51 protein-coding genes and 2 riboswitches (1 of these 53 running past the window's edge) are annotated in these 57671 nt (G+C 65.8%); of the genes, 23 read left to right on the top strand and 28 right to left on the bottom strand.

Annotated features, from left to right (window positions below; genetic code table 11):
• Positions 1-235, bottom strand: partial view of a FadR/GntR family transcriptional regulator gene (locus BJ970_RS13890; protein ID WP_184726652.1) — the 5' end (the start) only. Its footprint begins 341 nt before the window's first position; only the first 235 of its 576 coding nucleotides appear in the window; its start codon is at positions 233-235; its stop codon lies off the left edge, out of view.
• Between the two features lie 505 nt (positions 236-740).
• Between BJ970_RS13890 and BJ970_RS13885 the strand changes: the two genes are divergently transcribed.
• Positions 741-1292: a GNAT family N-acetyltransferase gene (locus BJ970_RS13885; protein WP_184726651.1), complete on the top strand. Its 552-nt coding sequence runs from the start codon at positions 741-743 to the stop codon at positions 1290-1292.
• 529 nt (positions 1293-1821) lie between these two features.
• Here the strand turns inward: BJ970_RS13885 and BJ970_RS13880 are convergent.
• Entirely contained in the window at positions 1822-3390 is a 1569-nt protein-coding gene (locus BJ970_RS13880; protein WP_184726650.1) for a monocarboxylic acid transporter, read from the bottom strand.
• Entirely contained in the window at positions 3387-3806 is a 420-nt protein-coding gene (locus tag BJ970_RS13875) for a DUF485 domain-containing protein (RefSeq protein WP_184726649.1), read from the bottom strand. The genes BJ970_RS13880 and BJ970_RS13875 overlap by 4 nt, the downstream gene beginning before the upstream one ends.
• Positions 3807-4638: 832 nt before the next feature.
• Here BJ970_RS13875 and BJ970_RS13870 point away from each other — a divergent pair.
• From BJ970_RS13870 to BJ970_RS13855, 4 genes are all read left to right on the top strand, one after another.
• Positions 4639-7623: a sensor histidine kinase gene (locus BJ970_RS13870; protein ID WP_312864242.1), complete on the top strand. Its 2985-nt coding sequence runs from the start codon at positions 4639-4641 to the stop codon at positions 7621-7623.
• A 32-nt stretch (positions 7624-7655) separates the two neighbouring features.
• Complete coding sequence (locus BJ970_RS13865) at positions 7656-8096, top strand: roadblock/LC7 domain-containing protein (protein WP_184726647.1); 441 nt, start codon at positions 7656-7658, stop codon at positions 8094-8096.
• Between the two features lie 76 nt (positions 8097-8172).
• The gene (locus BJ970_RS13860) at positions 8173-8703 is read left to right on the top strand and encodes a DUF742 domain-containing protein (protein WP_246470845.1); all 531 of its coding nucleotides are present in this window, start codon (positions 8173-8175) and stop codon (positions 8701-8703) included.
• A gap of 189 nt (positions 8704-8892) precedes the next feature.
• On the top strand, positions 8893-9195 hold the full coding sequence (locus BJ970_RS13855) for a hypothetical protein (protein ID WP_184726645.1): 303 nt from the start codon (positions 8893-8895) through the stop codon (positions 9193-9195).
• A gap of 246 nt (positions 9196-9441) precedes the next feature.
• On the opposite strand, the gene BJ970_RS13850 is transcribed toward BJ970_RS13855, so the two are convergent.
• Positions 9442-10689, bottom strand: coding sequence for a S1C family serine protease (locus tag BJ970_RS13850; RefSeq protein ID WP_184726644.1), 1248 nt, complete (start codon positions 10687-10689; stop codon positions 9442-9444).
• 255 nt (positions 10690-10944) lie between these two features.
• Here BJ970_RS13850 and BJ970_RS13845 point away from each other — a divergent pair, with 255 nt between their 5' ends.
• From BJ970_RS13845 to BJ970_RS13825, 5 genes are all read left to right on the top strand, one after another.
• Entirely contained in the window at positions 10945-11634 is a 690-nt protein-coding gene (locus BJ970_RS13845) for a hypothetical protein (protein WP_184726643.1), read from the top strand.
• Positions 11635-11775: 141 nt separating this feature from the next.
• On the top strand, positions 11776-11955 hold the full coding sequence (locus BJ970_RS13840; protein ID WP_184726642.1) for a hypothetical protein: 180 nt from the start codon (positions 11776-11778) through the stop codon (positions 11953-11955).
• Complete coding sequence (locus BJ970_RS13835; protein WP_184726641.1) at positions 11952-12224, top strand: hypothetical protein; 273 nt, start codon at positions 11952-11954, stop codon at positions 12222-12224. Before BJ970_RS13840 ends, BJ970_RS13835 begins: the two co-directional genes overlap by 4 nt.
• Before the next feature lie 319 nt (positions 12225-12543).
• Positions 12544-12771: a DUF3311 domain-containing protein gene (locus tag BJ970_RS13830; RefSeq protein ID WP_184726640.1), complete on the top strand. Its 228-nt coding sequence runs from the start codon at positions 12544-12546 to the stop codon at positions 12769-12771.
• Positions 12768-14246: a sodium:solute symporter family protein gene (locus BJ970_RS13825; RefSeq protein WP_184726639.1), complete on the top strand. Its 1479-nt coding sequence runs from the start codon at positions 12768-12770 to the stop codon at positions 14244-14246. Before BJ970_RS13830 ends, BJ970_RS13825 begins: the two co-directional genes overlap by 4 nt.
• Before the next feature lie 57 nt (positions 14247-14303).
• Here BJ970_RS13825 and BJ970_RS13820 read toward each other — a convergent pair whose 3' ends face one another.
• The 5 genes from BJ970_RS13820 to BJ970_RS13800 form a co-directional block, all read right to left on the bottom strand.
• The gene (locus BJ970_RS13820) at positions 14304-15260 is read right to left on the bottom strand and encodes a patatin-like phospholipase family protein (RefSeq protein ID WP_246470844.1); all 957 of its coding nucleotides are present in this window, start codon (positions 15258-15260) and stop codon (positions 14304-14306) included.
• A 56-nt stretch (positions 15261-15316) separates the two neighbouring features.
• Positions 15317-15751 carry an alternative ribosome rescue aminoacyl-tRNA hydrolase ArfB gene (gene arfB / locus BJ970_RS13815; RefSeq protein WP_184726638.1) on the bottom strand — a complete coding sequence of 145 codons (435 nt, stop codon included), beginning with the start codon at positions 15749-15751 and terminating at the stop codon, positions 15317-15319.
• Positions 15752-15904: 153 nt separating this feature from the next.
• A complete protein-coding gene (locus BJ970_RS13810; RefSeq protein ID WP_184726637.1) occupies positions 15905-17263 on the bottom strand; it encodes a serine hydrolase domain-containing protein in 1359 nt (452 codons plus the stop codon).
• Between the two features lie 113 nt (positions 17264-17376).
• Positions 17377-18333 carry a CPBP family intramembrane glutamic endopeptidase gene (locus BJ970_RS13805; RefSeq protein WP_184726636.1) on the bottom strand — a complete coding sequence of 319 codons (957 nt, stop codon included), beginning with the start codon at positions 18331-18333 and terminating at the stop codon, positions 17377-17379.
• A gap of 148 nt (positions 18334-18481) precedes the next feature.
• Positions 18482-20572 carry a transglycosylase domain-containing protein gene (locus BJ970_RS13800; RefSeq protein ID WP_184726635.1) on the bottom strand — a complete coding sequence of 697 codons (2091 nt, stop codon included), beginning with the start codon at positions 20570-20572 and terminating at the stop codon, positions 18482-18484.
• Positions 20573-20865: 293 nt separating this feature from the next.
• Here BJ970_RS13800 and BJ970_RS13795 point away from each other — a divergent pair, with 293 nt between their 5' ends.
• Entirely contained in the window at positions 20866-21246 is a 381-nt protein-coding gene (locus BJ970_RS13795) for a hypothetical protein (RefSeq protein WP_184726634.1), read from the top strand.
• Here BJ970_RS13795 and BJ970_RS13790 read toward each other — a convergent pair.
• Positions 21239-21607: a hypothetical protein gene (locus BJ970_RS13790; protein WP_312864241.1), complete on the bottom strand. Its 369-nt coding sequence runs from the start codon at positions 21605-21607 to the stop codon at positions 21239-21241. The two genes, BJ970_RS13795 and BJ970_RS13790, sit on opposite strands and share 8 nt — an antisense overlap.
• A gap of 394 nt (positions 21608-22001) precedes the next feature.
• The gene (locus tag BJ970_RS13785; RefSeq protein WP_246470842.1) at positions 22002-23087 is read right to left on the bottom strand and encodes an MFS transporter; all 1086 of its coding nucleotides are present in this window, start codon (positions 23085-23087) and stop codon (positions 22002-22004) included.
• 287 nt (positions 23088-23374) lie between these two features.
• Here BJ970_RS13785 and BJ970_RS13780 point away from each other — a divergent pair, with 287 nt between their 5' ends.
• Entirely contained in the window at positions 23375-24529 is a 1155-nt protein-coding gene (locus BJ970_RS13780; RefSeq protein ID WP_184726631.1) for a M14 family zinc carboxypeptidase, read from the top strand.
• Between the two features lie 426 nt (positions 24530-24955).
• Here BJ970_RS13780 and BJ970_RS13775 read toward each other — a convergent pair whose 3' ends face one another.
• Together BJ970_RS13775 and BJ970_RS13770 are read right to left on the bottom strand one after the other, a co-directional pair.
• Entirely contained in the window at positions 24956-25666 is a 711-nt protein-coding gene (locus tag BJ970_RS13775) for a DUF6319 family protein (RefSeq protein ID WP_184726630.1), read from the bottom strand.
• 82 nt (positions 25667-25748) lie between these two features.
• Positions 25749-27242 (bottom strand): flavin-containing monooxygenase, encoded by a 1494-nt coding sequence (locus BJ970_RS13770; RefSeq protein WP_184726629.1) that lies wholly within the window; start codon positions 27240-27242, stop codon positions 25749-25751.
• Between the two features lie 87 nt (positions 27243-27329).
• On the opposite strand from BJ970_RS13770, the gene BJ970_RS13765 reads away from it, so the two are divergent.
• Both BJ970_RS13765 and BJ970_RS13760 read left to right on the top strand, forming a co-directional pair.
• Entirely contained in the window at positions 27330-27941 is a 612-nt protein-coding gene (locus BJ970_RS13765) for a TetR/AcrR family transcriptional regulator (RefSeq protein WP_184726628.1), read from the top strand.
• A gap of 394 nt (positions 27942-28335) precedes the next feature.
• Positions 28336-29175: a hypothetical protein gene (locus BJ970_RS13760; protein ID WP_184726627.1), complete on the top strand. Its 840-nt coding sequence runs from the start codon at positions 28336-28338 to the stop codon at positions 29173-29175.
• Between the two features lie 703 nt (positions 29176-29878).
• On the opposite strand, the gene BJ970_RS13755 is transcribed toward BJ970_RS13760, so the two are convergent.
• Positions 29879-32095, bottom strand: coding sequence for a 3-hydroxyacyl-CoA dehydrogenase NAD-binding domain-containing protein (locus tag BJ970_RS13755; protein ID WP_184726626.1), 2217 nt, complete (start codon positions 32093-32095; stop codon positions 29879-29881).
• 14 nt (positions 32096-32109) lie between these two features.
• Positions 32110-33324, bottom strand: coding sequence for an acetyl-CoA C-acetyltransferase (locus BJ970_RS13750; protein WP_184726625.1), 1215 nt, complete (start codon positions 33322-33324; stop codon positions 32110-32112).
• A gap of 938 nt (positions 33325-34262) precedes the next feature.
• On the opposite strand from BJ970_RS13750, the gene trpD reads away from it, so the two are divergent.
• The gene (gene trpD / locus BJ970_RS13745; protein ID WP_312864240.1) at positions 34263-35372 is read left to right on the top strand and encodes an anthranilate phosphoribosyltransferase; all 1110 of its coding nucleotides are present in this window, start codon (positions 34263-34265) and stop codon (positions 35370-35372) included.
• Between the two features lie 97 nt (positions 35373-35469).
• Here trpD and BJ970_RS13740 read toward each other — a convergent pair whose 3' ends face one another.
• The 8 genes from BJ970_RS13740 to BJ970_RS13710 all read right to left on the bottom strand — a co-directional run bounded on the left by BJ970_RS13740 (position 35470) and on the right by BJ970_RS13710 (position 44633).
• Positions 35470-36789 (bottom strand): (Fe-S)-binding protein, encoded by a 1320-nt coding sequence (locus BJ970_RS13740; protein WP_184726623.1) that lies wholly within the window; start codon positions 36787-36789, stop codon positions 35470-35472.
• Positions 36789-38045, bottom strand: coding sequence for an FAD-binding oxidoreductase (locus BJ970_RS13735; protein WP_184726622.1), 1257 nt, complete (start codon positions 38043-38045; stop codon positions 36789-36791). The genes BJ970_RS13740 and BJ970_RS13735 overlap by 1 nt, the downstream gene beginning before the upstream one ends.
• A complete protein-coding gene (locus tag BJ970_RS13730; RefSeq protein WP_184726621.1) occupies positions 38045-39547 on the bottom strand; it encodes an FAD-linked oxidase C-terminal domain-containing protein in 1503 nt (500 codons plus the stop codon). The genes BJ970_RS13735 and BJ970_RS13730 overlap by 1 nt, the downstream gene beginning before the upstream one ends.
• A 401-nt stretch (positions 39548-39948) precedes the next feature.
• Entirely contained in the window at positions 39949-40581 is a 633-nt protein-coding gene (locus BJ970_RS13725) for an oxygenase MpaB family protein (RefSeq protein WP_376775119.1), read from the bottom strand.
• Positions 40521-40910 carry an oxygenase MpaB family protein gene (locus tag BJ970_RS39980; protein WP_376775033.1) on the bottom strand — a complete coding sequence of 130 codons (390 nt, stop codon included), beginning with the start codon at positions 40908-40910 and terminating at the stop codon, positions 40521-40523. Before BJ970_RS39980 ends, BJ970_RS13725 begins: the two co-directional genes overlap by 61 nt.
• 6 nt (positions 40911-40916) lie before the next feature.
• Positions 40917-42080 (bottom strand): alkaline phosphatase family protein, encoded by a 1164-nt coding sequence (locus BJ970_RS13720; protein ID WP_184726620.1) that lies wholly within the window; start codon positions 42078-42080, stop codon positions 40917-40919.
• A gap of 56 nt (positions 42081-42136) precedes the next feature.
• On the bottom strand, positions 42137-43279 hold the full coding sequence (locus BJ970_RS13715) for an acyl-CoA dehydrogenase family protein (protein WP_184726619.1): 1143 nt from the start codon (positions 43277-43279) through the stop codon (positions 42137-42139).
• 220 nt (positions 43280-43499) lie between these two features.
• Entirely contained in the window at positions 43500-44633 is a 1134-nt protein-coding gene (locus tag BJ970_RS13710; protein ID WP_184726618.1) for a CaiB/BaiF CoA transferase family protein, read from the bottom strand.
• Positions 44634-44733: 100 nt separating this feature from the next.
• On the opposite strand from BJ970_RS13710, the gene BJ970_RS13705 reads away from it, so the two are divergent.
• Complete coding sequence (locus tag BJ970_RS13705; RefSeq protein WP_184726617.1) at positions 44734-45450, top strand: MerR family transcriptional regulator; 717 nt, start codon at positions 44734-44736, stop codon at positions 45448-45450.
• A gap of 132 nt (positions 45451-45582) precedes the next feature.
• Positions 45583-47298: an AMP-dependent synthetase/ligase gene (locus BJ970_RS13700; RefSeq protein WP_184726616.1), complete on the top strand. Its 1716-nt coding sequence runs from the start codon at positions 45583-45585 to the stop codon at positions 47296-47298.
• Between the two features lie 28 nt (positions 47299-47326).
• On the opposite strand, the gene BJ970_RS13695 is transcribed toward BJ970_RS13700, so the two are convergent.
• The gene (locus BJ970_RS13695) at positions 47327-48643 is read right to left on the bottom strand and encodes an MFS transporter (RefSeq protein ID WP_184726615.1); all 1317 of its coding nucleotides are present in this window, start codon (positions 48641-48643) and stop codon (positions 47327-47329) included.
• Between the two features lie 209 nt (positions 48644-48852).
• Here BJ970_RS13695 and BJ970_RS39445 point away from each other — a divergent pair, with 209 nt between their 5' ends.
• The 3 genes from BJ970_RS39445 (at position 48853) to BJ970_RS13680 (ending at position 50209) form a co-directional block, all read left to right on the top strand.
• Positions 48853-49389 (top strand): SSI family serine proteinase inhibitor, encoded by a 537-nt coding sequence (locus BJ970_RS39445; protein WP_184726614.1) that lies wholly within the window; start codon positions 48853-48855, stop codon positions 49387-49389.
• Positions 49390-49485: 96 nt separating this feature from the next.
• Complete coding sequence (locus BJ970_RS13685) at positions 49486-49878, top strand: YidH family protein (RefSeq protein WP_184726613.1); 393 nt, start codon at positions 49486-49488, stop codon at positions 49876-49878.
• 1 nt (position 49879) lies between these two features.
• Positions 49880-50209 (top strand): YidH family protein, encoded by a 330-nt coding sequence (locus BJ970_RS13680; RefSeq protein ID WP_184726612.1) that lies wholly within the window; start codon positions 49880-49882, stop codon positions 50207-50209.
• A 1-nt stretch (position 50210) separates the two neighbouring features.
• On the opposite strand, the gene BJ970_RS13675 is transcribed toward BJ970_RS13680, so the two are convergent.
• From BJ970_RS13675 to gcvH, 4 genes are all read right to left on the bottom strand, one after another.
• The gene (locus tag BJ970_RS13675) at positions 50211-50627 is read right to left on the bottom strand and encodes an organic hydroperoxide resistance protein (RefSeq protein ID WP_184726611.1); all 417 of its coding nucleotides are present in this window, start codon (positions 50625-50627) and stop codon (positions 50211-50213) included.
• Positions 50624-51094: a MarR family winged helix-turn-helix transcriptional regulator gene (locus BJ970_RS13670; RefSeq protein ID WP_312864239.1), complete on the bottom strand. Its 471-nt coding sequence runs from the start codon at positions 51092-51094 to the stop codon at positions 50624-50626. Before BJ970_RS13670 ends, BJ970_RS13675 begins: the two co-directional genes overlap by 4 nt.
• Before the next feature lie 398 nt (positions 51095-51492).
• Positions 51493-52848 carry an L-serine ammonia-lyase gene (locus BJ970_RS13665; protein WP_184726610.1) on the bottom strand — a complete coding sequence of 452 codons (1356 nt, stop codon included), beginning with the start codon at positions 52846-52848 and terminating at the stop codon, positions 51493-51495.
• A 28-nt stretch (positions 52849-52876) separates the two neighbouring features.
• Positions 52877-53248 carry a glycine cleavage system protein GcvH gene (gene gcvH / locus BJ970_RS13660; protein WP_184726609.1) on the bottom strand — a complete coding sequence of 124 codons (372 nt, stop codon included), beginning with the start codon at positions 53246-53248 and terminating at the stop codon, positions 52877-52879.
• 47 nt (positions 53249-53295) lie between these two features.
• Positions 53296-53394, bottom strand: a riboswitch (glycine riboswitch).
• Positions 53395-53499: riboswitch (glycine riboswitch) on the bottom strand.
• Positions 53500-53609: 110 nt separating this feature from the next.
• On the opposite strand from gcvH, the gene BJ970_RS13655 reads away from it, so the two are divergent.
• From BJ970_RS13655 to BJ970_RS13645, 3 genes are all read left to right on the top strand, one after another.
• Positions 53610-55163: a PucR family transcriptional regulator gene (locus BJ970_RS13655; protein ID WP_184726608.1), complete on the top strand. Its 1554-nt coding sequence runs from the start codon at positions 53610-53612 to the stop codon at positions 55161-55163.
• A gap of 421 nt (positions 55164-55584) precedes the next feature.
• Positions 55585-56700, top strand: a complete 1116-nt coding sequence (ald, locus tag BJ970_RS13650; protein ID WP_184726607.1) for an alanine dehydrogenase — start codon at positions 55585-55587, stop codon at positions 56698-56700.
• 494 nt (positions 56701-57194) lie between these two features.
• A complete protein-coding gene (locus BJ970_RS13645) occupies positions 57195-57656 on the top strand; it encodes a hypothetical protein (RefSeq protein WP_184726606.1) in 462 nt (153 codons plus the stop codon).
• Positions 57657-57671: the final 15 nt, after the last annotated feature.

Below are 57671 nucleotides of genomic sequence, written 5' to 3'. Positions count from 1 at the left end.
TCGCGAAGCCTCCCCGGGGCGGCCGACGAATACGGTCCCGCTTCCGGGACCGCGACCGAGTGAACTTCGACGATGCCAAGCGCTTCCAGCACGCGCAGTGACGGGCGGCTGACGCCGAGGAGTTGCGAGAGCTCCTGTTCACCGGCAGCCTGTCCGGTGCGAGCAGCCCGTCCAGCATGCGCTGCTCGATCTGCGCCAGGACCTGCTCGTAGGTGCGAACCGCACCGGCTCCCATGAGCTTCGACTTGCGGAACTCACGCTTCTCCTCGGTTCTCCGGTTATGCCTGGGCGTCTCGCCTTACGGGCGTCGTCCGCTGCTGTCCGGTGTCAACCGCGCATCGTCCATTCCAACTCGCGCAGCGAGCGCCGAATCGTGGATTTCGACGTCAGCCCAGCCAAGCAAACCGGCCGCCAGGAGCCTCGTTGAGCAACTTGAAGCCACCGGCCTCCACCGGAGACGCACCCAATTTCAGCGAAACCTAATCAGGGAACGAGCTTGTCGTACACCGTGTACCCGCATCGGCGCTGTCGCCGACACGCGTGCCGCGGCTGAAGCATGGGAACCTTCCTGTCATCGAGCCTTGGTAACCCAGCCCGAAACCAGGGGCACTACCATCCGTTCAATTGAAAATGATTATCATTGCATGGCTCGGGTTTCGGTCGCCTCGGACTCACAGCAAGGGAACCTTCCTGTCACTCCGAAACGATCACGCACCTCCGGATCACCCAGAAGGGATGCAATGCAGCACAACATCGAACACCGCATCGGCGACTATGTCGTTCGAACGGCTCGACCATCCGATGCCGACGGCGCACGAAAGGTCATGCTCGACACCTTCTACAAAGAGTTCGGACACGGCTACGACTCGACATGGCACGCGGACGTGATCGACATCGAGGGAACTTATCTACAAGAGCCTCGGCACGGCTTGTTCATCGCGGTCCGCGAGGGCGAGGTCGTAGCGACCACAGCGGTGCGAGCCAATGGGCCCAGCAGCCCGCCGCATCCACAATGGATAGCCGACCGCTACCCGAGCGGCGAAACCGCCCAGCTGTTCCGGGTGTATGTCGACCGGGCACACCGCCGGCACGGTCTCGCGCGCGCCCTTGTCTCGATGGCCTGCGACTTCGTCGCAGCCACCGAGGGTTATTCCGCGATCTATCTGCACACCAACCCGGCAATCGAAGGTGCCGAGCCGTTCTGGCACGCGGTCGCAAAGCAGATCCACGATGCACGTGGAGACCGGCAGCACAGTCCGTCTGTCCACTTCGAGATCCCGATCCCGCGCTGAACCCACCCCCGACGCCAGCCCAACGGCGACAGGAAGGTTCCCATGCTCCACCCAGCGACACGGCTGCTGCGCCAGGCCCAAGACGCGGTAGCTGGTGACAGCTCACCACCTGGCAAGCCGCCGAGGACGCCGCACTGCGGAAGCATGGGAACCTTTCTGTCACCAACCACCGGACGACCAGCAGGCCCTCTTGCACCGCCACGAAGTTGCGGCGAAAACAAAGGCAGAGAATGAATACTGTCGCGAACATCTACAAGAAGGGCAGGATTTTGCAGTTAAGGCCCATTTGCCGCCTCCGCCAACGATCTTTACGACCGGCAATTTTGAGCAACCAGAAAAGACCCCTCCCACCTGCGAAAACAGCACGAGTTGATCGACCTTCTAATCCAACATAAATATGACTTCCGGCATCGACTGCACGTCCCGCTTCGAGTCGTGTATCTATTCGTCCCCACGAGGTGCGCTTGATCGACGCGATGTCACTTGCGGGACGACAGAAGTGACAGGAAGGTTCCCATGCTTCCAGACTTCACGACGCTCCGATGCCGGTGAGAGATCGGACTTCCATCTCGGCGGACCGTTTCTCGCTCACCTGGCCGCGCCCGAGCAGCGTGCCCACGTAGCCGCCCAGGAACGAGACGGGGATCGACACGATGCCGGGATTGCTCAGCGGGAACCACGCGAAGTCCACGCCGGGCAGGATCGAGTCCGGTGACCCCGACACCACCGGCGAGAAGATGACCAGCACCAGGCAGGAGCCCAGCCCGCCGTAGATACCCCAGAGCGTGCCTAGAGTATTGAACCTCCGCCAGAACAGCGAGAACAGCAGCGTCGACAGGTTCGCCGAAGCAGCGAATGCGAACGCGAGCGAAACCAGGAATGCGACGTTCTGGCCGTTGACGAGGATCCCTCCGAGGATCGATGCCGCACCGATCACGACGGCAGTCAACCGGGCAACCCGAACCTCCGAGTCCGGATCGGCCTTGCCGCGCTTCACGACGCTGGCATACACGTCGTGGGCGAACGACGCGGACGCGGTGAGCGTCAGCCCGGCGACAACGGCAAGGATGGTCGCGAAGGCGACCGCGGCCACGACACCCAGCAGTACCGTGCCCCCGATGCGGAAGGCCAGCAGTGGCGCGGCGGAGTTCTCGCCACCCGGCGCCGCGAGAATCGCTTCAGTGCCATTGACCGCCGCGGCCCCGTACCCGATCACAAGGGTGCACAGGTAGAACACGGCCATCGTGCAGGTCGCCCAGACCACGGAACGCCGAGCCTGGAACGCATTCGGCACGGTGTAGAAACGCATCAGGACATGCGGCAGCCCGGCAACACCCAGCACCAACGCCAGCGACAACGACACGAAGTCCAGTTTGGTCAGTTCGTCCTTCCCGTACTTCGCTCCGGGCGAGAAGATCCGCTCACCCAACGGGTTCTGCTGCGCCGCTTGCTGGAGCAGTGACGTCAGGCTGAAGCCGAACTTGCCCATCAGGAACAAGGCCATCATGACCCCGCACAACATGAGCATGCCCGCCTTGACGATCTGCACCCAGGTCGTTCCCTTCATGCCCCCGACCAGCACATAGGCGACCATCACCACGCCAACACCGCCGATCACCAACGCCTGACCGTTGGCGTCGTGCACGTTGAGCAGCAACGCCACCAAACTTCCAGCACCGGCCATCTGGGCGATCATGTATACGAAGGAGATCACCAACGTGGACACCGCGGCCGCAGCGCGAACCGGACGTTGCCGCATCCGGAAGCTCAGCACATCGCCCATGGTGAAACGGCCGGTATTGCGCAACTGTTCGGCGATCAGCAGGAGGTTGACCAGCCAGCCGACGAGGAAACCGATCGAGTACAGGAAGCCGTCGTAGCCGTGCACCGCGATCGCCCCGGCGATTCCTAGGAACGACGCCGCCGACAAGAAATCCCCCGACAGAGCGATGCCGTTCTGCGCGCCGGTGAACCGGCCGCCGGCGGCGAAATAGTCGGTCGCGGTGCCGACGCTGCTCGCGCGGTTGACCATGTACAGCGTGATCAGCACGAATACGCCGAAGATGCTCACGTTGAGCACTGGGTGGGCGTCGATCATCGAGGCTCCTCCCCGGTCGCGTTCCGGTACAGCCTGAGCACTCGCGGGTCGATCTGGCGAGCCGCGTACCGGAGATAGAGGACGGTGATCAGGATCGTGGTCACGAACTGTCCGATGCCCATGATCAAGCCGATGTTGACCGCGCCGACGAGCCGAATGCTCATGAACTCGGGCAGGTAGGCCGCGATGACGACATAGCCGAGGTACCAGATGAGGAACAACGCGCTCATCGGGAAGACGAAGCGGCGCAGCCTGGCACGCAGGTCGCGGAACTCGGGGCTGCGCGCTATACCGGGGTAGTCGGGCGCCGGGCGGGCATATCGGGCCGCGGACTTGTCGATCTCACCGAACGTGGGTGTCGACGTGGTCCGGCCATCGGACAGTCGCCGGGGTGGCGGCTGGGTTGCGTTGAGCATGCGTCCTTCCAAACAGTCGAGCAATCGCATCGACGTGGGTGGTCGATACTTCGGGTCCCCTGCTCCCATGGCCGATCACCTTGGTTCGCATCGATCCGGCGAAATCGATGGGTCGCAATCCAGGCATCGGCAGACCGCACTGCCTGCGCTGCCAAGCGGATCGGAAGTCTAATCGGTGAAACGGTGCCCACACGCCCTCGCAACAACGCAGCACACACATTGATGAACTCATGATCACGGAATGTGGCCAAGGCGATGGTTTGGGAGCCCGATGGACCACTGCCAGACCCGCCGCTCATGAGCCGGAACACCTTGTCACACGGACAGTTTCAGCTGGTCAGCAATACCACCGATGATTTCGCAGGAAGACCAGGGAAAACGACGCGGAGGTGCCGCAGCAGAGTAGTCATTCGTAACATCAACATCTACCCATCGGGCGACAAAAGCACGTCTCCGCATCGCCTCAATGAACACGATCAGTGTTCACGGCTTCCCTGAGCTGACAACACGACCGCGAAATCAGCTCAATCTGAGTCGATTTCGCTGGTCAGCAACCTGAACATCAGAAGAAAAGGAGATCATTTCGCTGCGGTAAGGTTCTGCAACCGACACCCGGCGACAACAAATCCGGCCCGCCGCGACCACCTCCGCCCGCGCAGGCACCTGACGCCGGTGTCGACGACCGCACCGGCCATCGGCGAAACCCTGGCCGCAAGCAGCGATGCCAGCCAAGCAACAGCTGCCGCGCAAACCACAGACGGGCCCATGCTGCCCACCATACGAACGCGCCGTCGGCAACCAAGGCTTCGACCGCGTGGGAAAGGACTGCGTCGTGAGCAGCGGACTCGGCGACACGCCCGCGACCGTGACCGTGACCCGGGAGTCCGCGTGGTCGCACACCACACCGAAGACCACCAAGCGAATCACCAAATGGCGAAACTGGAAACTACCAGTCAAGATCACCGCCGTCGTACTCGTTCCGGTGATCTTCGCCCTGGCGCTCGGCGTGCTGCAGATCCGCGGCCAGACCCACCAGGCCAACGAATACGCCAAGCTGGATCGAGTGGTCGCGGTCGGCAGCGCGGTGCGCAATGCGGTTGACAGCCTGCAGGAAGAACGCAGCCAGGCGGCCGAATTCCTGGTGCACGGGCCGGTTTCCGCACCCGAAATGCAGAACCGGTTCACCGCCTCCGACCGGCTCCTCGACGACATCCATCGCCTGCTGCATACCGTCCCGGACAGCGAGGCGGTCCGGTTCGCCCGACAGGAAACCGATCGGCAGCTCACCGGGCTCGCGCCGGTCCGCCAGCAGGTGCTGGGTACCCACGCGGATCCGGGGGTGGCGATCAATTCCTACACAGAGCTCATCGGGGTCCTGCTGGCACTCGACCGCACGCTGATCAGCCAGATCTCGTCATCACAACTTGTGTCGACCGCGACCACCGCCCACGAGCTGGCCCAGATCAGCGAAGAGGTGCAACTCCAGCAGGCACTAGTGCTCACCGGCCTGACTCGCGGCAACTTCACCAACGACAACCTCGCCCGGCTCGCGGCCAGCGAATCCCGCCGCACCGCCGCAGTCAAGGAGTTCCGGGCGGCCGCCACACCACAACAGCGGATGCGCTACGACCAGCTCTACACCAATCCCGAGGTCCCGGCACGGGAAACCTCGGTGCAGCTAGCGATGGCCGAGCGCGGCAACACCCCGACTCAGATCTCGCCGCTGCCGGTGTCGACCTCAACTTGGAAAACCCAGTCGCGCACGTCGCTCGAAGCCCTCCACGCGCTCCAAGCGCACCTGGACCGGCAACTGCACGACACCGCATTCACCCTGCAGGACACCGCGAGCAACATGGCAGGGCTGGAGTCGGTGATCCTGCTGTCGGCGCTGCTGATTGCGGGCGCGATTGTCGTCGTTGTCGCCAGGCACCTGCTCAGGTCCCTCGACCTGCTGCGGCGCAGCGCGCTGGACACGGCGAACTACCAGCTGCCGCAGGCGGTCGCCGATATCCGTGCCGGAAACCCCACCCGAGCCCGCGTCCAGCAGGTGCCGGTGGACAGCGCCGACGAGATCGGCGATGTGGCGCGGGCGTTCGATGACGTGCACACCCAGGCCGTCAACCTCGCCACCGAGCAGGCCGAAGTCCGCCGCAGCTACAGCGACTCGTTCATCAACGTGTCGCGGCGCAGCCAGAGCCTGCTGGAGCGACAGCTCCGGCTGTTCGAGCAGCTCGAACGCGACGAGGAAGATCCCGACCAGCTGGCGACCCTGTTCCAGCTGGACCACCTGGCCACCCGGATGCGCCGCAACAATGAGAACCTCATGGTGCTCTCTGGGGCGGACCTTGCCCGCCGGTTCACCCAACCGACATCGCCGGCGGATCTGCTCCGCGCCGCGGTGTCGGAGATCGAGCACTACCCGCGGGTGATGGTGCAGCCGCTGCCGGACGTCAAGATCGTCGGCTACGCGGCCAGCGACCTGGTGCGGCTGCTGGCCGAACTGCTCGACAACGCCGCTAACTTCTCCGCGCCGGAAACCCAGGTCACTGTTTCCGGGCATCGACATGGCGACGGATCGCTGGACATCGAGATCGTGGATCACGGCATCGGTATGAGCCACGATGACCTCGCTGCGGTCAACCAGCGGCTGACCAGTGACGACGAAATCAAGTTGTCGACGTCCCGGCGCATGGGTCTGTTCGTCGTCGGTAGGCTCGCCACCCGCCACGGCATCCGGGTCGAGCTACATCCCGGTACCGAAGAGGTCGGGGTGCGCGTTGCGGTCAGCATGGGCCCCGAGCTGTTGGTCGATGCTGCCTGTGTGGCCCCGGTCGTGCCCCGGGCCGACGACATCATGCCCAACGGTCGCGACGCCGAGTCAATGGTCGAGGAGTTCGATTGGGAGGCGGCCGAACAGGACGCGGCTACCCAACGCCATCCCATGCGCAACGGTTTCCACCTGCTTCGGTCCTCCACCAATGGTGACCCGCAGACCCCACGAAGCGACCTGCTCAACACCGAAGAGATCACCCTAGAACCGCAGCGCGCGCCTGAGCATCCCAACGGCGCTACCGCTCCAACACCGATCTTCGACGACCTCGCGTCCGCGTGGTTCCAGGTGTCAACGTCCACCCCGCACTCTGCCACCCGCCCCGCCATCCGCTGGCCCACCCCTCCGGCAAGTGCTGCGAGGAAGGGAACCTTTCTGTCACCACCGACAGGAAAGTTCCCTTCCTCGCAGTCGGCACGCAATGGGCACGGCGGCCAGAACAGGTGGAGCTTCAACAGCGATCAGGCCCGGCGAAGGGCCGAGGAAGTTGCGGCGGCAGAGCCCTCCGACTACACCTCGGCGGGTCTTCCGCTGCGAGTTCCACAGGCGAACCTGGTAGCGGGCAGTGCCGATCTCGCCCCAGAGGAGCGAGCACGCCCACCCCGCGATCCGAATGTTGCACGCGGACGGTTGGCGAGCTTCCAAGCAGGGGTCAAGCGTGGGCGCCACCGCCAGCAGTTGGTCTCCCACAACGCCACCCCACCGACGGGAGCAGGGCCGCCGCCAAGGGACCAAAATCCGCGCGCCAAAAGCGGCATCGAGACGCCAGAACCGCCGGTCGACCAGGAGACCATCGACTACACCCCAGCCGGGCTGCCCCGGCGAACCCCAAAAGCGGCACTGTTACCGGCAATGGCCACTGAGCAGGCTGTCAAGCCGCGACGCGACGCAGATCTCATGCGCGGTCGGCTGGCCAGCTTCCAACGCGGCATCCACGAAGGCAAACACAGCCTCCGCGACCCGCATTCGGCGGACGAGCGCCGGTGACGGCCCGAATCAGTGAGAAGACAGGAGGGCCAATGAACCCCCAAAATTCCCGACCCAGCCAGTTCGGCTGGCTGGTCACCGACTTCACCGAACGAGTTCCTGGCGTGGCGCACGCCGTGGTCGTCTCAGCCGATGGGCTCTTGCTGACCGCATCGGCAAAACTGCCTACCGACCGGGCCGACCAACTCGCAGCGGTCGCGTCGGGGCTGCTCAGCCTCACCCAAGGCGCGGCTCGCTGCTTCGAGGCAGGAGCCGTGACCGAAACCGTGGTTGAAATGGAACGCGGCCTCATGCTGCAGATGGCGATCAGCGATGGCTCGTGCCTGACGGTGCTGGCCGCACCGCACTGCGACATGGGGCTGATCGCCTACGAGATGGCCTTGCTCGTGGAACGAGTCGGTCAGATCCTGACCCCGGAACTACGCTCCAGATTGCAGGGCAAGAACCGCGTAATGACCGGTCAGTCGGTGTGAGGACGGCATGAGCACAGGTCCGGAATCATCCGGGCGGCACCGCTGGGGCGACCGCGAGTCACCCGAAGGTGACGCCATGGCCGAGGTTTTCAATCGGTTCACCCTCGACAGCGGCCGCCGTGGGCGGCGCCGCAAGGGGATGCCTGACGAACCCGAACCGCAGGTCTCGGCACTGCCGACGTCAAGTCCGTCCTGGCCGTCGTCCGAATCGGCTCAAACCGCGGCCCTGGAACCGATGTCTGAAGAGCCTCATTCGCAGGAGGTCGAATCGGCAGCCACGTATATCCGGCCGTACGCCTGGACGGGTGGTCGCACACGATCGAATCACCGGCTGGAACTGGAGACCCTGGTGTCCACCAGCGAGCTTTGCCAACCAGGTCTATTGCAGCGGCTCGAACACCACTCGATCGCGGGCCTGTGCCAGAATCCACGTTCGGTTGCCGAGATCGGTGCGCTGCTCAGCGTGCCGCTTGGAGTGGCGAAGGTCCTGCTCGGCGACATGGCCGACCTAGGCCTGATCACAGTGCACCGAACTGTGAGCGAGAACGGCAGCACGTCGCATTTGTCGTTGATGGAGAGGGTTCTGAGTGGGCTTCGCGAGCTTTGACCTGCTCGGCTCCGAGCGGGTCTTTGCGAAGCGGACGGGAGCCGCAGACACCAGCTTGACTCGATAACTGAAGTGGGCAGACATGACACCTGGAACCGACCCCGGCCTACGTACGCCAGTCAGTCACCGACCTCGGCTTCGACGAAGATCGGTGACTGGCTTCGGGCCGGAGAGTGACACTAGTTGTTGGTGTCGGAGATCGTGCCGCTGACCACTGCAGCCGTCATGACCGAGGCCAGCAACGGCATCGACGGCGTGCGGGCCACGCCGAACAGAAGCACTATGACGATCGCCATGTATTTCGGCCGGTTGTTGCTGGCTTCCGATCTGGTCCTCTACCTTGTTCGGCGCCCCGGGGCCAGCAGCGCTCCTGGTTCATGTGGGACGACGTGGTCCGCGGCGCGATCGGCCACCATGTTGCTTGTCGACACGCTGCGCCTCGCGGACTGCGTCTCGGCCATCGACCTCGTCAGGGAATGCCGGCTGCCCTAATTGTGGACCTCAACTGCTTCTACAGGGCTCTTCGCCATCGCGCATCCGGCAGGTCCGCGAGGCCATCGCGACCCCAACTGATGTCCCGATCGTCACCTGCGATGCGCGAAACCTCGAATCTACCAACCAAGTTTTGATCAAGATTGCCGAATATACGCGATGCAATGGTGGATGCAACCAACGCACCGGCTAAGGACAGCAAGGGAACCTTTCTGTCATCTCCGGCAGGAAAGCCCGCCGACGTTCTCACCTGTCACTCGGCAGCCGACCGTTCGGCCACGTGAAAGGACTCTGCTGCTGGACGCTTGCGTCGTCGGCGGTTTCGGCCGTCTTGTCCTGTTCGCTGCCCAAGGTGACCTCGACCTCCCGCTGGTTGCCTCCCGCCGAGTCCGCCACGGTCAGGGTGATCTTCGATCTGGGTGCGTTCGCACTGATCTGGGCAACCAGGTCCGCGAAGCTGCTAACGGACCGGTTTCCGACCTTCACAATGGTCTCCCCGGTCTTGAGCCCGGCTTGGTCCGCGGCGGAACCGCCCACGACCGAACTGATTGTCGCCGCACCCGACTGGCTGTCGGTGCCGGTAACGCCGAGTTGGGGCTTTGTTGCCACTCCGCTGCTGATGAGCTCGTTTGCGACGCGGCTCGCCGTATCGATCGGGATCGCGAATCCTAACCCGATGTTGCCCGAAGCGCCGCTGTTGGACACGATGCTGCTGTTGATTCCGATCACCTGGCCGTCCAGGTTGACCAGCGGTCCGCCCGAGTTGCCAGAGTTGATCGACGCATCGGTCTGAATGCCGTTGTAGATGACAGTTTGGCCGTTGTCTCCCGACACTTGGACGGTTCGGTTCAGAGCGCTGATGATGCCTGAGGTGACGGTGCCTTCCAGCCCAAGTGGTGAGCCGATGGCGACTACGGACTGGCCGACCGTCAGCGCCGAGGACTTTCCGAGCTCAGCCGGGTTAAGCCCGGTAGCCCCGTCGATTTTGATTGCTGCAAGGTCATATGAGGGCGAGGTGCCCACAACGTGCGCGGTCTTCTTCGTCCCACCGGGCAAGGTAACGGTGATCTCACCACCTGAACTGACCACATGGTTGTTGGTCAACACATTTCCGTCTGAGGTCAACACCACGCCAGTTCCTTCCGAACTGCTTCGACTACCCCGAACCGCGATGTCCACTGTGCTCGATGATGCCTTGCCTGCCGCGTACTGCACGGTGCCGGTCTCCGCATTGATCTGCGTGCCTGTGACAGGGTCATGCTGTGAGATCACCGGATCGGCGCTACTTCCGTCGGCGAACAGCATTCCACCGCCGATCCCGACACCGCCCCCGATCACACCGGCGATCAGTGCGGCGGCGATCACACCTTTCCAAGGCCGATGTTTTACGGTTTGGGGCCAACCGGGGTAAGTGGTTGAGGGCCCCGACAACGGTCTGTGCTCGTGGCCAAAAGATCCTGCAGGCACGGTTTCCTGCCGCCGGGCTTGCTGCATGCCATCTCTGTACTCCGGCGCGTCGCCGGGACCAGCTGCTGTCATGACGTCGACAGTGCCCCGCGAAGCTGAGAACTACCTTGGCGCCAGCTGTTGACTTCCTCGGAAACCATCCCGGCGACCGACTCACGACGATTGCAACCATGGGAACCTTCGTTCGCCGGTTGACAGAAAGGTTCCCATGCTCACGCGCTAGCGGTCGTCGACGAAAAAGGGGTGCCCGACACAGTCCCAAAGCTGGACATATCAACGGCTATGAGCTTCGCATGCCGGATAGTGCTTGATATGCATACAACGATCGCTGCTTCCGCCGTGCCTTACAACGGTCGGCGTGTCTTTCGCGTCGTCGAACTGGAGAAGCTCGGAATCTCGCAGTCGAAGTCGTACCGGCGGGCCCGCCCGGGTGGGCCTTGGACGCGACTCGCTCCTGGCGTCCTGCTCATAGTACCTGGGCCACCGACAATCGAAGATCGAATCAACGCTGCGCTGCTGCGTGCCGGGCCGGGCGCAATGATCACGGGATTGCAAGCCGCACGCCTGCTCGGGCTGGAAACTCCCCCGGTAGATGCGGATGTTCACGTCCTGATACCGCACGGCCGCAAGATCCAGAGCTATCCCGGGACTAACTTCGAACGCACCACCCGGCTGCCAAAACCCATTTACATCAACGGCATTCCCGTCGCACCGCCGGTGCGGGCCGTCATGGACGGTGCCCGTACCTGGCAGCCCTGGGCCGTCACGAAGAGTCTGTTGTTCGAGGCGGTTCAATGTGAAAACTTCTGCCGAATCAAGGAGTTGATCATCGAGATGGAGCTCGGCAGCCGGAGAGGGACAGCGGTGCCACGTGCGATTCTGCGCTCGTTCAAGGGTGCTCCCACCCCGCTCCGAGAACTTCCGCCGCGAGATGCCCCATCGAAGACTCCACCTCAACGCAACGCGGCCTGAACGATTCACAGCATTGCGTAGCGGGCTGGTGTTCGACAGGTTTACCAGGCAGCATCCCAGGCATCGACCGCTGTCGCGGGAGGTGCTGTGGCAAGCGTTGGACAACCACCAACTCTGGTTACTGCTAGCAAGATCATCACAATGGCCGACCATCCGCAGTTAAGCGCGGCCCGGCCAGCGCTGGCAATCCAGGGCAAGTGGATTGTCGACGTCGGTGACCTCGGTGACCTGCGCCGCCGCATGCCCAAAGCCGACCTTATCGACGTCCGCGATGCCACAATCGCGCCCAGCGTCATGATGCTCACCAGCAGCAAACGATGATGGCCGCGAACCAGCTGGGCTCACCCGAGATGCTGCGGTTTGCCTCACCCGGATGGCGCATGCACAAGCACTGTCCGGCCTGGCATATCCATCAGTCTTACGTGGTCGTCCTGCTCAGGAACACCGAAACCGCCTTGCCGCAGCTGACGAGCGCCCTTCGGGAACTGAATGCCGCAGGAATCACGAGTGTCGGCAACGCTATGGTCGGTCCCAACGAGTTGGCGTTGCTGCAGGAGGCACAGCAGCGGCAGCTGGCGACGCTGCGGTGAAGGGGACTTGTGTGACCGGCAAGCTGTTGGACTTCGCCCTGCTGTCCGACGATCGGCTCGCAATCGACCCGAAACGCCTTCCGCAAATCGAGGTTCGCCAAATTTTGGGTCGGTGGAGAGCCGGTGTGGCACGCCGAGGAGGATCCGCCACGACTCTCGACAAGACGACCAGAGCTGCGAACCTGCCACCAACACTGAACGCAGCACCGGAGTAGGCGAACATCACCCTGGCCTGATCGGGGAGAGCATGGGAACCTTCCGGTCATCTGCGCAACGAAGGTTCCCTTGCAGACTCAGATGCAACGGCGCGGAGGGACATGTGCTGAAGAAACGAAAATCGCTGTGGTGGTTGTTCGGGCCAGTCGTGCTTTACGTGCTGGCGCTCCCCCTTTACAACAGGATCGACCCAGTTGTTCTTGGCCTGCCGTTCTTCATGTTCTGGACACTGTTGGCAACGTTACTGACCCCGGCGTGCATCTGGCTCGCTGCCCGTAAGGATCCGTTGTGGCGAGCCGACCGTGAGCGTGGACGGCGTGATGTCGAATGAGCGCCAACGCGGAAGTCTCGGTCGGCATCTTCGCTGCGTTCATGCTCGCCGCAGTCGTCTTGGGTCTGCTTTCGCTGCGCGGACGGGACCGGGCGAATCTCGCCGAATGGTCGATTGGTGACCGCGGTCTCGACGTTGTGTTGATCTTCGTTCTCATGGCGGGAGAGACCTACACGAGCTTCAGTTACCTCGGCGCCGCTGGCTGGTCCTACAACTACGGGATGCCGGTGTTCTACCTCCTGGCGTATCTGGCAATCGGCTTCGCTGTAGGCTACGTCGTCGGGCCGATCCTGTGGCATTATGCCCATCGCAACAATCTGCACAACATTACCGACATCACCGCGTACCGCTTCAACGCTCCTTGGTTCGGCGCAGCGGTCGCAATCCTCACGACGGTGTTCCTGCTGCCCTACATTCAGCTCCAGATAACCGGCATGGGCGTGGTAGTGTCCACGATCAGCTATGGCACGATCGGCTTGGGAGCGGGTTATCTCATCGCCTTCGTGGTGACCGAGGCGTTCATCATCTTTTCAGGTCTTCGCGGGAGTGCCTGGGTGTCCATCCTCAAGGACAGTCTGGTCATCATCACGTTGCTGATCGTCTTCATCTACGTGCCAGTGCACTACTTCGGCGGGCTCGGCCCGATGCTGGATCGACTTGTAGCGCAACGGCCGGAGTGGCTAGTGCTGCCGGGCCACGGTAAGGAGTCGCTCGGCATGCTGTGGTTTGCCACGACCGGGCTGCTCAACGGCGTCGTCTACACGATCTTCCCGACCACTGTCGCCGGCTACCTGGGGGCCAAGAGCCCGGGCGTGCTGCGCCGCAATGCGATCCTCATGCCCTTCTACCAGGTCTTGTTGTTCGTCCCGATTCTCCTGGGCTTGGCCGCGGTTTTCGTGGTTCCGGGGCTTGACGATTCGAACCTAGCGATGTTCGAACTCGTCGTCGATTCCATGCCGGCTTGGCTCGTCGGCCTCGTTGGCGTCGCTGGCGCATTGTCATCGATCGTTCCAATGGCGGTCTTCATGCTCGTGATCGGCACGATGTGGGGGCGTTCGGTCCTGGGCGTGCATACCCGAACTGCGCCACATCAGAAGCAGCTGTCCCAACTGGTCACTTTCCTCGTTGGGCTTGTGGCGTTGTTGTTCACATTCATTTCGCCGAGCACGCTGGTGCAGTTGTCGGTGTTGTCGTACCAGGGGTTGGCGCAACTTCTACCGGTGGTGTTGATCAGCTTGCTTTGGAAGCGGATGTCCACAGCTGGGGCTGCTGCGGGGCTAGGCGCGGGCGTGATTGTCGTCGGCGTGCTCGTCAGTACTGGCAACGACCCGTGGCTCGGGATCAACACCGGTTTGCTCGGGCTTGCGGTCAACGTCCTAGTCAACGTCGCAGTGACCCTCGCGCATCCCGCCGCCGTGCCGCCGGAGCGGCTCGCAGTGGATGAACTGTCGGAGGCATCCTCAGCCCGGATCTAACTGTCGAAAGGTGGGGAACCTTCCTGTCAGCGTGGCAGGAAGATTCCCCGGCTCTCCTCACCGGTCATTGTGCGCCGGAGCCGATTCGGAGACCCCGAACCGACCGCTGGTAATCGGGTGGCCACCGATGTCAACTGGTCCGGGCGGGACCGGCTTAGCGGTGGGGTGCCATCGCTTGGCGATTTCCCAAGAGGCGTTGATCAGAGCCTCGGCATGGGCGAAGGAATACGGTGACAGCCCCACCACCGATGGAGCGGGAACGACGTAGAGTTCGCAGCGCGTCGCATTCAACTGCAGGTCTAGTCGTGCAGCAGACACCATCGCCGCACCGAGTGCTGCCCCGTTGACTCCGCCGACCGACCTGGGTGGCGTCCTCGGCGGTGGCCAGGTCGCGATCGAACCGATTCCGCGTCTCGGGTGGTTGAATTCAAAAGGCTCGGTGCCCCCGCACGGGAGCACGAAAACACGTTCTGCGCCTTGCTCGACAGCGCGGCTTATCGGCATGAACGCAGCTGGGCCCCCATCGACCAGCCAGCGATCCCCGACCTTCACTGGCGGGAACATTCCGGGGATCGAGCACGAAGCCACTAGCGGCGGAAGCGCGGGGCCGCGCTCGAAGTACACGGGTTCGCCGGTGTCCAAGTCTGTTGCCGTCACGGTCAAGGGGATCTGCGCATGCTCCAACCGGCGAAACGGCAGGTTGTTGTGGAGCCAGCGCGCTAGACCGTGGTTGCTCATGACGTGGTTCGACAAACCGAGCTTCCCGGCAAGTATCCGCGTTGGCTGGATTGGGAATACGTCTGTGCGACGCATCGACACCCACAGCTCGCGGAGCTTTGCCGCACCGCGGGGCGTGGGGTCACCAGCGAGCCACGCAGCATTCAGCGAGCCCGCGGACGTCCCGACAAGCAAATCGGGTTCAACGCCGGCTTCGAACAATGCCGTAACCAGGCCAGCCTGGATTGCACCAAAAGTGGAGCCACCCGGCAAGACCCACGCCGTGCGCATCAGCATGTCCCTTCTGCTTTCGTCTTGACTCCGAGGCTAGCCGGGAAAATCGCCGCCACTAGTCAAGCGTCGCCGGGATCACCTCGACGGCGTTGTCGTTTCACCTCGGCGCGCCGCTTCTTACCCGCGAGGCGGCGCTGCTGCGAGCCCTTGGTCGGTTTGGTGCGCCGCCGCTTGGGAGCGGGCGGGGCAACGGATTCGGCCAGCAGGTTGGTCAACCGTTCCCGCGCAGCTTGTCGGTTGGCCAGCTGCGTTCGATGCTCCGAAGCCGAAACCGTGATCACGCCGTCGACAAGGCGACGGCCAAGTCGCTCCATCGCCCGCTGCCGCAGGAACTCGGGAAGTGACTGTGAGCGTGCGAGGTCGAAGGAAAGTTCGACTCGTGAGTCCGTCGTGTTAACACCTTGCCCACCAGGACCAGGAGATCGTGAAAAACGCTCGGAAAGTTCGGCAGCGGGGACGGTCCAGCGGCTGGTGACGGGCAAGTCTGCGGCCATACCAATCAGGGTGCCTCACGCCGCTTCGACACGACCCGCAGCGACACCCACTGGACAAATCGGGCCAGGAACCGCCCGAGCAGTTGAAGCATGGGAACCTTCCCGCCACGTCGGTGACAGGAAAGTTCCCATGCTTTCACTCCGCGCTGGCGATTACCGGGCTGGGCGCCAGTTGACCACGCCGCCGGGGACCGGTGCGTCGGAGTCGTACGGCGTGCGCGTGAAGATGAAGGTGTTGAGGTCGAGATGGGCCGGAACACCGTTCGCGTTCCGACCGACCCGTAGGATTTCTCCCGCGTAGTAGCCGTCCAGGCCAGTCCAGGTGCCGTCCGCGTTACCCCGGAATCGGGATGCTCGCCCGCGCCCCTGCCAGGGCGAAAGATCGAGCATGCCATCGGGGCGGACCCGCAACACATATGGCGTCGGACCCCAGTACCACTGGCCAGTGAGCTCCAGGAGTCGCAGGTTCACGTCACCCCGGGGCTCCCAAGGGGCCGGAATTCGTGGTTCATGCTCCGCAAGCAGGTCCAGCAGGTCAGTCGCGAACACACCTGTGACACCTGCTGTGGTGTTGGCCATGAAGATCACGCCAGTGGCCTCGGCGGGGTCTGCCCAGACGGACGCCAGGAAACCGGGCATCGAACCACTGTGTCCAGCCAACCGCCGTCCTCGGTGCCGGAGCAACTGGATCCCGAGCCCATATCCGCCTCGCCATTCGGGACCATCGTCGACCGCCCCGGGGAAGCGCATCTCGGAAACCGTGTCCGGGTGCAGCACCTCCCCGGTGTCTCCGGCCACGAAGCGCATCCACCTGGCCATGTCGTCGAATGTCGACCACAACTGGCCAGCAGGGGCCATCGCTCCGGCGTCGTCGGCCGGCTCCGGCAGCACCACGTCCGCCCACGGATGCACGGCGAACCCATCTGCGTGCGGCGCGACAGGGCGCAGAGTGGTGCGCTTCATTCCGAGCGGCTCGAGGATCTCGCGTCGCAACATCTCGTCCCAAGGTGCTCCACGCAGCCGGGACACCAGCTCCCCCAGCACACCGAAACCCACGTTGGAGTAGTGGAAGACGTGACGGGGTGGTGGACGAAGTGCGTGTTCGTCGATGTTGGACAGGAGTTCGTCGGCGCTGCCGCCTGGGGTTCGCTCCCACCACTGCCCGGCGGGTTCCGCAGACAAGCCACTTGAATGCGAAAGGATCTCGCCGATGTTCCTTTTTCCGATCGAAGTTCCCGGCACGTACTCGTCGAGCTTGTCGACGAGGTCGAGCCGACCTTCATCGCGAAGCCGCATCACCAGCACCGCGATGAAGGTTTTCGTGATCGAACCGATCCTGTATTGCGTGTCCGTTGTGGGGGGCTGTCCGGCGACCTGTCCACGGGCGTCCACCCAGATCGTCTCGCCGTCACGGATCAACCCAGCAATCAACGAGGGAACGCGGTTCTCACTCTGCTCCATCGCCAGACGTCGCAACAAAGCGCGCTGGGTGGAGGGCAGCAGACTCGTCATGCCCCCATGTTTCCACCCGGATAGAACGCGGGTGGGATCATTCGGGTGCCGCTGGTGGTAGTCAGCGCGTCCATGATGAGTGACAGGAAGGTTCCCATGCTCTCGCCGGGCCCTCAGCGTCGGCTGCGGCGGTTGACTCCGCGGGAGATCCCGACTTTCTCCGCCGGAAGCCGCACCGGAAGTTTCCCGATCATGACGAGTATCAAGATGAGCAGGGCCAGCACGATCCATCCGGTCCAGCCGAGAAGACCCACCGATGCATTGTCGACCGGATGCCCAGCCATGCTGAAGATGGTGGCCAAACCACCTGCTGTATTGAGGAATCCATGCGCGATCGCCGGCGGCCAGACACTTCCCGAAACGAGCCTGAGCCAGCCGAGCAACGTCCCCACCAGGGTGCAGAAACACACCATCATGATCAAAGCGACCACTATCGGGACCGTCGGGTAGTTGTAGCCGAGGATCAGCACGGGTGCATGCCAAAGCCCCCAGAGCACGCCAGTCGTGAGAAACGCACCAGGCTGACCGAGGGGCAGGAGCGCTTGAGTCAGGTAGCCGCGCCACCCCAGCTCTTCACCGAACGCCGGGATGGTCTGCAGCCAGCCCAACGCGAAGACTTGAGCGATTTGGGTGAGCGCAAGCGTCCCGGGTGATGTCTGAGGAGGCGAACCCTCCACTGCGGTACGGGACTGCTCGGCCAATCCGGAAAATCCCGTCCAGTCGGCTTGATACACCCCCAGCAGATAAGCCGACAGTAATGCGATGGTTACCGCCAGTGGTGGCCCTAACCAGGCAATCAGGACATATGACCACCACTTCTTGATGCCGCCCGGGTTGGTGATTCCGATGCTGCGCAGTAACTTCGGTTGCGGACTGATCCACTTGTTGACCACGAACGCCGCCGTTGCAGGCATGAACATCATGAGGACGAGAACGAGTGGCGACCAGGCCCACGACAGCCCTTCGCCGGTTAACCAGAGCGGCAAGGTCAGCAGCCACGCCGGGGCATAGGCAATCGCGACGAAACTGACAACGCCCCGGACATCGACACGTTCACTGTCGGTACTCACGTCGGCATTTTGCCAACTCTTGCTGAATGTCTGCTGAGTACCGGACAACGGCGAGCAATGGCGCTCGATACCTCAGCCGGAGACGATGAAGGGAACCTTCCGGTCTGCGGCCGACCGGAAGGTTCCCTTGCTGCGGTTTTGGCTAAAGTCAGGGGGTGCCCGGCAGCGGGGCTACCGGTAGACCCTCGTGGATTTTGGTCATCGCCGCGAACCAGGTTCGAGCCGGCACCTTGCCACCGTAGATGTTGCCGCCGCTCTTGCCGCAGAGGAACGGGGGGGCGTCACCACCGCTGTCACAGATGCCCTCAGGGCTGCTGCCGTCAGCGTAGGTGAGGACCGCGCCAGCCATCTGGGGCGTGGCGGCGAGGAACGCGGCGGACTTGTGCTCCTGGGTGGTTCCGGTCTTGCCGATCATGGGGCGGGTCCAGCCAGCGGCCTGCGCTGCCGTCCGGGACGTGCCGTCCGTGTCGTCCTTGCTCATCCCTTGGGCCAGCGCCGCCGCGACCTGCGGTGAAATGGCCTGCTCGCATGGGGCGTCGTTGAGCGGCAGCGGATTGCCGTGCCGGTCCTTGACCTCTTCGATCGGCGTCGGCGGGCAATAAACACCGCCACTCATGATCGTCGCGGCGACGTTGGACAACTCCAGCACGCTGGTTGGGGAGTACCCAAGGGTGAATGCGCCCCGGTTGCCTTTCTTGATCGCGTCCGCCTGGGATAGGCCGTTCGAACCGTCCGACTTCAGGGTCTGACCGCTGGTGTTGACCCTGTTCATGCCGATCCGCAGCCCCAGGCGCGAGGCCATGTCGACGACGTTGTTGAGACCGACCCTTTCCTGCAACGCCACGAAGGCCGTGTTCGGGGACGTGGCCAACGCCATCTGCAACGTCCGCGGCCCGGGTTGCACGCCCTCGGCGTTGTTGACGGTGTACGGGGCGGAACCGTTCTTGTACACGCGAGATGTGTAGGACGGCGGTACGTCGAGCGTTTCGAAGATGCTCATGCCCTGCTCGATCGCGGCGCCAGCGGTGAACACCTTGTAGATCGAGCCGGCGCCGAAGGGTTGCACCCTGCTGACGATGTCGTAGGCCGTCTGGCCTTTGCTCGAGTCGTTGCCGAAGTCGCGGTTGGCGACCAGTGCCCGCACCTTGTGTTTGTCCTTGCCAGGTTCAACGACCGCCATCGCGTTGGCGATGCCGTCGGTCTGGGTTGGCACCTGAGCTTCGGCGGCGGCCTTGGCCGCGTCCGTGGACTTGCGGTCGAGCGTGGTGCGGATGGTGTAGCCGCCGGTCTTCAGATTGTCGCTATCAATGCCGAGCCGCTCGAGGTAATCCACGACGTAAGTGCAGAAGAAACCGTCGGTGGTGCCGTCGCCGACGCCGATGCAGCCGTTCGGCGGGCGTCCGAGCGGCGACAGGACGCCCAGCGGTTCCCGCTTGGCGATCTCCGCGTCTTCCTTCGTGATGCGGATGTTGTTGTTCGGATCCGCCATCAGGTCGATCACGAGGTTGCGCCGCTGCATCGCGTCTTGCGGGTTGCTGTTGGGGTTCAGCGACCCGGGCTGATTCACGATCGCGGCGAGCAAAGCGGCCTGGGCGATGGTCAGCTTGTCGGGCGTGGTGCCGAAATAGGTCTGGGCGGCCGCACCGACGCCGAAAGTCTGGTTGCCGAAGGGCACCACGTTGAGGTATCCGGTGAGGATCTCCTCCTTCGACATGGTGTGCTCGAGTTCGACGGCGATCTTCGCCTCGCGAAGCTTGCGGGCGATCGTGGACTCCTTGGCCTTCTCGGCCTCCACCGCGTTGCTCGCCGCGACGTGCACGAGGTAGTTCTTCACGTACTGCTGGGTGATCGTGGACGCACCCTGCGCAGCTTCACCACTGCTGACGTTGGTCGCAAGCGCCCGCATGGTGCCGTGCCAGTCGACGCCACCGTGGTCCCAGAAGCGTTTGTCCTCAACCGCAGTGATCGCGGCCTTCATGGTGGCCGCGATTTGATTGGGCGGCGTTTCGATGCGGTAGTCCTTGAAGAAGTACGCAATCGGTTTGCCGTCCTTGTCCGTGACGGTCGACACCTGCGGCATGTCCCGCCTGGCCAAGGAACTCGACATTTTGGACATGGACTCGGTCGTTTGGTTGACCATCGCCCCGGCACCCGTCGCCATCGGCAGCAGCAACGCCGCCACCAGCACGCCGGCCAGGACGCACAGCCCGAACATCTTCAACAGCACGCCGCTGCGCACGCCAGCCCCAATCACCAAGTGTCCACACAACTTGACGACCGACTGCGGGTCGCAGTGCCCACCCAGGACCCGTCTCGCCAGTCCACCGACCGGCTGGAGAGCCTCCCGTCGACACTCGCCCTCGCGGAACCAGTCGGCACTTGCCTCTCTTTGCTGTCAGTCGGTTCGTTGATATCACATCCTCCGGTCGACGTGACGTTGCACCGAATGGCTTAGCCCGGAACAACTCCTCCACGATCCCAGATCAGATCACTACACTTGGTGACCACCGGAGTCGATCACGCGGAGGAAAAATGACCGACCCGTTCCTGGATTCCCTGGCCACCGCCCTTGCCGGCCAGGTCGCCACCGCGCTGGGCGCAGCCGGAACCCAGGCGCTGGCGAAAGTCCGCGAGCTCCTGCGCCGAAGGTCACAGAACGATCCCGAAACGAAGGCCGCGCTCGAAGCCGCAGAGCAGCCCTCAGCGGGACCGCCACAAATCACAGCCCTGGCCGAACGGTTGGATCAGGTATGCACCGAGGACGCCACGTTCGCCGATCAGCTGCACACACAGGGCGCTGAGGTGCACAAAGCAATTTCAGCCGCCGACGACAGCGTGGTGAACGTGAACAACGGCAAGGTCAACAACCTGGTCCAAGCCCGCGAGATCAAGGGCAACATCACGTTCAGCTAGCGCGCCGATCCGTCTCGTTCAATGCTGCCAAGTACTGGTTGTATGCGGCGAGCTCCGGATCCTCCTCAGCATCCACCGGCGCCGCTGGTGGCGGCACCAGCGGCCGCTTCCGGCGCGTCGCGGGCGCGGTCTCCGCATCACCAACCGATCCCTCGTGGGTCGCCGCTGCGGCGGTTTCCGGTTCTCCTTCGCCCAGGTGACGGTTCCCTTCCATGCGCATCAGCCGGATCCACAGGAAGATCGTGAACACACCGAATAGCGGCCACTGCAGGGCGTATCCGAGATTCTGAAAGCTTCCCCCGGCTTCGTGCGCGCGGTCCCATTGCCACACGGCCAGAAAACCGGTGGCGATCGTGGCCACGACGAACAGGACATGCAGAAGCAGCCAACGCGGGGTCAACAGGCTGCGGAACACACGTCGGATTCTAGGTGGTTCTGAGCCGCTGGGGCGGCGGGGCGTCGTCCCAGCTTGTTCACATCCACCTCCCGAAGTGCAATCCGCCCCGGTGGAAAACAAGCCTCACTTGTGTTCAAAAACACACCACTACCGCACCGGGCGGTGCCAGGAAGGTTCCCTTACTGCGCTGCAGGCATGCGCCTCCACCCGACATCGGCGGAGGAAGCTTCCCCTGCCCCGAACCTCCGTGAACGACAGCAAGGCGGACATGAGTGACAGGAAGGTTCCCATGCTGCGGCGCTCAGGTCCGATCGCGGGCGGCTGGACTGACACGGGTGACAGAAAGGTTCCCTTGCTCTCAGCACCTACGGGCCCAGCGGGCTGTGGCCAGGGGGAGGCAGACGGTGACGAGGATCGCCGCGATCGCGAAGGTCAGTGGATATCCCGACAGGGTGACCAGGATGCCGAAGCCGATCGAGCCGAGGCCCTGGCCCGCGTCGTAGGCAATGTTCCAGGCGGTGCTGGCAGGCCCGGACTCGGTTTGTTCGAACATCACGACCAGGGTGATGTTCTGCACCGCGCCGAACCCGGCTCCGAAGACAGCCGCGCCGAGCAAGGCCAACGGATCGGCGCCCCACGCTGCGACCGCCAGTACGCCGGTACCCAAGCCGCTCAGCACCACGGCAGGGACCAGTACCCGATGTTGGCCTAGCCGGTCGCCGAGTCGCCCTGCGACCCAACGGCCCAGCATCGTCGCGGCGCCGAAGGCCATCAGTGCTGCCGGGGCCACCGATCCGGCCACAGCCAGCGGCAGGAAGGCGACGAGGCCACCTGCCGCGACCGCTGCTGCGGTCATAACGGTCCAAGTCGGCAACAACGCGAGGGGGAACGCAGAGGTGCCAGCCGGCTCGGCGGCCCGGGCCCGCACTCGCGACATTCCCAGCACTGCGGCGGCCGCAGCCACAGGCAATGCCCCGGCGATCCAGAACAGCGGACCGAAACCGATCTGCTGGGTCAGCCACACACCAACTGGGAGGAAAAGAACATTCGGCAAGCCGACCGACAATCCGTAGAGGCCGGCTGCTCGGGCGCGTTGAGCAGCGGGTACGAGCTCGGCCACCAGTGCTGCACCAGTCACGGTGAGCAGACCGAAGCCGACTCCTCGCAAACCCGAAACGCCGAGCAACAGCCATAGCTCACGGGACAAAACGTACAGCGGGCTCGGTATGCCGATCAGCATCGTGCCCAACGCGAAAGCAACGCGGTGGTCCAGGCGCTTGAGCAGCCACGGCATGCTCAGTTGGGTAAGCACGGTGACGAGCATGAAGACGGCGTTCGTTGCGCCTGCCGCAACCTCACCCGCGCCTCCCTCGACCGCCCACAACGGGACGACCGGCAGCAGCAGCGCATACCCGGCGAAGCCACCTGCAGTTGCCGCCAGCAACAGTCGAAAAGACCGAAGTTGCAACGGTGTCCTGCCCCTGGTACCGGATTCGACCGAGACTCGCATCTGTTCTTAATAGGCCCGGCACCGGTCATCTGTCCATCCGGAGCCAAAGGCCCGAGATACCCACTTCTTTCCAATTTGCGGCTTTGGTGTAGATCGACTTGGCTGGGGCCGTTGCTGCGATGGCAAGGAGTTCCGCATGCACCGGATGCGAGCGCTGGCACTGACAACCGTGGTAGTGGGATCGGCGTTCGTTCCCACGACCGGCACCGCGCCGCTGCACGATGGCGGCCCCGCCACCGTGCAGCGAGGAACGACGCGAGAACCCCATCACCGAGCTCACCAGCTATGACGAACTCCTGGTCGAGCTCGATCGGATCAAACGGGTCAGCGCGGGGCGTATCGCGGTGGAAACCATCGGTCAATCCAGCCGCGGACGCGACATGTTCGTCGCGACTGTCGGCAGCGGCCCCAAGGTCGTGCTCATCGCTGCCGAAATCCACGGCAACGAGAAAACCGGCCCTGATGCCGTCCTGGAGCTGCTTGACTACCTGGGCACCTCGGATTCCAGTCGAGCCAAGCAGGTCCGCGATCAGCTGACCGTGGTGGCGATGCCGAAGATCAACCCGGACGGGTCGGCGCTAGACCGACGCGGTAACGACATGACCTGGCAGGAAGTGCAGGCACGCCTTCCGCAATTGCTGAATGCGCAGCCAGCGTGGAACTACTACACCGATACTCGGCAGGGCGACGACTACTCGCAACGGCCCGGTTTCGACATCAACCGCGACTACAACCCCAACCTCGATTACCAGCCGCAGGACTTCCCCGGTGCCAGCGATCAGCCAGGATGGTTCGTCAGCCCGGAGACGCAGGCGGTGCGCGACGTCTACCGCTCGTTGCAGGCGGAGTTCGGCGCAGTCGACACCTACATCGACCTGCACCACCAAGGCGCCTGCTACACGGTTGCCGGCACCGACCGGTACGTGACCATGAGCCTGTCCGGCAAGTTCGTCACCGACCCTGCCACTCCAGCTGGCGCCGAGTACGCCGATTTCGCCGACACTTACCGGCCGGAGTACTCCCAGCGACTCAACGTCGCCGCGTACAACGCACTGCAGGTCGCAGCTATCCAGAACCCCGACTTCGGCAACATCACGCTCTACCCGCAAGACATCGACCTGCCGTGCACCGGCCTCGGTTCGTTCCAGCTCAACGGCAGCGGCGCGGTGTTGTTCGAGGTGCGCGGCCAGACCCAGACCCTCGGTCAGCAGCATCGGGAGATGCTGACCCAAGCCGTCTACATCGGACTCGACGGAATCCTGTCGTCGATCGCCAGCGGCCAGGTCAACCAGCTCGATCCCGCCGCCTATGACCGGATTCCGCTGACCGACCGCGGCCAGCGAACCACAACTGACGTCACGGACTTTGAATTCTGACCAGGCGGCTCAGCCCACACCGGAACTCGCCGAGCGTCGTCTACACGGCGGCGAGCCCCACGCGGCGCAGACCCGATTCCTCGAATCGGTAGGGTTCGGCGATCAAGACGCCCCAGGGGCGAGAAACCGAACGCTGCGTGACAGGAAGGTTCCCATGCTGCGGAAACGCAGCCCGGCCACGAGCACGGATGACAGGAAGGTTCCCTTGCTTCGAGCGCACCCGGGTGGGGCGCGGGTAGAGATCAGAATGTGCCGGTCCGGGTTGATCGCTCGTGTGGTGGCGAGGCCCACAGCTCAGAGCAGCGTTCAGCAGCCCAATAACACAGTCATGCGATCCTGTGGGCCCAGTCGCGGTTCTGCAGTCCCTGCCCCGATCGCAAAGGTGCTTCTGACGTCCTCCGGCCTTGCAAGACGTGGCCCAAAAGCTCAGTTCGCGAGCTCGTCGAGCGCCGCCTGCGCTGCGGCGAGCTCCTCGCGCAGCTGTTCGACTCGGGCCCGCTGCTGTTCGCGGGCAGCATCGATCAGTGGCTCCACCGCCGCCGCAACGTCGGCGTGCAGCGCTTTCGCCGCCTGCGCCACAGCGTTCGCCGCGACCGGCGTCGAGCGCACTACGCGCTTCTTTCCGGTGCTGACCTCGACGCTCCACTGCCCTTCCTGGTCCGCTGTCAACGTCACCGTCGCACCACCGATCGGCTTCGCCTGCCGCGGTTTGCGTCGGGCCGCCGCACCTCCGGTCGGCTTCGCGGACGCCGAGGCAGTCGCCGGAGCGGGAGTGGAAGCCGCAGCGGCCCGAGGCTTCGCGGGAGCCGACGGCTTCGCCTGCCCAGCGACGGGCTTGGCCGGAGCAGCCGCCCGAGGCTTGGCTGCGGGTTTCGCCGGTGGCTCGGGTGGCGTTGTTCGCTTGCGGGACGGTTTGACCTTCGTGACCTCCGCGACCGAGAAGGACAGCACGTCTTTCGAACCGGCCGGGCGGACCTGGATGAAGTCGCCCTCGGCCGGTTCGCCGAGCGCGATGACCTTGCCGGAGCGGCCTTCCTGCACGCCCACGGCCGAACCGGTGAACCACACCGTCGGGGTGGTTCCGGCGGTCAGTTCCTCGCGGATTTCGCGCAGCTCGTCAGACGACAGCGGTGACATCGTCACCCCTTGCTCAAGGGCGAGCCCCGTTGGGGCTGTTCGACAGTGACAACACCACTATATCGAACGCTCGTGCGAAACTTCAACGGGATCGGCCGACGGTCGTCTCGTAGTCGGCCATGTCCGCTTTCCTGGTGCGCAGCCAGTACTTCCAGGTGAACCCGGGCCAGATGGCGCGGTTGACGCCGTTCTCGTCCAGGTACCAGCTCCGGCAGCCGCCGACCGACCACACCGCGCCGGCGAGTTTGGACTGGATCTCGGCGTTGAAGGAGTCCTGAACCGACTGTCGCACGTCGATCTGACTCACCTCGTCGCGGCAGATCGACCGCAGGAAGCCGAGTACGTAGTTGATCTGCGACTCGATCATGAACACGACGGAGTTGTGGCCGAGCCCCGTGTTGGGCCCCAGTAAGAAGAACAGGTTCGGGAAACCGGAGACGGCGATGCCGAGGTATGCCTCCATCCCGTTGCGCCAGGCATCTTGCAGCTTTCGCCCGTCGCGGCCGACGATGCTCAGGTGCGCGAATGCGTCGGTCACGTGGAAGCCGGTGGCGTAGATGATCGCGTCCACCGGGTGTTCCTGGCCGTCACCGGTGACCACGGATCGTGGCCGGACCTCCCCCACTCCACTGGTCACTAGGTCCACATTGGATCTGTTCAGCGCCGGGTAGTAATCACTGGAGAGCAGGATCCGCTTGCAACCCATGGCATAGTCCGGCGTCACGGCAGCGCGCACCCCCGGGTCCTTGACGACCTTGCGGATGTAGCGCTTGGACAACTGCTCGAAGAACCCGCCGAGGCGGCGATTGAACACCACGAAGTAGCGAGCCTCCAGCATCCAGTACAGTGCCGCGCGGGCAGCACGTTGGAGCAGTGGAACGCGGCGGAACCAGCGCTGGAAAACGCCCGGGATGGGCAGGTCGGGTTTCGGCTGGATCCACGGCGGAGTGCGCTGGAACAGGTGCAGCCGGGCGACTTTCGTAGCGATGCGCGGCACGAACTGGATCGCACTGGCCCCGGTTCCGATCACCGCAACCCGTTTGCCTGCGAGGTCGAGCTCGTGGTTCCACTCCGCGGAGTGGAAGACCTCTCCCGCGAAGCGTTCCACGCCGGGCAGTTCCGGATAGCTCGGGATGTGGAGGACACCGACGCCGGACACCAGCGCGCGGCCGACGTATTCGGTCCCGTCCGCCGTGGAGACCCGCCAGGCGCTGGCCTTCTCGTCGTACTCGGCGCCGGTGAACACCACGCCGTAGTGGATGTGGTCGCGCACCCAGTACTTATCCGCACAGTGCTGCAGGTAGTCAGAGATCTCGTCGTGCCTGGCGAACATCCGGGACCAGGCCGGGTTCTGCTCGAAGGAGAAGGAGTACATGAGGGACGGCACGTCGCAGGCGCAGCCGGGATAGGTATTGTCCCGCCAGGTACCACCGAGATCGACAGCCTTCTCCAGCACGATGAAGTCGTCGATCCCGGCCTGCTTGAGCTGGATCGCCATCCCGAGCCCGGCGAAACCGCTTCCCACGATGATCACTGAGGTTTGGTGTCTGCGCTGGTCCCGCGTTTGCCGTTGCACCTTCAGGCTCCTCCTCGGACACCGGCACGACTCGACTACCGCGCAGTAGCCTACTACGAGTAGGTTACTTGCGGTAGGGTGTTCCCCGTGGAGACACAGCAGGCAACGGCCGCCGGACGCAAGCGGTTGCCCCGAGCCGAGCGGGAACGGCAGATCCTCGCCGTCGCAGAGCACGTTTTCGCCGCCGACGGCTACCAGGGAGCGTCGATGGACGACATAGCGGCACGGGTCGGCCTGTCCAAGCCGATGCTCTACGAGTACTTCGGCTCAAAGGAGGGACTGCTGCTCGCCTGCCTGCAGCGGTCCAAGCGCGAACTGCTGAAAGCCACGACAGTGGCGGCCGCCGGAGCCAGCACGCCCGCGCAGCTGCTGCACGACTGCCTGCTGGCCTTCTTTAAGTTCGGCGACGAGTATGCCCAAGCCTGGGCGCTGCTGCGAAACGAGTCCGCGGTACCCAACGCTTCGGTGAGCTCCGAGCTGGAAGAGATCCGCACGCAGCAGATCGAGTTCACCGCCGGATTGCTGGGAACCTCGCGCGCCGACCTCGATCCGGTGCAGCTGGAGGCGTTCGCAGAGGCGATCATCGGCGCCTGCGAGCGACTCGCGTTGTGGCGAGACCGCCGCCCGGACATCACCGCGGAACAGGCAACCGAACACCTGCTGGCGCTGTTCGCCCCCAGCCTCGCCCAGAACCTCTAGCGCTACCCACTAAGCGGCGCCAGCCGCGCACGAGCACAGACACCTGGCTCTGCCGCGAATCCCCAAAGAGCCCGGATCGCAGCTGCGAGCATGGGAACTTTCCTGTCACTCACGTCTGGCCGAAGGGGTCCGTCTTTGCAGCATGGGAACCTTCCTGTCACTCACAGCCAGGCTGGGGTGACCTGCTTGGTGCAGTGGAGGCGGAAATGCCGGGTGTGGATGGCTGGGAACGATCGGGCGGTGGTGACAAGATTTCGTCGGCGAGTGCTTCGCATCCGCCCGCGTCGCATTCACTCGTTCAGGCGGTGTGCGGATCTTCGGGGTCAAGATCGTTGGGGGCTTCTCCGATACCGAGGCAGCCGTGCCAACAAATTCGACCCAAGGAGAACAAATCTTGCGTCCCTGGACCACGCGCACAGTACAGGCAGCCGTTGTGGCCGCGGGGTTCGCCGCAGTCGGGACAGGTGCCGCCTCTGCCTCGGAGAACGCCGAGATCCCCAAGCCTGACCTGTCGTCCGTTCCGGACGACGTCGGATTCCTCGCCCCGGTGAACGCCTGCCAGGCGCAGGACGGTCCCGGATACGGACCGACCAAGGCGCCGTGCGCGGACACCCAGCTGCACGCGAACACCCCGAATCTGGTCAAGAAGGTGGGCGCGGACATCACCACCACCGCATACGGGGTGGGTGGTGAACTGCAGGACGGCCGTCCGATGCTCACGCCCGGCAAGCCGAACCGAGTTCTCGGCCATGTCTTCGCCGAGACCACCCGCGCCGCGCAGCTCACCAAGACACGCCCCACCGTCGGCGGCTCGGTGATCCCCGACCACCTCGGCGTGGTCACCGAACGCGTGCCAGACGCTGCGCTCCTGAACACCGAGGTCGGACCGCGTCAGCCCGGTCACCAGGGCACCTCGGCGCTCGACACCGCGATCGACCTGACCGCCGCGCAGGGCTACGACACCGCACCGCTGACGGACCCCGTCGGCATGGTCGCTCCCACCCTGGCGAACAACCCGCTGCAAACCTCGGGTGAGCCGATGACCCTGCCACAACCGGAGAAGATCCTGCCGGCAACCGGCAAGCTGCCGGCTACGCCCAGGCTGGACAACAGCGTTAGCGCAACGGCGAAGGATGTCGCGAGGCAGGTCGCCGGCAGCGTCCCGCAGGCCCCGGTGCACCGAGTCACCGGACAGCTTCCGGCGACCGACAGCGTCACCGGCGTGCTGGGCTGATCGAAGATCGGATCAAGTGGTCCCGGAAGCCTTTCCGGGACCACTTTTGCGGGATGCGCAACAACGAATAATTCCATAATGGACTCTTCGTCTCATTGCTGGAGCTTGGCCGAAAACGGCCACCGGGGTTCGATCTTGCGAAACGCATGTCCCAGACGCTGCCGCGCGTTCGCTGGCCCGAGGGCAACGGCATTGAAAACAACGCCAGAGCGGTCCCGGTGCAGGCTTAAGGCGACAATGCCGCCGTAATCGGGGGTCGTCGTCCCGGCCCTTTCCCCGCAGGCCGACAAGTGGCTCAACGCGCCGTTCGTCGACCACCCCAAGGCCGGCTGACATATGACCGGCCGGAAGTGCGCACGCAGGCCGTCCCAGGTGGACCGGCCAAGCAGTGGTGCGACGACGTTGCGTCGCTAGCGCAGAACCCGACATGCTCACTGACGAGCTGCGGCGCGTCCGCAACGGGACTGCTTCGTCGCGATCTCCATCCACCGATACAGCGCGGACACGGTCGGGCCTTCGGCTGGGCGAAACGCCAGGTGTGACAACCGTGGCGCTCACCGACGACCCGGGCGCCGCCACTGGCAGGCGGCTCCGTCACGCCTGCTGCCTGGGCACCGCCGGGGTGAACGCGGTCGATGACCGTGTTCACCCCGGCCTGCATGCCTTGTCACGGACCGCTGCGGCGTCTACACCACCTTGCGCATCACGCTGCCGTAGCGGCCACGATCTCCACGTCGGGTTCGCCCATGTCGAACGGCTCTCCCGCCTCGGCCCGGTGAACCAGCGAGGTCGGCGGCTCAAACCGCGGCCCGTACCGTTCGGCCAGTTCCCTGGCGCGCGCGACGAATCCGGGCAGCCCGCCTGCGTAGCCGTTCATGTACTGCACGACTCCGCCGGTCCAGGCCGGGAACCCGATGCCGAGGATCGAACCGATGTTGGCGTCCGGCACCGACCGCAGCACGCCTTCATCGAGGCACTTGACGGTTTCCAGCGCCTCCACGAACAGCATCCGCTCCTTGAGATCGGTCAGGCTCACCTCGGCCGGGTTGCGCCCGGACGCGCCGAAATGCTCGACCAGCCCTGGCCACAGCCCGACCCGCTTGCCGTCGACGTAGTCGTAGAAACCCGCGCCGCTGGAACGTCCCTTGCGATCGAACTCGTCGACCATGCGGTCCAGCACCCGCTCCGCAGGGTGGGGGGTCCAGGTTCCACCGGCAGCCTCAACGGCCCGCTTGGTCTCGTCGCGGATCTTGCGCGGCAGCGTCAAGGTCAGCTCATCGAACAGCTGCAAGACGGGGGCCGGGAATCCGGCCTGCGCTGAGGCCTGCTCGATGGACGCCGGGTGAATGCCTTCGGCGAGCATCGACACGCCTTCGTTGACGAAGGTGCCGATGACCCGGCTAGTGAAGAAGCCGCGGCTGTCGTTGACCACGATGGGCGTCTTGTTGATCTGCTGAACCACGTCGAACGCGCGCGCCAGAGCGCGGTCGCTGGTGTGCTCGCCGCGAATGATCTCCACGAGCGGCATCTTGTCGACCGGGGAGAAGAAGTGCAGGCCAATGAAGTCCTCCCGGCGGCGCACGCCCTCGGCGAGGCTGGTGATCGGCAGCGTGGAGGTGTTGGAGGCGATCAGCGCGTCACCGTCGACGACATCCTGCACCTCCGCATACACCTGCCGCTTGATCTTCGGGTCCTCGAAGACGGCCTCGATGACCAGGTCGCAGCCGGTCAGCGGCTCAAGCTGGTCGGTGGGCGTGATCCGGGCCAGCAGTTCGTCGGCCTCGTCCTGCGTGGAGCGGCCCTTGGCAATGGCCTTCTCCAGGAGCTTCACCGAGTACTCCTTGCCTTTCTCAGCCGCAGCCAGGGAGATGTCTTTAAGCACGACCTGCATCCCGGCCTTGGCGCACACGTAGGCGATGCCCGCGCCCATCATGCCACCGCCGAGCACCGCGACCTTCTTCGCTTGCCAGGCGGGTTCGCCGATGGGTCGGCTCCCGCCGGAGTTGATGTGCTGGAGGTCGAAGAAGAACGCCTTGCTCATGTTCTTCGCGGTTTGGCCGCAGACCAGGTCCACGAAGTAGCGGCCCTCGATGGTGAGCGCCGTGTCGAAGTCGACTTGAGCGCCCTCCACTGCGGCGGCCAGGATGTTGCGCGGCGCGGGCAGCGGTGCGCCTTTGAGCTGCTTGCGGAGGTTGGCCGGGAACGCCGGGAGATTGGCGGCGAACTTCGGATTCGATGGGTCGCCGCCGGGAATCTTGTGTCCGGGGCGGTCCCAGGGCTGCGTCGCCTGGGGGTTGGCCTTGATCCAGTCCTTGGCGGCCGTCAGGAGCTGTTCCGGCGAGTCGACCAATTCGTCGATGATGCCGATCTCCGCGGCCTTCGCCGGAGCCAGCCGTTGGCCCTGTAGCAGTACGTTAAGCAGCGCGTCGGCAATGCCCAGCATGCGAACGGTGCGGACGATGCCGCCCCCTCCGGGCAGCAGGCCGAGGGTGACCTCGGGGAGACCGAAGCGGGCGTTGGGATTGTTCAGCGCGATGCGGTGGTGACAAGCCAGCGCGATCTCCAGCCCGCCGCCCAGTGCGGTGCCGTTTAGCGCTGCGACCACCGGCACGCCGAGCGTTTCGAGGCGGCGCAGCCCCCGCTTGATGCCGGTGGTGATCTCGTTGACCAGCTCGGCGTCGCCGGTCCGGGCCCGGATCAGGTCCCGCAGGTCACCGCCGGCGAAGAAGGTGCTCTTCGCCGAGGTGAGGACCACGCCGGTGATGTTGTCGAGCTCGGATTCCAGGCGCTGCAGGGTTTGTTCCATGGCGCGCCGGTAGCGCTCGTTCATGGTGTTGGCCTGCTGCTTCGGGTCGTCCAGGGTCAGCACGACGATGCCGTCGGCGTCGGACTCCCAGCGGATGGTGTGCTGCTCGCTCATGTGTGATGTGTCCTTCAGCCGATCCGTTCGACGACAGTCGCAATCCCCATACCGCCGCCAATGCACAGCGTGACCAGGCCGTAGCGCAGGTTGCGGCGTTCCAGCTCGTCAATGAGGGTGCCCAGGATCATCGCCCCAGTGGCGCCCAGCGGGTGGCCCATGGCAATGGCCCCGCCGTTGACGTTGACCTTCTCGTGGCCGACACCGAATTCCTTCATGAACTTCAGCGGCACCGAAGCGAAGGCCTCGTTGATTTCGATCAGGTCGATCTGGTCGATGCTGAGATCGGCCTTGCCGAGCGCTTTGCGCACAGCCGGGCCGGGGCCGGTCAACATGATCGTCGGGTCGGCGCCACTGAGCGCTGCGGCGACGATCCGGGCGCGCGGGCGCAGCCCGGTGCGCTCGCCAAGGGACTCGCCGCCGATCAACACCAGCGCGGCGCCGTCGACGATTCCGGAGGAGTTGCCGGCGGTGTGCACGTGGTCGATGCGCTCCACCCAGTGGTACTTCTGCAGCGCAAAGGCGTCGAACCCACCGAGTTCGCCGATATCGCCGAATGACGACTTCAGCTCGCCGAGGCTGTCCACGGTGGTGTTCGCGCGGATGTGTTCGTCGCGGTCGAGGATGGTGATGCCATTGCGGTCGGTGACCGGCACGACCGAACGGGCGAAGCGGCCGTCGGCCCATGCCTTGGCGGCGCGGGTCTGCGACTCGGCGGCGAAGGCGTCCACAGTGGTCCGGTCGAAACCCTCGATGGTGGCGATGAGGTCGGCGCCGATGCCCTGCGGCACGAAGGAGGTGGCGAAGTTGGTCTCGGGGTCCATCGCCCAGGCGCCGCCGTCGGAACCCATGGCGACCCGGGACATCGACTCGACGCCTCCGGCCAGCACGGCGTCCTCCCAGCCGGAGCGCACTTTCTGGGCGGCGATGTTGACCGCTTCGAGTCCGGACGCGCAGAAGCGGTTGAGCTGCACGCCGCTGACGGTCTCGGGCAGGCCCGCGGCCAGCGCTGCGGTCTTGGCGATGTCGCCGCCCTGGTCGGCGACCGGCGAGACCACGCCCAGCACGATGTCGTCGATCAGTGCGGGATCCAGCTGCGGATGGCGCCGCTGCAGTTCCCGGATGAGGCCCACGACCAGGCTGATCGGCTTGACCCCGTGCAGCGACCCGGTTTTCTTGCCGCGACCGCGTGGTGTGCGGATCGCGTCGTAGACGAACGCCTCGGACATGTGTGGCGTGCCTCCTCATTGCGGCGGGTGCTCCACACAAAGTGTGACACCGACACTGTCACAGTCAATGGCCGACGGCGCCTGCCGAGTGGTCAGTTGCACCCTTGCGGGGGGTGGTGGCGCGAGCATGGGAACCTTTCTGTCATCGCTTGCGGCTCCGGATCCGCGCGTCTGACGAGAGCAAGGGAACCTTCCTGTCACACGCAGCCCGGGCGAGCCCAGCGACAGCCTTTTTCCGCGAAGATCACGTCTCCGGTGCACGGCACCCGCGCCGGCGGCCGGCCCGTGTGCCACGCCGCCTCGCTGACGAGGGCTGTCCTGCGCTACACCGAAGCGGCGTTGGCCGGACGGGAGTTCCTCGCGAAGTAGGCTCCTTCGCGGAAGGTTCTTGGCCCGAGCACTGCCACGACCATGTACATCGCCGATGACGCGGTGTAGCTCGCAAGATGCGCGAGATTCGTCCATTCAGGACAAGAGGCGACCCCGTTCCTTTACCGACCGCCGACCGGGCCGGATCGAGCCCTCCGCAGACCTGCGCGCGCCGATACAAAGTGACAGGAAGGTTCCCATGCTCGCGCCCTGCCAGGAGCTCTGGCGGGGGCGGCTGGCGATGCCGGGTCCTGCTCGCGGCAGCAGGAGGAAAGGTGCCCGAACGCCAGCAGGCCGAAGTAGTCGCCTCCGCCGGAGTAGTGTCCCTCCGGGGCCGAGGAGCCCGTCCGGTTCAGAGAGTTGAAGGAGTGCTTGGCAAAAATCACTGGCTGAAGGCTCTGGGATCCCTTTAGAGTCCCTTTGTGATCACGCGTTTGAACGGCTGGTGGCCGGCCTCCTAGGCGGCCTCTGTTCTTGCGCGATATGACAACAGCCGCCTCGACGGGGCCACCGTTGTCATGTCGAGATACGCGGCCTCGCCGGGTACGGCCGACTACCCGAGGAGTGCTGTGACATCGACACCGCCCCCTACCGCCGCCGCGACCGACTCCCCTCGCGCAGCAAGCCCAGTCACGCGTTCATGGGCTGAATTACTTTCCGGCCTGCTCGATGGCCGAGACCTGACCGACGCGAACACAGCGTGGGTCATGGATCAGGTGGTCCGCGGCGAGGCGACAACCGCCCAGATCGCTGGTTTCCTGACCGCGCTTCGGGCCAAAACCGAGACCAGCTCAGAGGTTTGCGGCCTGGTGAATGCTCTCGCCAGGTACGGCACGAAGGTCACGATCCCGGGACCGACCGTCGACATTGTCGGCACCGGGGGCGATCGTACCGGCGCGGTCAACATTTCCACGATGGCCGCCATCGTCGCGGCCGCCACCGGGGTGACCGTCGTCAAGCACGGCGGCCGAGCCGCGTCATCGTCTTCGTGCGGCGCGGCCGACCTGGTGGAACAACTCGGCGTATCGCTGGAACTGACCCCGAGTCAGGCCGCGCGGATAGCGGCCGAGGCCGGCATCACGTTTCTATTCGCGCCGATCTACAGCCCAGCTCTGCACCACGTCGCCGCCGTGCGTCGGGAACTCGCGGTACCGACGGTCTTCAACATCCTGGGGCCGGTGATCAACCCCGCAAATCCTGGGCATCAGGTGGTCGGCGTCGCCGATGCGAGGATGATGCCGGTGCTCGCCGACGTCCTAGCGGCACGCGGCTGCTCCGCCTTGGTCGTCCGGGGTCAGGACGGTCTCGACAAGCTCACCACGGCGGCCACCTCCCAGGTCTGGATAGTGCGCGATGGCATCGCGAGGGCGACTCTGCTCGACCCTCGTGAACTGGGTGTTCCTCGCGTCGAGCCCGCAGCGCTGCGCGGCGGCGGGGCGGCCAGCAACGCCCGCATCGTCCGAAATCTGCTCAACGGGCAACACGGGCCGGTGCGTGATGTGGTACTCCTCAACGCCGCGGCAGCTCTCGTGGCCGTCGCCCCTTCCGGAGCCTGCCTCATCGAGCAACTCGCCGCTGGGATGGCGCAGTGTGCCGAAGCCGTCGATTCCGGAGCAGCCAAGGCGACTTTGAATCGGTGGATCACCGTGACTCGCGAGACGACCAAAGCCGACACATGATCTCGCGCGGCATCTTCAGTCCTCGCTTACCAGTCAACATTGCTTGATACGGCGTTAGAAAGATGCGGGCCGGCAATCGACCACGCATGGCCCTCGGTCAGCCGCGCAGCAGCGTTTCGACGCCCTGACCCCGGATCGACGCGTCGAGCACTTGCGCGGTGTGCGCCATCGCGAGGTGCTCACCCCGGCGCTCCAGTGCGGTGCGAATCTGCATCGAACACCCGGGGTTCGCCGTCACCAGCAGCATCGCCCCGGTGTCCAGCACGTTCTCGGCCTTGCGGTCGCCCAGTTCACGCGCGGCCTCCGGTTGGAGCAGGTTGTAGACCCCTGCGGAACCACAGCACAGTTCACCGCGGTTGATCTCCCGCACCTCCAGTCCGGGGATCGCCCGCAGCAGTTCTCGCGGCTGCGATCGGATACCTTGCCCGTGCGCCAGATGGCAGGCGTCGTGGTAGGCGATCCGAACGGGCAGCGGGTGCCGCTCTGCGACGGGGCCGAGTTCGACGAGTACTTCGGCGATATCGCGCACCCGAGCGGAGAACCGCTCCGCGCGCTCGGCGTATTCGGGGTCGTCTTGCAACAGGCGCGGGTACTCCTTCAACGTGGAGCCGCAGCCAGCCGAGTTGACGACGACATAGTCCACACCGGATTCCTCGAAGGTGTCCATCAGGTCGCGGGCGAACTTGACCGCTTCGGCTTCGCGCCCGGCGTGCTCGCTGAGCGCGCCGCAGCACCCTTGCGCTGGTGGGATCACGACGTCGCAGCCTTCGGCGGCGAGGATGCGGGCCGTTGCCGCGTTGACGTCGGGGAAGAAGGCGCTCTGCACGCAGCCGGTGATCATCCCGACGACCGCGCGGCGCTTGCCCCGTGCGGGGACCCGGTGCCCCAGCTTCGGCACCCGGGTGATCGGCGGCGCCAGGGACTCCATCACCTGTAGCCCCGCCGGCAGCTTCGCCAGCAGTCCGGACCGCTTGAGCAGGGCTCCGATGCCGAGCCGCTGGTAAAGCGCGAGCGGTCCGCGCATCGCTTTGAGGCGACGCGGGTACGGGAACAGCGTGAAGATCGCCGTGCGCAGTAGTCGTTCCCAACGGCCGCGTTGGTGATGCCGCTGGACCTGCGCCCGCGTCTCGGTGATCAGCGTGCCGTACTGCACCCCAGACGGGCAGGCGGTCACGCACGCCATGCAACCAAGGCATGCGTCGAAGTGCCCGACCATGGAGTCGGTCAGGGGCTCGCCTTCCAACCCCTCCTTCATCAGGTAAATGCGTCCGCGCGGCGAGTCCATCTCCTCGCCCCACAGGTCATAGGTCGGGCAGCTGGGCAAGCAGAATCCGCAGTGGACGCAGTCGTCGACGAGCTCGCGCTGCGGCGGGTGCAGGGCGTCGAAGGCGCCCGGGCGGGCGGGGGTCTCGCTCATCAGATTCCTCCCACGAACCGGCCAGGGGCGAGCCGGTGCTCCGGATCGAACTGGTCCTTGGTCCGACGCATCAGCGTCAGCAAACCGGGTGCGATCGGCCCCCAAAGGTCGATGACGGCATCCTGCGGCGCCCGGACCAGCACCGCGTACTCGCAGGCAGCGCGTAGTGACTTGACGAGTTCGGCGATGGCGGCCGCATCGGCATCGCCGGGCAACCCGGCGTGCAGCACGCCGAGCCCAGCGGCGCCACGGATCGCCAACGGCAGGCCGCTCGTCGCGGCAGCTTCTTGCGCAGCGGTGAGGAGCTGGGGAAGCGCCGTCGGTTCGGCGCCCAGGCGCAGGCCGATGCCGTTGTCCGGGTCGAAGGGGTAGCGGCCCCACCACGACGGAGCCTGCTCCAGCACCTCTGCGCCGTGCCCGAGGGCGGCGGCGAGCTTGAGCGCGCGATCGTGCGTGGCGGAGGGCCTGCCTTCGAGCTGCGCGCACACCGTGATCGGCCCGTCGGGTTCGGCCCGGTCGAGTTCGATGGCGGTGGCCATCGCCTGGGAGTGGCGCACGACGTCGGCGGCGGCCGCCGAATCCTCGTGGGTATCGGCGGTGATGGTGATCCAGCGGTGTTCTGCGGCGACCGGGTGCAACCGGAACACCGCCTCGGTGATCACGCCGAGCGTGCCGAAGGAGCCGGTGTAGAGCTTGCCGAGGTCGTAGCCGGCGACGTTCTTGACGACCTTGCCGCCCGCGGTGGTCACCGTGCCATCGGCCCGCACGACCGTGATGCCGATGAGCAGGTCGCGCACCCCGCCGAAAAGGTGCCGACACGGTCCCGCGGTGCCGGTGGCGATGACACCGCCCAGCGTCGCGGTCGGCAGCGGCTGGTCGATCGCCAACTGCTGCCCGGCGGCGCAGACCGTGTTGTTGACCTTGGCGATCGGAGTTCCCGCCAGCGCATGCACCACTAAGTCGCCCGCGGCGTGGTCGACAACATCGTCGGCGGCCGACACATCGAGCAGCAGATCCACCGCGCCCGGCGCCCTGCCCCAGTCGAGTTTGCTGCCCGACCCTCTGGGCACCACGCGCAGGCCGTGCTCGGCGGCGATCCGCATCGCTATCGACGTCCGCTCGGTTCCGTCCACAGTGGCCACCCATTGCGGATGGACGCCGGACACGGCGTCGGCCTTCGTCGCTTCCCGCACGCAGTCGGCGCCCAGCGCGGCGACCAGTGCTTCGTGCGCGGTGTCCTTCGTGGTTGTGGGCATCAGAACTGGTCCGCCAATCCCGCTTCGGTCAGTGGGTGCACGCCACGCCGGGGCCCGGGCACCTCGCCGCAGAGCCTCGGCGTCGGGAAAACCTTGCCCGGGTTGCAGATCCCGACCGGGTCGAAGGCGCAGCGCACGCGCTGCATGGTGTCGAGGTCGTCTGCGGTGAACATCCGGCCCATGTACTTGACCTTGTCCGCACCGACGCCGTGTTCGCCGGTGATCGAGCCGCCGTGCTCGATGCACAGATCGAGGATCGCGGCGGAGACGGCCTCGGCCCGCTCGTTTGCGCCCGGTTCGGCATCGTCGAAGAGCACCAGCGGGTGCAGGTTGCCGTCGCCGGCGTGGAAGACGTTCGCGACCCGCACGCCGGATTCGGCCGACAGCCGGGAGATGCGGCCGAGCACCTCGGGCAGCGCGGTGCGCGGAATCACCCCGTCTTGCACGATGTAGTCGGGGCTGATGCGGCCTACTGCAGCGAAGGCGGATTTGCGTCCTTTCCAGATCATTGCCCGCTCGTGGTCGTCCGCGGCGACCCGGATTTCGAACGCACCGTGCTCGTCGCAGTGCCGCTTGACCTCGTCGAAGGTGTGCTCGACCTCGGCGGCCGGGCCGTCCAGTTCGACGACCAGCACCGCCCCCGCGCCTTCCGGGTAGCCGCACTGCACGGCCTGTTCGGCGGCCTCGATGGCCAGCGCGTCCATCATCTCGATCGCCGCCGGCGTGACCCCGTCGGCGATGATCGCCGACACCGCCGCACCCGCCTCGTCGGTCGACGGGAACCCCGCCAGCAGGGTCTGCACCACCTCGGGTTTACGCAGGAGCCGCACGGTGATCTTGGTGGCCACGCCGAGCGTGCCTTCACTGCCGATGAACGCGCCCAGCAGGTCGTATCCGGGAGTGTCGCGCGCCGTGCCGCCGAGTTCGACGAAGTCGCCGTCCGGCGTGACCACTTCCAGCGCGAGGATGTGGTTGGTGGTGAAGCCGTACTTCAGGCAGTGTGCGCCGCCGGAGTTCTCCGCGACATTGCCGCCCACCGAGCACACCTGTTGGCTGGAGGGGTCGGGTGCGAAGTAGTACCCCTGCGCGGCGACAGCTTTCGTGACGTCGAGATTGGTGACGCCGGGTTCCACGACGGCCCGCTCATTGGCGAGGTCGATCTCCAGGATTCGCCGCATCCTCGAGGTCACGACCAGCACGCCCGAAGCGTGCGGCAACGCCCCGCCGGACAGGCCCGTGCCGGATCCTCGGGCCACGAACGGGACCTGGTGCTCGGCGCAGATCCGGACGATCTCGCGGACCTGCTCGGCGGTCTCCGGCAGCACCACGACGGCGGGCACGACCCGATAGCTCGCCAGCCCGTCGCACTCGTAGGTGCGCAGTCTCTGGGGATCGGTGATCACCGCGTTCGGCGGCAGTGCCGCGTGGAACCGCTGAACGACTTGATCGAGCGCGCGCCGTACGAGCGCTGTTTGCTCGGCTTCGACGCTGGTCGACTGCATGCTCAGCCTCCCGGGTGAATTCCGTTTTACGGAAAATCCGTTCCGGTCATCGGGAACCATAGGTTGTTCACAACATAGATACAAGAGTCGGACAACTTGGCCTCTTCGTCCCGATTGTGCCCCGTGGCCCGGATTCGAGACGATCTTTCGCGGACTTCGCTCCGAACCGGCAGGCACCCGTAAGAGAGGCCCCCAGATGCCGAGCGCTTCCGAACGCCGTCCAGGAGACGCTGTGCCCCTTCGAGGCGCAAGTCCAGCAAGCCGATCAGTTGCGCAGCGCCGCGGGGTTACGTGATCGCAGGAAGAACAAGGTGGTCGATCCGCGATGTGCTGCTTGGCCCGACCTTTCACCCGACGACCTGTTCGTCCGCATCGACTGCGCGGACAGCTCCAACCGCCTGCTAGGCCAATGTCGCAGAGGCCCGCTGACGCGGGGTGGTGACAGGAAAGTTCCCATCCTCGCACTCCCCGCGCGCCAGGCATGACAGGAAGGTTCCCTTGCTCCCGAGGCGTTCGACCCGTCGCGCTACAGGTGGGCGAGGGCTTTGATCGACGGCAGGGCCCTCTCGCCCAGGCGGGTCCACGGCACGCTGTAGGTGCCTTCCGGATAGCGGAAGCACCTTGCCCGGCGCCGCGAGTCCTGCGGCGCGGAGTCCATACAGCCCGGTCGCAACCACCGGGGCCGGGAACGCCGGGCGGCCGTGCAGCTTGCGCGCCCAGGCCGGCAGCGCCGAGTACGCCAAGTGACAGAGCGGCAGGTAGCCGTTCGCCGGCAGGAGCCACCACGACGCGAATGGTTGGTGCAGGAAGCGGTAGACCAGCTCGGAATCGGCCGTTCGCCGCAGCTCGGGCCGGACCTGCTTGAAGTACTCCGCCATTTCGCGGCTGGTTCCCGGCACCTCCGCCGGGTCGAGCCCGACCAAGGCGGCAATGCGACGCTGCTCGTCGAAGTACCGGTCGAGTTGCGCGTCGGTCAGCGGGAATCCCGCATGCCGCACCACGCCGGCGAACGAGGCGATCTCGGCGCAATGCACCCAGCGCAACAGGTCCGGATCGTCCAGGCGGATCTGGGCACGGTTCGCCGGTCGGTCGCGCGGAGCGTGCGGTGCACCTGGCGGACCCGTGCGGCGACGGACTCGGCTTCGGCAGTCGTACCGTAGGTGGTTGCGGCGACGAAGTTTGCGGTGCGCATCAGGCGTCCCAGCGGGTCTTCCCGAAACCGGGAATTCTGCACGACCGCCGCCACCGCCAGGGGATGCAGTGCCTGCAAGTACAGGCCGCAGATTCCGGCGATCCACATCGTCGGATCGGCGTGCAGCTGCCAGGTCACGGTCTGCGGCCCGAATAGCCCTTCGTCACGCACCGGTGCTCACCCACCCAACACCAGCACCGGTACTAACTGTTCGGCCGAGGTAAGCGAGCCGTGATGCCCGCGCAGCGCGGACTCGCCCGGTTCGACCACCGAACGGATCACCCCGGAATCACGCATGATCGCCAGCACATCGCCGATGCGCGGGCGCACCGAATCGGCTACGACGGGACCGAACCAGCCCTCGTCGATCGCCTGCTCACCGGTGAGCACCACGCCTCGCTCGCCGATCGTCTCCTGCCACGCGGAATGAACATCGGTCAGCGCACCGGGCTCGACGTAGACGTGGCGGGCGCGGACTTCGCCGCCGAGCAGCCGGACACCGGCTTGCAGTGCGGGATCGGTGTCGGCGTCGACTGCTTCGGCCGGGTCGACCTGGACCATGCCGTGATCGGCGATCACCGTCAGCACCGCTGCGGGCGGTAGTCGCTCGGCCAACGTCGCCACCAACTGGTCCAGCAGCGTCAGTTGCAGGCGCCACGGCAGCGATCCGGGGCCGTGCATGTGCCCGAGCAGGTCGAGGTGCCCGTGGTAGCCGTAGCACAACCCCGGACCGTCGGCACCGAGCGCTGTGAGGAGTTCGGCGGCGAGATCACCCAAGGCGTGCAGGCCCCGGAAAACAGCGCCGCGAAACGCCGCCCTGGTCAGTCCGGTGTTCTTGAATTCCGCAGGCACGGCAGTTCGGACGTCAACGCCTGCTGCGGCCGCTCGTTCCAGCATCGTCGGGGTCGGCTGGGCCTGCTCCGGTGGCCATTGGTCGAGCAGGCTGCGACGGCTTCCGGCGGAGTCGCCCACCGTGCCATGCGTTGCCCAGCTCAACGGGTGCAGCAGGCCGCCGGAGGGTTCGGCGAAGCTGTAGCCGACGAGACCGTGCTCCCCGGCGCAGAGTCCCGTGCCCAGCGAGGTGATGCTGGTGACCGTCGTGGTCGGAAAGCCCGCCTTCAGGGGCGGCAGGGTCAGCAGACTCGCCATGAACGGGGCATCCGCGGCGTGCTCGCGCAGCAGGTCCCGGCCGAGTCCGTCGATCAACAGGACACCGGCGGTTCGGCAGTCCGGGAATCCGATGGTGTCGGCGAACCCCGCCACGCCCATCGCGCCGAGCAGCGACGGCAGGACGTCGGGCAGCGCTCGCCCGTCGTGATCAGGAGCGACGATCCAGTCCATGGCACCCTGTCTCCCCTCCGCCCGCGTGGTCGCGCGATCGGGCCGGAGCCCGACTGTCAGAATCCCATCGACCGCCCGATGATCTCCTTCATGATCTCGGTGGTGCCGCCGTAGATCGTCTGGATCCGGGAATCCAAATACGCCTTGGCGACCGGGTATTCCGTCATGTAGCCGTAGCCGCCATGCAGTTGCAGGCAGCGGTCCACGACCCGCTTGTTCAGTTCGCTGAGCCACCACTTCGCCATTGCGGCGTGCTCAGCGTCCAGTTCACCGCGAACGTGGTCCTGGACGCAACGATCGGTGAACACGCGGCCGATCTCGACCTCCGTGGCCATCTCTGCCAGCTCGAACCGGATGTGCTGGAACGTGCCGATGGGGCGTCCGAACGCGGTGCGATCCCGGCAGTAGTCCTTGGTGATCGCCAGGATCTTCTCGGCGGCGGCGGCCGAGGCCACCGCGATCGACAGCCGCTCCTGCGGCAGGTTCTGCATCAGGTAGATGAAGCCCTTGCCTTCCTCGCCGAGCAGGTTGCGTGCCGGCACCCGCACATCGTTGAAGAACAGTTCGGCGGTGTCCTGCGCCTTCTGGCCGATCTTGTCGAGGTTGCGCCCGCGTTCGAAGCCGGGCATGCCGCGCTCCACGACCAGCAGGCTGATGCCTTGGTGGCCCGCGTCCGGGGCGGTACGGGCCACCGCGATCACCAGGTCGGCGAGGATGCCGTTACTGATGAACGTCTTCTGCCCGTTGAGGACGTAGTCGTCGCCGTCGCGTACTGCTGTGGTGCGGATGCCCTGCAGGTCGCTGCCGGCGCCCGGTTCGGTCATGGCGATCGCGGTGATGATCTCGCCCCGGCAGAACCCGGGCAGCCAACGCTGCTTCTGCTCGTCGTTGGCCAGTTTGCTCAGGTACGGCGCGATGATGTCGTTGTGCAGCGGGGAACCGAAGCCGGAGATGCCCGCGTTGACGAGCTCCTCGTCGAAGACGGTGTTGAACCGGAAGTCGTCGACGCCACCGCCGCCGTAGCGCTCATCGACGGCGAAGCCCAGCAGCCCGTGTTCCCCGGCGGCCCGCCACGACTCGCGGCTGACCATTCCGGCGGCTTCCCACTCCTCGACGTGCGGCACGAGTTCCTTGTTGACGAAGGTGCGCACCGTCTCGCGGAACGCCTCATGCTCGGGCTCGAACAGTTCCCTGCGCATCGGTTCACGCCTCCTTTCGGTGTTCGTGCCGATCATGCGAGGAAGGGAACCTTCCTGTCACCGCAGCCCCGGCAAAGCCGCAGCATGGGAACCTTCCTGTCACCCGCCGACCCGAGGCATGCTCCGGTACTCCGCCCGGCACTCGGGTGCGGTTGGCTGCGAGGAAGGGAACCTTCCTGCCATCCTTCTCCCGCTCGGCGGGCGTCCGCGGCTGCGCCGCTCATGACTCGCCCGCCCCGAAAGCACCGGATTCGACCAGTTCGGGCGGGACCGCCCAGTCCCGCAGCACCGCCTCCGCGTCGGCGCCCGGCTCGGCCACCGGCCCGGGCGGCGGGTTGGGGGTGCGGCTGAACCGCGGCGCGGGCGCCGGCTGCAAGGTGCCGTCGCGCCGCACCAGGGTTTCCCGGGCCTCGATGTGCGGGTGCGATTCGGCCTCCGCCATCGAAAGCACCGGAGCAACGCACGCATCGGAGCCGGCGAACACCTCGGTCCATTCCTGCCGGGTGCGTTGCCGGAAGGTCTCGGCGAACCGCTCGCGCAGCTCTGGCCAGTTCGCCCTGTCGTCACGATCGGGCATTTCGCCCGCCAGTCCCAGCCGGTCCAGCAGCTCGGCATAGAACTGCGGCTCCAGCGCGCCGACCGAAACGTAGGCACCGTCGGCGGTTTCGTAGACGTCGTAGAAGGGGGCGCCGGTGTCGAGCAGATTCGTGCCGCGCTCGGTGCTCCAGTCGCGGGTGACCAGGAATCCGAAAAGCATGGTGCCCAGGTGTGCCGCACCGTCCACAATGGCCGCATCCACGACCTGGCCGAGACCACTGGTGCGGGCTTCCAGCAGCGCGGCGAGCACGCCGACCGCCAGGTACATCGCGCCGCCGCCGAAATCACCGAGCAGGTTCGCCGGGACCTGCGGCGGGCCGCCCTCGCGGCCGATCGCGTGCAGCATGCCCGTGAGCGCGATGTAGTCGATGTCGTGGCCCGCGGTGGACGCCAGCGGACCCTGCTGGCCCCAGCCGGTCATCCGCCCGTAAACCAGCTTCGGGTTGACCGCCCAGCACTGTTCCGGCCCGACACCCAGCCGTTCGGCGACACCGGGGCGCAACCCCTCCAACAGCGCGTCGGCGCGCTCGACCAGCGATAGCACCGCATCGGCGCCGCGCTCGTGCTTGAGGTCGACCTGCACGGAACGCTTGCCCCGATTGAGCAGGTCCGTCTTGCCGCGCGCAGCCGTGGGCCGGTCCACTCGCACCACGTCGGCGCCGAGGTCGGCCAGCAACATCGCGCAGAACGGCGCCGGGCCGATACCGGCCAGCTCGACAACCTTGGTCCCGGCGAGCGGTCCGCCTGTTCCCGTCACGCCACACCTCTCCGCAGCCTGTGTCGCGCACCACAAGAATCACGACGCAATCAGTGTTACACCGTTTGTGTCACAGCGGTCAAGGAGTAACGTTTCGGGCATGCTCCGAACTGCGGACGAAGAGCTCACCATCGACGAACTGGCCGCCCGCGCCGGAGTCACCGTGCGCACCGTCCGGTTCTATTCCTCGCGTGGCCTGTTGCCGCCGCCCCGACTGCGCGGCAGGCTTGGCCTTTATGGCCGCGATCATCTGGCCCGGCTCGACCTGATCCGCGAACTGCAGGCGCTCGGTTTCACGTTGTCGGCGATCGAACGCCACCTGGAACGCATCCCCGCCGACGCCTCGCCCGACGAGCTCGCGTTGCAGCGCGCGCTGATCGCGCCGTGGACCGACGACCACGCCGAGGACCTGGAGCGGCACGAAGTCGACCGCCGCGCCGGTCAGCACCTCGACGACAGGCTGGTCGATCAGCTGATCGAACTCGGTATCCTGCAACGAATTCCGGACTCCACTCGGCTGCGGCTGCCCGCACCCGCGATGCTGGGCGCTGGGCTACAGATCCTCGATCTCGACTTGCCGTTGGAAATGCTGGTGCAGGCCAAGGGAATCGTCGAACAGCACACCGCGCAGATCGCCGCCGAACTGCGCGAGTTGTTCGCCGCGAACGTACTGCGCCCGTACGTCGAGCACGGTCGGCCGGAGGACGAGCGCGAGCGGGTTCGCGCCGCGACCGATCAGTTGCGACCACTGACCATCCAGGTCTTGGTCAACGGATTTCAGCGTGCCGTCAACGACGTGATCCGCGACCACGTCTGATTCGACCGGATCGAGTGAGCGAACGGCGCTCGATTCCAGCATTTGATGCTGGCCAACGAGGACCGCGATGAGGTTTCATCGCGTCGTGGCGCATGTCACTTCCAAGTACCCACTGAGGGGAGACCAGCTGCGATGAGCGCTTCGGAAGCCTGGGTCACCGCCGCGCTGGAAACGACCGTTCCGCAACTGTTCTCACGCAACGCCGCGGAGTTCCCGCAGCGTCCGGCGCTGACCGATGCCGGACGCGAACCGCGCACCTGGACCTGGGCCGAAGCGCAGCGCGAGGTTCACACGCTAGCCGCCGGGCTCGCGGCGCTCGGGCTGCAACGCGGCCAAACTATGTTGATCATGATGGCGAACCGTGCCGAACACTGGCTGATCGATGTCGCGGCCACCCATCTTGGCGCGGTGCCCAGCACCCTGTATCCCACGCTCAGCCAGGACCAGGTGCACTACATTGCCCAGCACAGCCGGGCCAGGGTGGTCGTGCTCGATGGGGCCGATCAACTTCGGCGCTTCTCCAAGGTCCTGCGCAACGCGTCCACCGTCGAACACATCGTGGTACTCGATGAGGCGGCGATGGTGGGCGCCGATCATCGGTTCCGGACCTGGGAACGCCTGCGGCTGCTGGGAGAGCAGCGTTTGCGGGACGATCCCGAGCTGGTGCGGCGAGCCTGGAGCGCCGTCACGCCCGAACACCCGGCCGCGATCCTCTACACCTCCGGCACCACCGGTGACCAAAAAGGCGTGGTGCTCACCCACCGCAACATCTGCTTCGCCGCCGCCGCGCAGCACCAGGTCACGCAGCCCGAACGGCACGCGCCGAGGCTGTGCTATCTGCCGCTGGCGCACATCGCGGAGCGGATGGTCGGTCTCTACACGGCGATCCACGACGTCGCCCACGTGCATTTCTGCGCCGATCAAGGACGAATTCTCGCAGCCCTGACCCGCGCCCGGCCGACGCAGTTCTTCGCTGTCCCGAGGACGTGGGAGAAGCTTGCCGCCGCGCTGCAGGAGGTCCCGACCGAACAAAACACCAGTCCACAAGGGCTGCGCGAGCTACGAGCACGCATCGGGCTGGACCGCGCCGTGTGGCCCTCCAGCGGCGCCGCCCCGATCGATAACTCCGTACTGGAGTTCTTCAGCACCGTCGGCGTGGACATCTTCGAACTCTGGGGTCTGACCGAAACCACCGGCTGCGTCACCACCAACCGTGCGGGTGCCCGCCGTCCGGGCACCGTCGGCCGGGCCGTGCCGGGCGTGGAGGTGTGCGTCGCGGCGGATGGGGAAGTGCTGGTGCGCGGGCCGCTGGTGTGCGCGGGTTACCTGCAACCGGACGGGGTGATCCGGCCGGCCGCCGATGCCGACGGGTGGCTGCACACCGGTGATGTCGGGGCACTTGACGACGGCTTCCTGACCATCACCGACCGCAAGAAGGAGCTGATCATCTCGGCCGAGGGCAAAAACATCGCGCCCGCCTCAGTGGAGAGAGCGCTCCGGGCCCATCCGTTGATCGGGCACGTGCTGGTGTTCGGCGACGGCCGCCCGTACCTCGTCGCGCTGCTGGTGCTCGACGAGGACACCGCGCCGCAATGGGCTCGCGAGCGGGGCATCACCTTCCTGGACCGCACCGAGCTGGCCGAGCACCCCGCCGTCCGATCCGAAGTGGAAGAGGCAGTACGGGCCGCGAACGACCGGCTGAACCCGTCCGCGCAGGTCAAACGCTACCGGATCCTCGACCAGCCCTGGGGCATCGAAGGCGGCGAACTGACGCCGACGTTGAAGCTCAAGCGCCGGGTAATCCACGAGAAGTACGCCGACATCATCGACCAACTCTACGGCGAGTGACCGCACGCAAGGTTGCCATGCTGACGGCTCAGGCCGTCGCGGGCTCGGTTTCGTCCGCGCGGGCCCAGCGGGTGGGTTCACCGGTGATGACCAGGCAGGTGACTGTGATCAACGCGCCGATCACCAGGTACGCCGCGATGGGCCAGGACTGCCCGCCCGAGAGGGTGAGCAGTGCTGTCGCCACTACCGGGGACAAGCCGCCGCCCAGAACAGAACCGCTCTGGTAGCCCAAGGACACCCCGGTGTAGCGGACCTTCGTGGCGAACAGTTCGGCGCAGAATGCCGCCATCGGCCCGAAAACCGCCGCCGAGCCGGCGTATCCCAGCGTCATCGCCAGCACGATCAGCGCCGGGCTCGCGGTGTCCAGCAGCCAGAACATCGGAAACGCGTACACCGCGAGGAAAATCCCGCCGCCCAGCATCACGCGGGGGCGGCCGAGCCGGTCCGAGAGGTGGGAGAACAGCAGGATCCCGGCGATCTGCGCGGCCGACCCGCAGAGGCTGCCGAGCAGCATGACGTCGCGGGTCACGCCGAGCTTCTCGGTGCCGTAGGTCAGCAGGAAGGTGGTCAGGATGAAGATGAACGTGTTGAACCCCAGGTTTACCCCGGCCGACAGCAGAATTTGCCGCCAAGAACGGGCGAACGCCTCGGCGACCGGCAGCCGGGCCCGCTCGCCGCGCTGCCGGATCTTCGTGAACTCGGGGCTTTCGGCCAGCCTCAGCCGCACGTACAGGCCCACCCCCACCAGCACCAGGCTCACCAGAAACGGCACCCGCCATCCCCAGGTGAGGAACGCGTCGCCGGAGATCGCCGTGGCGCCGGCGAACGCTCCGGTGGCCAGGAACAGGCCGCTCGGCGATCCCAGGAAGGTCCACCCGCCGTACCACCCGTGCCGGTGCGGCGGCGCGTGTTCGACGGCCATCAGCACCGCGCCCCCCTGCTCGCCGCCGAGGAAGAAGCCCTGCACCAGCCGCAGCACCACGAGCATTACCGGTGCCCAGACGCCGACCTCCTGGTAGGTGGGCAGCAGTCCGATCGCCGCAGTGCACACGCCGGTCACGCTCAGCGTGATGACCAGTATCAGCTTGCGGCCGACCACGTCACCGAAATGCCCGATCACGCCGGCCCCCATCGGCCGCGCCAGGAACCCGGCGCCGAACGTGGCGAACGCCAGCAACTCCCCCACCCACGGGCCATCGGCGGGGAAGAACAACTTTTTGAACACCACGGCCGCAGCGGTGCCGTAGATCAGAAAGTCGTAAAGCTCGATGGTGTTGCCCACCGCGCTGGCGAACGCCGCCTTGCGCACCGTGGCGCTGTCCGGCCCCGTGGGTACCGTCGCCATCAGGCCTCCTTGCTGTTGCGGACACACTGCCCGAATTGTGTTGTGGATCACAACGCCGAATCGGGGAGAGCCGCAAGCAGTCCGCCCGACGTCGCGTGGTCCCGGACAACAACGCCAATGATCGACGATCGGTTCACCACCTTATCGAGCAGCTCACCGCTTATGGGCGACTTCCGGCCCAGCCGGGCTGCACCATGTTGTGACACGTCGTGATTGAAACCGGTTCGGGCGAAACACTTTTCAGCGATCTACGGGACGAAGGTGCGGCGATTGACGCGGCTGCGGCGATAAAGGAAAGCGAATCGTCTGCTCAACCATCCAGGAGGATTGACGAGATGGCTGCACAACAGCTGATCGGCCGAACGCTCCTTGCCGCCGCAACTCTGGTCGGCACCGCTCTGGCACCGGCGCTCGCCCACGCGCAACCCGCGTCGGCAACGACCGGCACCATGATGAACCTCTCGGTCCGGGGCGAACTGCGCGGTGATGGCACCCGCACCGCCTTCTTGACCTGCGAACCGACGGGCGGCTCGCACCCGTTCGCAACCGACGCCTGCCAAGAGCTCAGCAACGTGAAGGGCGACTTCAACCAGCTCAGTGGCGGTCACTCCATATGTCAACTGGACCACCGGCCGGTGACACTGATCGCGACAGGTAACTGGCGCGGTCAACCGGTCACCTTCGAGAAGACCTACTCCAACGAATGCGTGGCCAAGGCGGCGACCGGGAAGGTGTTCTCCTTCTGACAGCACCGGCGGGCCCCGTTCGTGCGGGGCCCGCCACCGGCCGTGACCCGCGAGGACCGCTCTCGTTCCACCATCCGGGAGCGTTACCGTGAACTCATGGCGACCGACCCAGAAGACTGCGATTCGCGCTGGCCACGACGGTTGTACCGGGACGGCTCCGAGCCCGATCCCCGATTCACCCTCGCCAACGAACGCACCTTCCTGGCCTGGATCCGCACCGCACTCGCCCTGATGGCGGGCGGTGTGGGCATCGAGGCCCTGAACGCGGTCACCGACCGACCGAGTCCATTCCGGACCGCGTTGGCGATCTTACTGCTACTCGCCGGGGTGCTTAGCAGCGCAACGGCTTTCACGCGGTGGATGGTCACAGAACGAGCCCTGCGGCGCGGACGGCCGCTGCCCGCGCCACGGCTGGCACCGGTGCTCGGCTACGGGCTCGGTGCGGTCGGCGTCGCCGCCTGCGTCCTGCTGTTCGTGACGGGACTCTGACGTGGAGCGCCCCACTGGCCCCTGGGATCCCGGGCTGCAGGTCGAGCGCACCACCCTGGCCTGGCTGCGCACCACGCTTGCCTTCGTCGCCGGCATGCTGGTGCTGCTGCGGCTAATCGGACACGAAAGCACGATCGCGGCCGCGGCCTGCGGTGTGCTCACGCTGCCGCTCGGGATCACCATCAGCTGGCTTGTCTGGCGCCGACACCTCCGCAACGAACGCAGGCTGCACGCGGAGACCCCGCTGCCAGGCGGCGCGCTGCCCGCCGCGGTGGCCGCCCTTTCGGTGCTGGCCGGCTGCTCTGGCCTGATCTACGTGCTGTTCGCTTGAATCAGGCCACCCGCAGTTCGATCTCGACATTGCCGCGAATCGCGTTCGAGTACGGGCAGACCTCGTCAGCTGCGGCGGCGAGTTCCTGCGCCTGCTCGCGCGGCACGCCGGGGAGGTCGACTACCAGAGCAACGCTGAGGCCGAATCCGCCGCCGTTGCGCCCGATGCCGACCTGGGCCGTGACCGACGAATCGGCGATATCGGCCTTGGCTCGGCGCGCCACCAGTTGCAGCGCACTGTGGAAGCACGCCGCGTACCCGGCGGCGAAGAGCTGCTCGGGGTTGGTCGCGGCGCCACCGGCGCCACCCAGTTCCTTAGGCACCGCGAGGTCGAGGTCGATAACCCCGTCCGAGGAACGAGTCCGCCCGTCCCGACCGGCACCGGTCGCCGTCGCTTCTGCCGTGTAGAGCACTGTCATCGTCCTACCTCCTGCTTGCCTTCCGCCTCTCGCTGTGCCGCATCCAGCGCGACCGTCAGGCGCTCCAATGTGGACCGCAACTGGGCCAGTTCGTCGACCTCCAGCCCGGTCCCGGACACCATCCGGTCGGGGATGCGCTGAGCCCGCTCCCGCAGCTCCGAGCCGTCCGTTGTCAATGCCACGGCCACAGACCTCTCGTCCGTAGCGCTGCGTTGCCGCGTGATCAAACCGCGTGCCTCTAGCCGCTTCAGCAAGGGCGACAACGTGCCGGAATCCAGCCGCAGCGCGGCGCCGAGCTCTTTCACCGTGACCAACCCGCGCTCCCACAGCACCAACATCACCAGGTACTGCGGATACGTCAGGCCGAGCTCGGCCAGCAACGGCCGGTACAGGCCGGTGAACGCCCGCGAAGCGCTGTAAAGCGCAAAGCACACCTGCCGATCCAAGGTCAACTGCGAGTCAGCCACACGAACAAGATAGCGCAAAACTAAATTGCACACAACCAAATTGTGCCCTCCCGATTGACAGCATGGGAACTTTCCTGTCAACCAGCACCGAGTTGGTGCCCGGCGAACGAGCAAGAAAACCTTCCTGCCAAACCCAGCCCACGACCCCGGGGACGCTGGGAGGAAGGGAACCTTTCTGTCACACCGTCCGCGAGCCGAGTACGCGGGTCGGGTACGGATCTTCAGGTGGGCGTCGGCTTCCGGGTTTTCAGATACGCCCTGCACTCCGAGAAACGGATCTCGAGGAACAAACTCACCGGGGCCAAGGCCGGGGGCGCAAGAACGTTCCCCGCGCCGCAGGAGTGCTGGGCGCGACCGGTGACAGGAAAGTTCCCATGCTCACCGGTCGCGCGGCGTGGTCAGCATTCGATGACGTTGACGGCCAGACCGCCGCGTGCCGTCTCCTTGTACTTGACCTTCATGTCCCGGCCGGTCTCCCGCATCGTCTTGATCACCTTGTCCAGCGAGACGAAATGGGTGCCGTCGCCGCGCAGTGCCATCCGCGCCGCCGTGATCGCCTTCACAGACGCGACCGCGTTGCGCTCGATGCACGGGATCTGCACCAGACCACCGATCGGGTCGCAGGTGAGCCCGAGATTGTGCTCCATCGCGATCTCCGCGGCGTTCTCCACCTGGCTCGGGGTTCCGCCGAGCACCTCGGCGAGCCCCGCGGCGGCCATTGAGCACGCGGATCCGACCTCGCCCTGACAGCCAACCTCGGCCCCAGAGATCGACGCGTTCTCCTTGAACAGCACACCGACCGCGCCCGCCGCGAGCAGGAACCGCACTACACCGGCGTCGTCAGCGCCGGGCACGAACCGCATGTAGTAGTGCAGTACCGCGGGCACGATCCCCGCCGCCCCGTTCGTCGGCGCGGTCACCACCCGCCCACCGGCCGCGTTCTCCTCGTTCACTGCGAGTGCGAAGAGCGTGACCCACTCCAACGGGTCGTCCCGATCGGTGAGCGAAGCGGCCAGTTCCGCCGCCCGACGCCGTACCTTGAGCCCGCCGGGCAGTTCGCCGGACTTGCGGCATCCGTTATCCACGCATTCCCGCATGACCTGCCAAATGCCTAGCAGCTCCTTGTGCACGGCGTCTTCGTCGCGCCACGACAGCTCGTTCGCCAACATGACACCACTGATCGGCAGCCCTGACTCGGCGGTTCGGGTCAGCAGTTCAGCACCGGTGCGGAACGGGTAGCGCACCGCGGTCTCGTCCGGTTTGATCCGATCGGCTCCGCTGGCTCCCTCGTCGACGACGAAGCCGCCGCCCACCGAATAGAACACCGCACTTTCCAGCGGGGCATCGTCGGTGCCGGTCGCGGTGAACCGCATCCCGTTGGGGTGCAACGGCAGGGACTTGCGCCGATGCATCACCAGGTCGCGGTCCACGGTGAACCGGATCTCCTGCACCCCGTCGAGGCGCAGCCGCCCGGTCTGCTTGATCTCCACCACACGGTCCTCGACGGCCGCCGGGTCGACGGTCTCGGGACTGTGCCCCTCCAGACCAAGCAACACCGCTTTCGGGCTGCCGTGCCCGTGCCCGGTCGCCCCGAGCGAACCGAACAGTTCCGCCTTGATCCTCTTGACCTGCGGCAACCGGCCCGCGCTGTGCAGGCGTTGCGCGAACAGCTTCGCTGCGCGCATCGGGCCGACGGTGTGCGAACTGGACGGCCCGATGCCCACCGAGAACAGGTCGAAGACACTGATCGCCATTGATCGCCTCCTGCCTCGCCTGCCCCCGCTACTCCGCGACCAGGTCCGCGTACTGCTCGGCGGTGAGCAGCGAACCGGTTGCGGTGGCGCGCACTTCGAGCAGCCAGCCCTCGCCGAACGGGTCGGCGTTGACCAGCGCCGGGTCGTCCACGACGGACTCGTTGATGGCCACGACCTCGCCCGTCACCGGCGCGAACAGGTCGCTGACGGATTTGGTGGACTCGAGTTCGCCGCAGGCCTGGCCGGCTTCGATCTGCTTGCCGGCCTCGGGCAGTTGCACATAGACAATGTCGCCGAGCGCTTGCGCGGCGTGTTGCGTGATGCCGATCCGGACCAGCTCGTCGCGGTCCTCAAGCCACTCGTGCTCTTCGGTGTAACGCAGGTGGGCAGGCAGAGACATCTCGGGAGGCTCCATCGCTGTCGGGGCACGGGCATGCCAGTTGCTGGGCCTCCCCCTCTGTTGCGGAACCTGAGAGCTTCGCCGTGGCTGTCGCGGCTTGCACCGTGGGTGGAGCGTCAACGAGGACGCACGCTTTCCAGAGTTGCCTCGCCCGAACGGTCATGGATGCCTGAGAGTTTGTGGGGAGTCTTGCTCCTTCGGCGCCCTGGCGGCTCGGCGCGAGCTCGCAGGGTCTCTCCCGCACGGGGTCAACGGCCGGTATGCGATTGTCGATGTGCTCAGCAACGATAAACGGGCCAGCCCTGGTGTCAATGCCCTCCCCCTTCGACCCGTGGCGGCCCCCGATATCAGGAGGCCGGGGATGCTGGAGATCCGGGCGCTGGTCGAGCGGGTCGGGCCGACGCTGCTGCGCGCCGTGATCGTCCCGGACCCGACCGTCTGCGTAGGGGATGTCGTCATCGCCGAGCCCGATCAGCCGCCGACTGCGGCGGGCGGTGATCTCGTCCTTGGTGTGGCCGTCACGGGTCGCGAGAAAGCGGTGGAGCTGACGCGGGTTTGCGGTACGCAGGGCGCCGCAGCGGTGCTGCTGAAACCGCCGATCGCCGCGGATGACGCCGTGGCCACCGCAGCCGAGCGGGCCGGGGTGGCCCTGGTCGAGGTTCGGCCCGGTACCGCTTGGGCGCAGTTGGTTTGGTTGATACGTGCCGCGCTGGCCGGAACGGGCATCGAAGAAGACACGCGCAGCAGCGGGGTGGGCGATTTGTTCCGGCTCGCCGATGCGGTGGCCGACGTGGTGGATGCGCCGGTCACGATCGAGGATGCGCATTCGCAGGTCCTGGCGTATTCGGCCCGGCAAGACCTCACCGATTCGGCGCGGGTGTCGACGATCATGGGTCGCAAGCAGCCCGACGATGTGCTCGCCAAGTTCCGGGCGCGCGGCACGTTCCGGCAGATCAGCAAGGGCAGTTCGGCGATCTTCGTGCCCGCCCAGCAGGACGGTACGTTGCCGCGGCTTGTGGTGCCGATCCGGATGGGCGGCGAACTGCTCGGCTCGATGTGGGCCGTGGTGCCCGGTGAGGTCTCGGAAGAACGCTCCACCGCCTTCGCCGATACCGCGCCGCTGGTCGCACTGCAATTGCTGCGGTGGCGGGCCGTGGCAGACGCGGAGCGACGACGATCCGCCGAGCAGGTCCGAGTGCTGCTGGAGGGCGGTGAAGGATGGCGGGCTGCCGCCAACGAGTTAGCGGTGCCCAGCGAGACCCATCGGGTCGTGGCCATTGAAATGCCGTCGTCCGCAGGCCCAGCGGAGGGGCATCGGCTGGCGATGTGGGAATGGATCACACGTGGGATCGGACGGCGCCCGTTGGTCACCGAGATCGGCACCATGCTTTACGCACTCGTGCCCGACCGGGCCCGCACCGGCGGGTGGCCGGATCTGCGGCAAGCGCTCATATCCCACGACGTGTCGCCACGCCCGCTGATCGCGGTAGGCACCGCGGTAGCGGTCGCTGAACTGCCGCAATCCCGATCGCAGGCCGAGGAGCTGATCAGTCTGCTGCGCACCGGCCAGTTGCAGGATCGGGTGGCGGTGTACGAGGACAACTGGCACCTGCTGGTGCTCAGCCGGATGGCCGGGGCGGCGACTGATGCCGGCATCGGCACCCTCGGGCCGGTGCCGATGCTGCGCGAACACGACCGCATGCAGGGCACGGAGTACCTGGCCACCCTGCACGCTTGGCTGCGCCATCCCGGCGATCCACGACAGGCGAGCCGGGAGTTGCGCGTGCATCCGAACACCTTCCGGTACCGGATGAAGCGGCTCGCCCAACACGTCGACATCGACCTCGAAGACCCCGATGTCCGCTCAGCACTGCTCGTACAACTGCTGGCCGACCGCTGGGCGCAGCACGGCTGAGAGCAAGGGAACCTTTCTGTCACTCCCACCGCGATGAGCCGCGCGACAGCGGATCAGCTGAAGGGAACCTTCCTGTCACCGCGGATGCGCGGACACGCCCCAGAGCAAGGGAACCTTTCTGTCACCGCCGGGCAAGGACACTCCTCGGTGCGGCGTGGAAGGGAACCTTCCTCTCACGTTTTGCGGGGCGGGTTCCTGCCGTCGCGGGGGCGGCCGAGGTGCATGGGAGGAAGGGAACCTTCCTGTCAGACCGCACCTCCGATGCGCGTTTCGCCTCGCATTTTTGCCTCGATTCGCCTCGTCAGAGGGCATTGTGCTGCGAGCACAATGCGGCCGGGGCAATCTCATTCGGCGGGAATGATGCGCCTTTGGCAGTGGCGGCGGATCGTTATGCGCAACAGGAACGAAAGGACATGCCACCGTGAAGATCGCAGTGCCGCGCGAGATCAAGAACAACGAATACCGGGTCGCGATCACACCCGCTGGTGTGCATGAGCTGGCCTCCCGTGGACACGAGGTTTTCGTCGAAACGAACGCCGGCGCGGGATCTTCGATCCCTGACGAGGACTACCTCGCGGCTGGCGCGAAGGTGCTGCCCACCGCCGAGGAGGTGTGGGCGGAGGGCCAGCTGGTCCTCAAGGTCAAGGAACCGATCGCCGAGGAATACCCGCGCATGCGCCGGGACCAGGTGTTGTTCACCTACTTGCACCTGGCCGCTTCGGCCGAGCTGACCGACGCGATGTTGAAGTCCGGGGTCACCGGTATCGCATACGAGACGGTGCAGATGGCCAACGGCAGTCTGCCGCTGCTTGCGCCGATGAGTGAGGTCGCCGGGCGCCTCGCCCCGCAGGTGGGCGCCTACTCGTTGATGCGTCCCTGCGGTGGGCGCGGCGTGCTGCCCGGTGGGGTTCCCGGCGTGCACCCGGCGCGGGTCGTGGTGATCGGCGGTGGCGTCGCCGGACTCAACGCCGCACGCGTTGCGCTGGGCATGGGTGCCGATGTCGAACTGCTCGACACCAACGTCGACAAGCTCCGCGAAATTGACCGCGACTTCCACGGCCAGATCCGCACTGTGACGTCCAACCGCTACTCCGTCGAGCGGGCTGTGCGGGCTGCCGACCTGGTCATCGGTGCCGTTCTGATCCCCGGCGCGAAGGCGCCGAAGCTGGTGTCCAACCACCTGGTTTCGGAGATGAAGCCGGGTAGCGTGCTGGTGGACATCGCGATCGATCAGGGTGGCTGCTTCGCCGACTCTCGCCCGACCACGCACGACGACCCGACCTACCAGGTGCACAACTCGGTCTTCTACTGCGTGGCGAACATGCCGGGCGCGGTCCCGAACACGTCGACGCACGCCCTCACCAACGTTACGTTGCCGTACGTGCTGCGCATCGCCGACCAGGGGTGGCAGCAGGCTTGCCGCACGGACGCCGCGCTCGCAGGTGGCCTCAACACCCACGACGGCCACCTGGTCAACGAGCCGGTCGCCGAGGCACACGGACTCACCAGCACCCCGATCAGCAGCGTCCTGCACTGATCGCCGACAACCGCGAGCAAGGGAACCTTCCTGTCACAAGGGGCAGGAAGGTTCCCTTGTTCGCAACGACTTGCGCCGCACTGGGCCGGATGGGGGCGGGCGTCGACTTGACTTGGGAACGCAAGCGCGTCCGCAGCATGATCTAGAAACGCAATCCGGGAACGCACCGGACACAATTCACCGAACAGGTGAAAGCGTCAAACAGCCGAACGGGGCGGCCCGCTCAACCAGCCTGGGGGTCACCGGGAGCAGGCCGCCACTGTCAGTGTAGGACACGATCGCCCGTTTGCCGACGACGCGAGCGGTCGCACTGCCGCCAATTTAAGGCCGAATCGATAACCACTCGATGGGGTGAGCATCGGGAGATGCCCGTGCAGGCGTGCACTCCGACTGCCGATGTCACCCGTTGGAGTCAGTGCGGGGTGCTCGTATCCCCGCAATCTCCGCCGACAAAACCGACGAACCCGAAACGCTCGACGACGGTGGGAGATGACGTGACGGATCCGGCGCTGCGACAAGCTGTCCTCGATCGACTCGACAGGCTGGACCTGGCTGCGGCAGACGACGCGCCAGAGGTGCTGCTGCCGCTGGCACGCTCCGAGCTTTACCGGCTCACCGAAGGCCTGCGCGCCCTACTCGACAAACACCTCCCAGACGAGGACGGCCGATGCCCCTCGTGTCCAGGCACGCTGCGTAGTCGGCCTTGGCCGTGCACAGTGTGGGAGGCCGCGCACAGGCAACTCTTCGGTGACCATTCCGGGCAACCCGCGCACGCCCTCGGCCCGCGCCTCGAATCGGTGCGCCGCAAGCTGTGGCGCAGCATCGCGGACACGGCGAAGTACGTCGCCGTCATGCCGGGGCAGATCGTTCCCTCGACCGGTCCCGGGCCGAGCGACGGGGACACCAACGAGCTCGCCCCGATCTGGCCACCGGGTCGCGGCTCCCGCTGCCGATGAGCCGCCACTTCGAAA

This window comes from Saccharopolyspora phatthalungensis, from assembly GCF_014203395.1.
Lineage (GTDB): Bacteria > Actinomycetota > Actinomycetes > Mycobacteriales > Pseudonocardiaceae > Saccharopolyspora > Saccharopolyspora phatthalungensis.
The sequence above is the reverse complement of the archived record's forward strand: the minus strand, read 5'-3'. Positions and strand labels throughout refer to the sequence as shown.

Excerpts from the sequence above, each read along its gene's own strand:
- BJ970_RS13885 (WP_184726651.1), top strand. The coding sequence starts at position 741 with ATGCAGCACAACATCGAACACCGCATCGGCGACTATGTCGTTCGAACG.
- BJ970_RS13880 (WP_184726650.1), bottom strand. The coding sequence starts at position 3,390 with ATGATCGACGCCCACCCAGTGCTCAACGTGAGCATCTTCGGCGTATTC.
- BJ970_RS13875 (WP_184726649.1), bottom strand. The coding sequence starts at position 3,806 with ATGCTCAACGCAACCCAGCCGCCACCCCGGCGACTGTCCGATGGCCGG.
- BJ970_RS13865 (WP_184726647.1), top strand. The coding sequence starts at position 7,656 with ATGAACCCCCAAAATTCCCGACCCAGCCAGTTCGGCTGGCTGGTCACC.
- BJ970_RS13860 (WP_246470845.1), top strand. The coding sequence starts at position 8,173 with ATGGCCGAGGTTTTCAATCGGTTCACCCTCGACAGCGGCCGCCGTGGG.
- BJ970_RS13850 (WP_184726644.1), bottom strand. The coding sequence starts at position 10,689 with ATGCAGCAAGCCCGGCGGCAGGAAACCGTGCCTGCAGGATCTTTTGGC.
- BJ970_RS13845 (WP_184726643.1), top strand. The coding sequence starts at position 10,945 with ATGAGCTTCGCATGCCGGATAGTGCTTGATATGCATACAACGATCGCT.
- BJ970_RS13840 (WP_184726642.1), top strand. The coding sequence starts at position 11,776 with ATGGCCGACCATCCGCAGTTAAGCGCGGCCCGGCCAGCGCTGGCAATC.
- BJ970_RS13835 (WP_184726641.1), top strand. The coding sequence starts at position 11,952 with ATGATGGCCGCGAACCAGCTGGGCTCACCCGAGATGCTGCGGTTTGCC.
- BJ970_RS13825 (WP_184726639.1), top strand. The coding sequence starts at position 12,768 with ATGAGCGCCAACGCGGAAGTCTCGGTCGGCATCTTCGCTGCGTTCATG.
- BJ970_RS13820 (WP_246470844.1), bottom strand. The coding sequence starts at position 15,260 with ATGCTGATGCGCACGGCGTGGGTCTTGCCGGGTGGCTCCACTTTTGGT.
- arfB (WP_184726638.1), bottom strand. The coding sequence starts at position 15,751 with ATGGCCGCAGACTTGCCCGTCACCAGCCGCTGGACCGTCCCCGCTGCC.
- BJ970_RS13810 (WP_184726637.1), bottom strand. The coding sequence starts at position 17,263 with ATGACGAGTCTGCTGCCCTCCACCCAGCGCGCTTTGTTGCGACGTCTG.
- BJ970_RS13795 (WP_184726634.1), top strand. The coding sequence starts at position 20,866 with ATGACCGACCCGTTCCTGGATTCCCTGGCCACCGCCCTTGCCGGCCAG.
- BJ970_RS13780 (WP_184726631.1), top strand. The coding sequence starts at position 23,375 with ATGGCGGCCCCGCCACCGTGCAGCGAGGAACGACGCGAGAACCCCATC.
- BJ970_RS13775 (WP_184726630.1), bottom strand. The coding sequence starts at position 25,666 with ATGTCACCGCTGTCGTCTGACGAGCTGCGCGAAATCCGCGAGGAACTG.
- BJ970_RS13755 (WP_184726626.1), bottom strand. The coding sequence starts at position 32,095 with ATGAGCGAGCAGCACACCATCCGCTGGGAGTCCGACGCCGACGGCATC.
- BJ970_RS13750 (WP_184726625.1), bottom strand. The coding sequence starts at position 33,324 with ATGTCCGAGGCGTTCGTCTACGACGCGATCCGCACACCACGCGGTCGC.
- BJ970_RS13740 (WP_184726623.1), bottom strand. The coding sequence starts at position 36,789 with ATGAGCGAGACCCCCGCCCGCCCGGGCGCCTTCGACGCCCTGCACCCG.
- BJ970_RS13735 (WP_184726622.1), bottom strand. The coding sequence starts at position 38,045 with ATGCCCACAACCACGAAGGACACCGCGCACGAAGCACTGGTCGCCGCG.
- BJ970_RS13730 (WP_184726621.1), bottom strand. The coding sequence starts at position 39,547 with ATGCAGTCGACCAGCGTCGAAGCCGAGCAAACAGCGCTCGTACGGCGC.
- BJ970_RS13720 (WP_184726620.1), bottom strand. The coding sequence starts at position 42,080 with ATGGACTGGATCGTCGCTCCTGATCACGACGGGCGAGCGCTGCCCGAC.
- BJ970_RS13715 (WP_184726619.1), bottom strand. The coding sequence starts at position 43,279 with ATGCGCAGGGAACTGTTCGAGCCCGAGCATGAGGCGTTCCGCGAGACG.
- BJ970_RS13705 (WP_184726617.1), top strand. The coding sequence starts at position 44,734 with ATGCTCCGAACTGCGGACGAAGAGCTCACCATCGACGAACTGGCCGCC.
- BJ970_RS13700 (WP_184726616.1), top strand. The coding sequence starts at position 45,583 with ATGAGCGCTTCGGAAGCCTGGGTCACCGCCGCGCTGGAAACGACCGTT.
- BJ970_RS13695 (WP_184726615.1), bottom strand. The coding sequence starts at position 48,643 with ATGGCGACGGTACCCACGGGGCCGGACAGCGCCACGGTGCGCAAGGCG.
- BJ970_RS13685 (WP_184726613.1), top strand. The coding sequence starts at position 49,486 with ATGGCGACCGACCCAGAAGACTGCGATTCGCGCTGGCCACGACGGTTG.
- BJ970_RS13675 (WP_184726611.1), bottom strand. The coding sequence starts at position 50,627 with ATGACAGTGCTCTACACGGCAGAAGCGACGGCGACCGGTGCCGGTCGG.
- BJ970_RS13665 (WP_184726610.1), bottom strand. The coding sequence starts at position 52,848 with ATGGCGATCAGTGTCTTCGACCTGTTCTCGGTGGGCATCGGGCCGTCC.
- gcvH (WP_184726609.1), bottom strand. The coding sequence starts at position 53,248 with ATGTCTCTGCCTGCCCACCTGCGTTACACCGAAGAGCACGAGTGGCTT.
- BJ970_RS13655 (WP_184726608.1), top strand. The coding sequence starts at position 53,610 with ATGCTGGAGATCCGGGCGCTGGTCGAGCGGGTCGGGCCGACGCTGCTG.